The organism is Mesobacillus jeotgali (assembly GCF_014856545.2).
Lineage (GTDB): Bacteria > Bacillota > Bacilli > Bacillales > Cytobacillaceae > Mesobacillus.
On the sequence record NZ_CP109811.1, the window covers coordinates 1,398,432 to 1,456,102 of the forward strand.

Below are 57,671 nucleotides of genomic sequence, written 5' to 3' on the forward strand. Positions count from 1 at the left end.
TCCTGATCTACTAGAAAATTCAATAGTATATTTTAAAAATATTCAACAACAGTTAATTGAATATTTTGAAGGGGATAAAAGTGTAATTAACCCTTCACGCGCTTTACGAATGCCATTTGTTAATAATTATAAAGAGTTTCATCTCGGGAAAGTTTATGAAGAAGAGTTGATCAGTTTTAACCCACAGTATGTATATACTCAAGAAGAGATTATGAACGCCTTTCCTCAAGTGGGTAGAAAATATCATGTTAGGAAAAACTCCAGTAATTTTAAAGAGTTTTCACTGGAAGTGAATAAAAATCTAAGTCTTTTTACAACCTACCTAACCGATAGCAACTTAAAATGGACTGACTATGGGGATCGTCTTTCATTTTCCTGTCCGATTCACAAAGATAGCAATCCATCCGCATACATGTATAAATCGGATTTAATAGTTTATTGTTCACGGGGATTAGCTGATGGTGAATGTAAAGTGGGTTCAGGTAAAACGTTGGGATGGATTGCACAACATTTAGGTATAGATGAATTACTACTAGCATGGAAAACTTTAAGTAATCGAACGCAAGAAAAATACTTTAGACACATCAACCTGGAAAGTATGTCGACAACTGATGCGATAAGTATAGAACAAGCTTCTGGGGATTATAAAGCTCTAGTTAGCAATATTCTACATAATCTTATCTGTGTCATGAACGAAAGAGGAATTGAAGTTGATTATCAGACTAAGTATGTTTATGAGAGCATCCTAAACTGTGCTTTAGATTCCAATAAAAGTTTCTTGTGTGCTTCTCTTCCTCCAGGAGGAGGTAAAAGTACTTTACTTAGAGAAATGCTCAAATATTTATTGCAACAAAAGGTCGAACAGTCAGGAGCCATCATTGTGGTTGAAAGGCTAGAGACAGCGAAGCAAATAGCAAAAGAATTAGGAAATTATTCTTGTTACGAAGAGGAGGGGGGAGGTCGTGACATTCCAAATTACGTATCTAAACCGGCAGCCTATGTTATGGAAAGTGCATATACCTTTAAAGGTTGCAAAAAGGATTTAGTAGAATATTCATACGGTGTTTGTCGAGGCTGTGAATATATAAATAATTGTGATTTGCCTAAGAAATATAACACGCAAAAAAATTTTCCTGTGGTTATTATTTCGCATGCCAGACTTCAAATGGAGAAAGAAAAACTGAAGAATTATGAGTTTTGGAGTGATTTTAGAGGATGAACATTTAGAAGAAACCTTCTTATTGTTGATGAAAAGCCCTCTTTGATTAATATAAGGTCTCTCAAGAAAAGAGACTTAGATCAATTTATATTGGAGGTTAGAAGTACTATCTCTAATCATAATGATGTTGTTTCAACAGAATCATTAATTAAAGTATTGATTATGTTGAGCAATTACTAAAATTAGGAGGGAGGGTTCATAGAGATCAATTTAATCAAGTAAGTGCATATTTTCAATTTGTGAGTAAACTAGATAACAGTAGTTTTAATACTATCATTTTAGACGGAACCTCAGAAATTGATTTGGATTACAACGTCAATGAAAATATCGACATTTTATCAATGCCTAAAGGAATAAGGGACTATAATCAATTGGAAATTTATAATGCCCCTTTAACAATCAGTAAGCAATCCTTGAAGATAGAACCTTCTCTGAAGGAGAAAGTAGTTGAATCAATAAAAATATTAGCAGAAAAGGAAAAGGTTTTTGTCCTTTGTTTTAAAGAGCATAAACCAGAGTTAATTAATGATTTATCTAAAGAGATTTCCAACGACAGAGTAAAAATAAACCATTATGGTAATGTAAAAGGTTCTAATGAATATGTGGATTGCACAGTAATGGTAATTGTAGGGATTCAACACAAAAGTGACCCATATTACATTTCTAAACATATTGCACTGAATGGGGACGTCTTAAGTAATGAGACTATTACTATAAATGGAGTACGAAGATTCAAAGACTTGGAGATTGAGAGGGTAAAACTTAATGATCAATTAGTGGGAATTATCCAAGATATCTTAAGAACAAAAATCCGTAATAGAAGTAATAAAGAAGTAGTTAGAATTTTTATACCAACTAGAGATAAAATCTTTATTAGTCTCTTAAAAGAATATTTTAGTGGAAGTTCATTGTTAGAATGGAATTTAATAGAGTCTTCCAAACCAAGTTGGTATAAACAAATGAGTGATATTTTTAGCAGTTTACTTATAAATGAAACTATTACCAAACAGGCACTTAAAGAAAAACTAGGGTTAAATGGGCCGGCTGGAAATAAAAAACTCCAACGGGTGCAAACTACAGAATTATTTCAGGGCCTCTTAAGAGATAATAATATAAAACCACTAAGCACGAAAATGTATATTAAGACGCAATGATTTTAGTAATTGGACCTCCATGTATAGGGGTTTTTTTTATAATTAGCCTTAATAATTACTAGGCTTCGCTTTCTAATTTCACCTGAAACTTTGTTGCTTGGTGCATTTTAAAGCCTTAATCCATTAGGATACTGCACCAAAATACACTAAACTAAGTCCTTACCAGCTTTTATATTTTAAAGTATAGAATAGGAACCAGAGAACCATGATTAAGGCACATGTTAACGCTAGAATAAAGTTGACAGTTTTTGCTTGATTAGATTTTACACTTTTGCTCAATCAACCTACTACTTTAGTAAAATAGATAGTGATGTTATTTTACTGGAGGTTAGGGTTTTTGGAGGAGAAGTTAGTGTTATATGTAAAGATTCATGAACTACGTAAAAGAAAATTTAAAGTAGCACAAATTGCTAAGGAGCTTAAGATCTCAAGACCAACTGTCTATAAGTATTTAGAAATGTCATTTGATGAAGCAAAAGCGTATACGGAACAACCTTTGGGGAAGAAGAAAAAATTGGATCATTATAAAGACTGGATACTTGCCTGGCTAGAAGAGTATCCTCACCTGAGTAGTGCTCAAATTCATGATTGGCTTTTGGAGAGATATCCCGACCTATTGGTCGGTGGAAGTACTGTGAGAACTTATGTGAAAAATATTCGTGAAGTCTATCAGATTGAGAAAAAGGTCATCGTTCGTCAATACGAAGCAGTTCCTGAACAACCAATGGGCAAACAGCTTCAGGTAGACTGGGGTGAAACAAAACAGAAGACGATAAACAACAAAGAAATCAAACTGTACTTTATTGCCTTTGTACTCGCTCACTCCAGACATAAATATATGGAATGGCAGGTACGTCCATTTACTACAAGAGATGCGATCAGGTGTCATGAAAATGCATTCCAATTTTACGGAGGACGAACAGAAGAAATCGTTTATGATCAGGACCACTTAATCACAGTGAGTGAAAATGCAGGCCATCTGCTTTTAACATCAGAATTTCAAAGCTATGTGAATGAGCGTAAGTTTAAAGTTCACTTGTGTAGAAGAGCTGATCCTGAATCTAAGGGCATGATTGAAAATGTAGTTAAATACATAAAAGGCAATTTCGCAGACAGTCGAGTGTTTAGCGACATAGAAGATTGGAATAATCGAGCACTACAGTGGCTTCAACGTACGGGGAACCATCAGGTTCACCAGACAACAAAAAAAAAGACCAGCAGAAGTGTTTCTCCTCGAAAAGCAACACTTACAGCCAGTCTCTTCGTTACTTTCATATGAAAGTACCAATAACCAAAGTATAACAAGAAGTGTAAGCAAGGACAACACTATCCGTTATAAGTCAAACCGTTATTCCGTCCCACTCGGGACTTATCAAACAAGGACTGAAAATCTTGTATGGATTGAAGTGACAGGCGACGAACATCGTATGCTTGTAATCCGAAAAGAAGTAAATGGTGAAATCATTGCCGAACACATTATTAGCTCAGAAAAAGGAAAACTCATTCAAAACCGCCATCATACCCGTGATCGTTCAAAAGGGATTGAAGAGCTTAAGCAACGTCTAATCTCTAACTTTGAAGATCAGACACAGGCAGCTGTTTATTTTGATGAAATCAGCCAAAGATACCCAAGGTATCGTCGAGACCAGTTTGCGATCATCCACAAGGTGATTCAACAGTACCCAGCATTAATTGATATTGTGATGACTAAGTGCATGACAGAGAAATTATACAATGCGAATGATTTTCGCGATATCGCTCATCACCTTGATACATTGAGTGATGAACCGATTAAAGAGGTACAATCCTTTTATCCTAATTCAGCAAAACACTCTCATATCAAGGCCTCTATCCGTTCTTTAAATGCGTATACAAGCATTTTAGGAGGTCGAGCATAATGAACAAGACGGTGCATGAATTACAAGATCAATTTCGTCAGTTACGCTTATCTGAGACTGCGGAGGAGCTGCCACAGCTTCTTCGCGAAGCTGAGAAAGCATCTTGGACTTACTTAGAATTCTTAGAATCTCTTACGCGTTATGAATTAGCAAAACGTGAAGCAAAAAGCCTTGATAAAAGAATGAAATGGGCACGCTTCCCTTTCGTGAAGTCATTAGATGAGTTTGAACTGGAAGGTCAAAACGTTCTGACAGCACGACAGCTAAAACAACTCAGAGAGTTAAGCTGGCTGGAACAACAATACAACTTAATTCTACTAGGGCCACCTGGCATTGGAAAAACGTACATCGCAATCGGACTAGGACTCGAAGCCGTTTACAGAGGATTCAATGTTTACTTCGCTACAATGGGTGAGCTTGTACAGCTATTAAAGACAGAAGAATACTTGAATAAATCTAAAGTCCAACTCAAACGGATTAGAAATGCCGATCTTATGATTATCGATGATTTGATGTACATGGCGATGGATCAGAGAGAAGCAAACTTATTCTTTCATTTAATTAATCATTTATACGAACGAAGTTCGATCATCCTTACCTCAAATAAAAGTCCAGATGAATGGGGTAATTTAATTGGAGATCAAGGCATTACGACAGCTATTTTGGACCGTTTGCTTCATCGTGTTGAAGTCGTACATGGTGGCGAGGATGAGGAAAGTCATCGGATGAAAAACCGAAAAAGCATTTTTTCAGCAGAAGTGTAAAAAGGAAACGAGCATAAAGTGTAAAATTAAACTTGACGTCTACAGCACATCGTGCTCTTAAGGCAATCCGTTAGAACCTAGTAACATAAAATATACTCTTTCAAATCGTAAGCAAAAAATAACTATTTACTGGAACAAGTTGGAATATGGTAAACTTATCCTATAACCTGTAAATCTTGGGAGGTTTATCTATGGATCAACAACTATATACTGATATCGAAAAGTGGCTAGCTCAACGTCATCATTGGCTTCAAGATGCGGCGTCACGACTAATCAAAAATAACAACACATTAAGCAATACGGACATACAAGAGTTAATCGAATTATGTAAAACAGAAGCAAATCTAATAGATTCCGAAATGAAATTTAAGAGTATTGAACCAAAAAGTCTTTCGATAAAGGATTCATCAACTAACTTAAGAATGGATTCAATAAACTATGTGAAAGGTATTAGCGCCCTTGGTCCTAGGAATCCTCTCTCTTTCAAGGGATCCTTGTCTATTGTATATGGTCAAAATGGTTCGGGTAAATCAAGCTATGTTCGGTTACTTAAACACATGTCAGGAGCTAAAAAAACTGGGACGTTATTGGGTAATGTGTATCAACAAAGTAAGCAACTTCAAGAATGTTCAGTAAAAATTACATCAAATGAGAATACAAGTGATGTTAGGTGGACTCCCGAAATGGGAGCACTTAGTGAGTTAAGAGTTTTACAACTTTACGATACTGACTGTGCCAATGTTTATGTAAATGAGGAGAACGAGGTTGCCTATGAACCATGGATACTTCAGTTTTTTAGTCAATTAACCAATGTATGTATCAAAGTCGGACAAGCTATTAAGCGGGAAATGGAGAGCATTTCGCTTGCAAAATTAAGTCCACCCGTTGAATTTTCAAAAACCATTTCAATTCTCTGGTTTAGTAAAATTAGTGATTCTACTAGCAAAAAAGAAATCGAAGCCCACTGTTCTTGGGGTGAGGCTGACGAACACGAACTTAACAATAAAAGAAAACAGATCGCAGAGACAGATCCTATTGAAAAGATGAAACAATATAGAAAAACTGCAAAAAGCATTATAGATTTTCATAAACTACTTTCAGATATTAAAACCTCTTTATCAGATGTAGCATGTACGAGAATAATTAATGCTAAGGCAGACTTTGTCAATATTAAAAAGGCTGCAGATGAGGATGCCAAGAAAATCTTTGAAGGTCTTCCACTTGATGGTGTAGGTACTGAAAGTTGGAAAATACTCTGGGAGCAAGCAAGATCTTTTTCTGAACAACACGCTTATCCAAGTGAACCTTTTCCATACACTTCTACTGGTGCGAATTGTGTACTTTGCCACCAGCCCCTATTGAGTGAAGCGAAAAGTAGACTAAATTCTTTTGAATCTTACATAAAAGAATCCCTTAGCGAACAAGCTAAAGTAGCTGAAGAACATTTAAATAAGTTGTTAGGAGAAATAAAGGAGATTCCAAGTGATGCACACATTGAACTTTATTGTAATTCTCTAGGAATCACCTCAGAAGTCGAGAAGAAAAATGTAATAGATTTTTGTGCTAGGCTACAAAGCAGAAGGGATTGTTTAAAGAATACTACTTCACTTGACCAACTTCCCCCATTACCTACTGAAGATATATTATTTGCTTTAACTGAAGCCGCGGTAGGTAAAGAAGAAGAGGCCTCTGGTTTTGCTGAATTGGCGGTAAGCGAAAAAAGGGATGAAACCAAGAACAAAATTATAGAACTTGAAGCTCGTAAGTGGTTGCACCAAAACAAAACAGTTATTACCCAAAATGTTGACAACCTTAAGTGTATTGTTAAATATAAGGATGCCCTTTCACTCACAGCAACTCAAACGTTGTCAACAAAGAAATCTTCGTTATCAGATGTATTAATTACATCTGAATACATTAAAAGGTTCCAAAAGGAATTAAGAGAACTTGGGGGCTCTAGAATTAGTGTTAATCTTGTAAAGACTAAAGCACAAAAAGGTCATATCTATCATCAAATCCAACTTAAAAATTGTCACTCAACTGTCCGTACCTCTGAGGTATTAAGTGAAGGTGAGTTTCGTATAGTTTCGCTGGCGGGATTTCTTGCAGACGTGGAGGGTAGCTCGGATAATACCCCTTTTATATTTGATGACCCTATTTCTTCCCTGGATCAATTGTTTGAAGAGGCAACTATTAGAAGAATTGCCAGATTGAGCCTATCTAGACAAGTAATAGTCTTTACTCACCGACTATCATTTTTGACGTTACTTGAAGAAGCTGCAAATGATTTAGGAATAGACTGCGATGTTACTTGGCTTCGGTCGGAATCTTGGGGTACTGGTGAACCAGGAGAAACCCCGGTATTTGCTAAGAGACCGGATAAGGCATTAAATTTACTCTTGAATGATAGATTAAGTAGAGCTCGAAAAGTATTACAAGAAAAAGGAAGAATAGAATACGACCTTCTAGCAAAAGGGATATGTAGCGATTTCAGAATTTTAATTGAACGATTTATTGAGAATGATTTACTTGCCGATGTTGTTCACCGGTTTAGGCGTTCAGTAAATACTATGGGGAAAATTCATAAACTTGCTCACATAACTGTAGATGATTGTAAGATGTTTGAAGAATTAATGACAAAGTACTCCACATATGAACACTCTCAATCCTATGAAACACCAATAATGCTACCTGAACCCGATGAACTGAAAGAAGATATGGAAACAATAAAATGTTGGTTAGGGGAATTTAAGAAGCGGAGTATTACATAATCTATTTTTATTTGAAATTATTAAGATATTTAAATAGAGTCAAAGCAATAAAATAAAATATTATACCACTCATTTTAATTGTTATTTGTGGTGGGTTTAATTTGAGCTATGGTTAAGGATGCATTTAAATTGTACTGTTGCTAATATATCTTGTTGGGAATTAGCTTGAAAAAGTAACTTTACACGCTGGCTTTGTTGCCGCAGGGTAGGTTGCTTTTTTATTTTTTTAAATCCCACTTAACTGACCACTTGTACTATTCCGTGGTTTACTTTTCTCTATATTCATGCATCTTTTTTTAATGGTATAATATTCCTTGTATAACGCTAAAAGGAGAAGAATATGGGATAAGAAGATTTAGTTGAATTAGGTTTTACTAGACAGACGAGTTAAGACATTCTTCTGACCCTGCAGTGACTTCTATACAGATTAATATAATTTCTTAATTTTACAACGTATCATTAATAGAGAGATGTTAGGTGTTTTTATAGATCTTTTTATTCACTACTCTATTTACCAGATTGTCTTGTATTTTCAGAAACAGTCATCTTAGCTCCTAAAGAAATTTATTTGGAAAGATACCTGTCAGAAAGAGGATATTTCTTTGTGCAGGTTGTGTTAAATTCAGACGAAATATCTCTATATACAAAGGGGTAATAAAAGTGCATTCTGAGGATATGGGTATCGAAGGATCTAAATTAGTTACAATTGATTATGCGTTTTTATTAGCAATTCTTACAGCACTATTATACTTGCTTTCATTTTTGTTTTATTCAGGAAAGTTATTTTATTATCATTTACCATTATCTTTTGTGGAATTAAATATCCAGCAGATTATTTATTCATCCTTACATTTAGCTCCAATTATTATTTTATGTAGTTGGTATGGAGTTTCGCTGCTTCGAAAATATAAATCACAAAAGAACGATGGTTCACAACCAGGTATTGTTACCAGTTTAAGTCGAAAGAATAGAAAGACGTCATTTATAGGAATAATTAAATATATCTTTTTTGTTTACTGTTTGCCGACAATAGTGATAATCCTTCTATACGTCTTTGATAAAAAGGGTATATGGCCGTTCCTAATAGGCGTTCTAATACCATATTTTGTGGGAATTGTATTTAATTTATATAAAAAAAGGAATTATGTTTATTTAATGATTTTAGTATTCGTTTATTCAACGGTAATATCTTTTGGTATAGGTTATTTTAAAGCTTGGACGGAAGATGATTATATTGTAACTGAAAAAAACAAAGAAGCATTCATTGTTTTGACTACCTACAACGATAAATTCATTATTGCTCCTTTTAACGAAAAAACTAAAAGCTATAAAAATCAATATCAAATAGTGGAGGTAAAGGATATATCACACTTTAAAGTGACTAAAACTGGAAAAATAAAATTAAAGTAAAGGATTTTTACTAATATATTTAACCACTCATAATATGTGTTATAGGTGGTTGGTTATATTTGTAAGTTTACAACGAGAATTGTATAATTAATAATGTAGCTAATATCTCGTGCTGTAAATTGTGCTACATGGTAGCCCACACAAGCTTTGGTTGGCAGGGTGGGCTATTTTTTATTTTTCAATTCCTCCTTTACACAGTTAAAACAAGGATACCACATAGAATCGCTCCCTTTAGCCGTTCCCTAGGCACTGGCCAGAGACTCTTCAACCCTCCCGCAAGTCCATCAAAAGAAAACCCTTGTAAAATTTATAGGTCATATATAAGCGAAATTGTTGCCATACTGAGCGGATACATTAGTTGTAAAGAATAAAAAATTGTGGGTGATTGTGTTTCTGCTATTTTAGTGGTCAATATAAGAGTCAAGTTCATGACACTTTTGCAGCAGCGGCCAAGATAAATAGCTTGGTTAACAGCCTTAATTATAAATTAGAGAAGAAGGGCTATACAATAAATGCTGGAATTGGGCTCTCCTGGGGACGAGTATTGATGATAAAGGCAGGATACAATGGATCTGGGTTTAATGATGTAGTGTGGTTGGGAGATTCAGTAAATAAGAAATCTAAAATGTGTTCAAAAGTAATGAAAGAAGTACAATATCCTATGGTGGTAACTAAGGACTTTTATGATAATCTCGATGAAGATGCTCAAAAATGGTTTACCCCATCTCCTCATCTCTTCAGTCCTGAATTTTATTACGGTGATATAGTCAATATTGAAATGAGGGATTGGTTAAATGAGCAAAAAGAAAAGGATAGAAGGAGTATTCATTTGAACAAGTTAAATTTATATTATCGGGAATTGATTTAGGGGAGCCATAACAGGGTAAAACATTATATCAGTTCCTTTTTATTTTGCTTACTTTTAAAATTGAACACTCTACTTCTGGTTTGTACTAAAACCCCTTGTATGTCTGGTACAAACCTCCTACCTCCTAAAATTGCGCGGTGATCTTGGCTGCAAAAGAAATGAATCGGGACGGTGTGCTACCTACTGCAAAGAAGGTGGCTACTTCCTTAATGCAGGAAATAGAATCTTTTTGTCGAAATATTACTTGTTAAAAAAATAAAGGGGCTGTAAATATTGAGTAAATTACAAAAGGTTTTGGAAGAAAGAAACAAGATCATACAATTAGAAGAAGCGATAAAGAAGAATACTGAAGAAGCTTTTAGAACTTTGAAGGAGCAATTTAAAAAACTAGGACTATGGTTAAAGGAATTGTGTTACTTTTCTGTTGAGGTGAAAAATCTTGTTCGTTTCTCCAATGCTATTACACAAATCTGATGAACCATTTAATAATGAACAATATATTACTGAGTTAAAGGTATCTCCATGAAATGACTTGCACATAATTGGATTTTTTATCCCTTTCCAATAATATAAATGGTTTTTTACAAATAAATAAAGTGTACATAAATAAAATTGTGTACATAAATTTGCTAATTACGTTTTTAAAGTGTACAAAAATAATAAAATTTTACTCCTACTACTTCTTCTAAAGGTGTAGTGGATAGTGCACCAATTGAGTATCTTCTCGAAATAGACTGTGCGGGTTCTGACAATTAGGTAACAAAAATCAACTTAATGATCCTGACAATCCAGAGAGTTACATTGTATTTACAGTAACAGTCCATAATAAATAATGGTTGCATAACCAAAGAGGGTGATTACCTAATAGAAGGTAATCACCCTTTTTTAGTTTCAAAGCGCTAATTTCATGTCAATTTATCCTTTATTCAAATATCCATTTGACTATTTGTTTATGTAAACGTAAAATAGAAAATGAAATTTAACATTCAAATAAATATTTGAATGTTAACGAGTATTAAATTATTAATAAAAAATAAAGGGGTTGAATCAGGTGGATTTAATTTTAATAATCATCTCTGCTCTTGGTGCTTTTATTGTAACCAATATTGATGATATTTTTGTCTTGATGATGTTATTCTCTATGGCAAGGTCACAATCTAAAACAAGTAATGGTCTAACGGTTAACAAGGTTTCGAAACGTATTAACTCAAGAGATATAGTAATTGGTCAATATCTAGGTTTTGCACTTCTAGTTTTAATCAGTCTTTTAGCAACTTTTGGGATAACGCTCCTTGCTGATCAATGGGTTGGTTTACTTGGACTAATTCCCATGTATTTAGGAGTTAGATTGTTCATCAAAGGTGAAGATGATGATGATGATAATATTCTTTCTAGGTTAAACAAATTTAATAAGTTTTATTTAAGTGTAGCCTTTATCACTTTTGCTAATGGTGGAGACAATATTGGAATTTATGTTCCGATTTTTTCAACGTTAGAAACAAATCAATTAATTATTACTGTAGTTACATTCTTTATAATGGTTGCAATTTGGTGTTTACTGGGTTACCGTCTAGCGAGATTCAGATTTGTTTCTGAAACACTTGAGAAATACGGGCGATGGATTATTCCAATTGTATTTATAGGATTGGGAATATATATCATGCTAGAAAATGAACTATTTACTTCTTTGATAAATCTATTTAAATAATGTAACAGTTTTGATCGTTATGATCATTTGCTGATATGTTGACTTGATATGGAATTTATTGGGTTACTTTATTTTTTTGGTCCATTATTCAATAATTATTTGAATAATGTCAGGGTAATAATATATAATATATTCAAACGTACACTTGAATAAAAGGAGGGATAATGAGTTATGAGTAAGAAAGATACTTGTGATATTTATTGTTATGACGAAGCAAAAGTCAAACGAATACAAGGTGAGATGCAAAAAGAAGATATATCTAGTGTTTCTCAATTATTTAAAGCACTTGCAGATGAAAATAGGGCAAAAATTTCCTATGCATTATGTCAAGATGAAGAGCTTTGTGTGTGTGATGTAGCTAATATCATTGGGGCTACTGTTGCAACGACATCTCACCATTTAAGGACCCTTCATAAACAAGGGATTGTAAAATACCGAAAAGAAGGCAAACTAGCCTTTTATTCGCTTGATGATGAACATATTAGACAGTTAATGGTTATTGCATTAGCTCATAAAAAGGAGATGAAAGTCAATGTCTGAACAAGCTAAAATAAACAACCAAGAAGCTAAAACTTACAGAGTTCAAGGACTCACCTGAGCAGACTGTTCAAAAACGTTCGAAGAGAACGTGAAACGTCTGGATGGCGTTTTGAATGCACAAGTTAATTTTGGTGCTGCTAAAATAACAGTTGTAGGAAATACAACGGTTGAAGCGCTTGAAAAAGCAGGAGCTTTTGATAATTTAAAATTACGAGATGAAAAAGCACAAAAAGTAGAACGTGAACCTTTTTGGAAGCAAAAAGAAAACATTAAAGTGTATATTTCAGCCCTATTATTAATCGTTAGTTGGTTATTAGGAGAACAACTCGGAGAAGGTCATATTGTACCAACAATCGGATATGGGGCATCTATATTAATTGGTGGCTACTCCTTATTTATTAAAGGCTTTAAAAATCTAAGCAGATTTAAGTTCGATATGAATACTCTTATGACAATTGCTATTATTGGGGCTGCATTAATTGGTGAATGGGGAGAAGGAGCAACAGTTGTTATTCTCTTTGCCATTAGTGAAGCCTTAGAACGCTATTCTATGGACAAAGCTCGTCAATCCATTGAGTCCTTGATGGATATAGCTCCAAAGGAAGCTTTAATACGACGTGGAAGTCAAGAGTTAATGATTAGCGTTGATGACATTCAAGTAGGCGACATTATGATCGTGAAACCGGGTCAAAAGTTGGCTATGGATGGAATCGTTGTAAAAGGGACATCTACCTTAAACCAAGCTGCGATTACAGGTGAATCTGTCCCGGTGACAAAGACCATTGATGATGAAGTATTCGCTGGTACTTTGAACGAAGAAGGATTATTAGAAGTAAAAGTAACTAAATTAGTGGAAGATACTACTCTTTCGAAAATAATTCATTTAGTAGAAGAAGCTCAGGCAGAACGCGCTCCTTCTCAAGCATTTGTTGATAAATTTGCCAAATATTATACTCCGGCAATTGTTGTATTAGCCTTTTTAATCGCTATTGTCCCACCATTATTTGGCGGAGATTGGAGCGAATGGATATATCAAGGGTTATCCGTACTAGTCGTTGGTTGTCCTTGTGCATTAGTTGTTTCTACGCCTGTTTCTGTTGTGACCGCAATAGGAAACGCAGCAAGAAATGGTGTTTTAATCAAAGGTGGAATCCACTTAGAAGAAGCCGGTGCATTGAAGGTTATTGCTTTTGATAAAACAGGAACATTAACAAAAGGAGTTCCAGCAGTAACAGATATCGTAACATTTGGCAGAAATGAAAATGAATTATTGACCATCACAGCAGCGTTGGAAAAAGGATCTCAACATCCACTTGCTTCAGCAATTATGAAAAAAGCAGAAGCAAACGGATTAAATTATAATGAAGTATCTGTTGAAGATTTTCAATCTATAACCGGTAAGGGTATAAAAGCCAAAGTTAAGGACGAGATGTATTATGTAGGAAGTCCTAGTATGTTTGAGGAAATTCTTCCAAATGGTATAGATAAAACCATTTCTGAACAAATTTCAACCCTACAAACACAAGGAAAAACGGTCATGATTCTTGGAACCGTCAACGCAATTCTCTGTTTAATTGCTGTGGCTGATCAAGTAAGAAAAACATCTAAAGAAGTTATTCAAAAACTTCATCAACTAGGAATTGAAAAAACTGTTATGCTTACTGGTGATAACCAACGTACAGCAGAAGCAATTGGAAAAGAAGTTGGTGTATCGGACATTAAAGCCGATTTGCTTCCAGAGGATAAATTAAACTATATTAAACAACTTCGCGAAAAGTATCATAGTGTGGCGATGGTTGGAGATGGAGTAAATGATGCACCAGCTCTTGCGGCATCCACTGTTGGAGTTGCAATGGGTGGGGCCGGAACGGATACTGCTCTTGAAACAGCCGATATTGCTTTAATGTCCGATGATTTAAGTAAATTGCCATTTACGATGAAACTAAGTCGAAAAGCATTGAGAACCATTAAGCAAAATATTACTTTCTCTCTAGTAGTTAAAGCTATAGCTTTACTTTTAGTTGTACCGGGTTGGTTAACATTATGGATAGCTATTTTTGCCGATATGGGGGCAACATTGCTTGTAACTTTAAACAGCTTACGATTATTAAAAGTTAAAGAATAAAATAATGTTTCATATAAAGGGATAATGGTTTTATTATCCCTTTATATGATTTCTTACTGAATTAAAAGGTACGATGCTTCAATGTGATTTTTCGCCCTTCTTGTTCTAAAAAATGGGTACTTTTAAAAAATATTTATATTCAGTTTTTCGGAAGTGAAGATAATGAATAATTCTTGGAATCGAGTGATTTATAAAATTTGGTCTCCAATTTATGATAAGATTTTTAATTCGGGTGTTTTTTTAAATGCACGTAGACAAATATTTCTAGATATCCCCTTTCATAGTAATCAAAAGGTACTTTTTGTTGGTGTAGGAACAGGTGCTGATTTAGAGTTAATAACTCAATCAGATTTAGATATAACGGCAATTGATTTTTCACCTGATATGCTTAAAAAGGCAAGTGCGAAATTTAAAAATTCACCTATTAAATTCTTAGAAATGGATGCTCAAAATATGGAGTTTGATAATGAGACATTTGATTATGTAGTTGCTAGTTTAATTCTTTCTGTAGTGCCTGATGCAGATAAGTGTTTAACAGAAATGACGAGGGTTTTAAGAAAAGGAGGCAAAATAATTATTTTTGACAAATTCGTATCTGAAGAACATAAATTATCTTTTTCAAAAAAGCTTCTTAGACCACTAATAAAAGTATTAGGAACAGATATTGGATTGAATTTTGAAGATCTGTACCGTAGAAATAATATAAATCTAATGATAAACGAAGATAAAAATGTAATGATGAATGGAATGTACAGAAAAATAATAATTAGTAAAGTTAGTTGATTATGTTTTGAGCAAATTAAAAATTTCAAAATTACTTTTTACTCTTTACCCTGTACTATGGTACAGGGTTTATAATTTATCTGAGGTGAATGAAATGAAATATCGCATTAGTGAACTTGCAGAAAGGTGTGGGGTCAATAAAGAAACGATAAGATATTACGAAAGATTGGGTCTCCTTTCGGAACCTTCTCGGACAAAAGCTGGATATAGGATGTATCCAGAAGAGTCTGTGGAACGCCTACAATTTATTAAACGAATGCAAGATTTAGGTTTTTCTTTAGCCGAGATCGATAAACTACTTGGAGTTGTTGATAAAGACGACGAACGATGTAAGGATATGTATGATTTTGTTGTTCATAAAATTGATGAAGTTCAAAAGAAAATTAAGGATTTAAAAAGAATCGAACACATGCTAATTAATTTAAAAGATTGTTGTCCTGATGAAAAATCTCTAAATGAATGTCCTATTATTGAAACTTTGATGAATTAGAAAAGATAGCACAAAATATGTATCATAATAAGGTGGGAGAAGGATGTCAGATTGTTGTAATAACACTAAAGAAATTAAAAATGAAAATGTTGTAAAGTGTCCATCTTGTAAAAATAGATCTAAAAATGTAAAGTTGATAACATTAAAATCAATGCTTAAACCATCTGCATTAGAAACATTAAATGCTAAAGAAAATCACTATTTTTGTTCAACCAAAGATTGTGATGTAGTCTATTTTGATACGAATTATAAAGAGTACTTTGTATCTGACATAAAGGTGGCCGTTCATCAAAAAGATGCCTCAGTAACTACACCAATTTGTTATTGTTTTGATTGGACAAAAGAGAAAATAAAGGAATACGTAGAAAAAGGCCTTACTCCTAATCCAGTAGAACATATTCGAGAGAACATAAAGGAAAACCGATGTGGTTGTGATGTGAATAACCCTCAAGGTAGTTGTTGCTTGGCAAATGTTACAAGCTATATCAAAGAACTAACCTAACCTAATCTATATATACTTAACGAAAGGAAAGGGAGCGATTGTATAGTATACTTAGATTTAAACAACTTTATTTTAACCCCGTCGGAAAATTAGAACGGGGTTATGCGTGTTTGAGATTTTAAGATTAAATACCTTTCTTGTCACTATACAATAACCTATATTTATTTTTTAAAAATATTGCTAAATCTATTCTCCATAGTTGAAAGGTTATTATTTTTTTGACATTGTGTTTCTGGGGCTGTTTCAGTCACTTTGAAGAAAGTATCTAAGTTTTCGAGAGTAGAATGGTTCTTATTAGTATGGTCGAATTTAATTAGATTATCTTTTAGGTTTTTTTCGTCTCTCAAGTGTGAAAAGGCACTTGAGATCATCTGACTATTATATAGATGTTCATAATGCTTAACTTGTTCTTTCAACTGTTTTATTTCTTCGTCCTTAATTTTTATTTCCTCATTCATGTCTTTTGAATTATCAAGTGCTTCTTTGTATTTCCTTACCTCATTATAAAGCTCATAAAATGCAGTTTCAATGTAGTGAAGCTCATTAATAATTTTGTTTTTATCGTTTTTATATATATCAAAAATTTGTTCGATATTTGGAAAGTATACCTCATCCTTTTCGGTTAATCCTAAAGGTCGTTTAATCGGTTTGTTCAGTTCTTCGATGGTTTCTGGAATACGTCTACTCCAAGTATTCCTGCCGATACCTGTTTGTTTTTCCAGTAACAGATAGGTTAACTTTTGACCTTTAAATTTATTTTTAATTTCTAAAGCTATTTCTTTAAGTTCGACATCAGTATAACTGGAAGGTCGTCCTCTTTCCTTTTTAGATTCATTACTAGCTGATTTATTTTTACTCATATCTCTGTTCCTCCATTAATCTAGAATCAATTATTGCTTTATGATCCATGTATTGTACTAACTTCATAGAATTTGTTTTTAATATTTCTTTAGAGTTAGGATGTCTTGAAATATCTAAGGAACTACATTGTTCCTTCATTAATAGTAGGATCTCATTGATTCGTTGATTGAGTAAATCAGAATAATCTTCAAGCCATTTAATCCCTTCCTCATACTCTGATAAATTAGGTTTAAAAACATAGTTATCACACATTCTACAATCCTCAATACAGGTATTAGGGAATAAATGAGGTGCCTCCTTACAATATCCAAAGTCTACTATTAAAAAGTTTGTGGTATCATGTTCATTATAAATCTTACCTCTATCATATGCTTCACGTCTCCAGCCGATAAATCCGTACGACATTGGTTCGGATACTTTTCTCTCCAAAATTTTTTGCGCCAATAAATAAACATAAGATTGGGAGAAATGAACAGCATGGGAATAGTAATTTTCTTGTGTAGCAATAACGTCATGTCCGGCCATTCTTGCAATTGAAAGCATGTTGAATCCTTGAAGAAACATATTTATTATTGCGAAATGTCTTGTATCTCCCGGCTTAACTCTTTCGAGGTTTCTTTCTGCGTAAATTTTTTCTACCACTTCATTATAAAATTCTTGTAATAAATACTCGAAATTGTATAATGTCATCCTTTTAAAAGCCTGAGATTTTCGTTTTTTTCTATACAACAGATAAAAATCTCTTGGGAACAAATATTCATCCTCGATATCTAATTCAACTAACTTAATTTTATAAAAAGTAATGAGTTGATAGGTTTTATTATCAATTTGTATAGGTTCGTATATAATTGTTTTATCGGGTGAGTCTTGTTCATTTTTAATTCTTGGAACCTTTAGCCATGTGCTACCATCGTTTTTTTGATCAAGGCAATCTACTTTCATTAAGAGTAGTTCGTTTGGTCTCATTGGTAATACATTTGTAGTTAACCACCATATCATAATAGGCATATATTTAAGTGTTGCTTCAATAGGTTTTGTCTGAAAAAAGTCATTTACAATGTCATTAAAAATCAAAACATCATGAAAGTTAGGTAAATTCCTGTTTCCAAACTTTTCAAAAGGTATCGTTTCACAAATTGCTAAAATATCATTTTTTTCCTCACAGATATAAAACCCAATAAAATTTTTTAAAACATTTGAAACAGAGTAAGCACGTGGTCCTGAAAGTGGCAAAAACATTTCTTTTAGTTTATCAATGTGTTTAAACCCTTGTGATAATAGTATTGATTTTTTGAGTATTTGAAGTTCATCATAACACTTGTGAGCATTGACCCCAGATATTCGCCTTAAAGCAATAATGTTTTTGACATCCTTAAATTTCCGAAAGTTGACGGTATTGCCTGTCCAGAATTAGTCGATTATAATGTCCGTATATAATTCGAAACATTTCGACATTTATTCTGGAGAAAGGAAAAGACGTCCCCCATAATGTATAACTGCGCCAACAGTTATACAGGAGACGTCCCACAAAAAAGTATATGGTTATTGTATCAGATTATCAGCTGATTGAAAACACTCTTACTGGAGTTTTTAGTTAGGGGTGCGGGGAGGATCCCTTCCCCTTGCTGTGGTAAAGACATGTTGGTTAGAGGTACAAAGAATCGAAAAGCCAAGGATCATACAGGTCAGAGTAAAACATATAACATCCGAAGAATGCAGTGCACCAATTGTCAGACCATCCATCATGAACTTCCAGATTTATTGATTCCTTATAAACGCTATGAGGCTGAATGTATCGAAGACGTTCTTACGAACCCATCCACCCACATTGTTGCTGCCGAAGATTCCACTCTTTCAAGATGGCACGGTTGGTTTCATCAATTAATGGATTATTGGATCGGCTGTTTGAACTCCATCATGATCAGGACCAACCAGGGAAAGATCCCCCAGGATGTTACGTCCAAATGTTCAGGGACCGCACTTCAAAGGATAGGACGCTTGGTAGGAGATGCCAATGGATGGCTGACAAGAATTGTCCGGCCCATCGCAAATATAAATTTATGGTTACACACCCGTTCCGCATTCATTGTCCAATAGAACCTGATTTACACTCGTGATAGACACAGAGAGGAGAATGTATCATGAGTGATCATAAGAAATCAGAAGAATTGGCAGTGCAGCGTTTTCAGCTGATATCCCCTTTATTGGCAGAGGGGCTTGACGCTGGGAAAGTAAAGGAGTTAAGAGACCAGATAGCGAAGGCTAGCGGTCTTTCTGAAAGAACCATCAGGCGATATTTGGCTCAATTTCAGGTAGATGGGTTTGGAGGACTAAAGCCGCAAGGAAGAAAAGGTGCTCAAAAGTCTGAGGCTATCCCTCCTCATTTATTGGAACAGGCAATCCTTCTGCGTAAGGAAGTGCCGAGCCGGAGCGTGGCTCAAATCATACAGATACTCGAGTGGGAAGGGTTGGCTGAACCAGGGCAGATCAAAAGGTCAACGCTCCAGGAAAAGCTCACTGAAAAAGGTTACAGCACACGGCATATGCGACTCTACTCCCAGACAGGAGTAGCTGCCAGGAGATTTCAGAAGCGACATCGCAACCAACTCTGGCAATCAGATATCAAGTATGGCCCTTACCTGCCAATTGGTCCGAATGGAATGAAGAAACAAGTATATCTTGTCGCCTTTATCGACGACGCCACCAGATTTGTGCTTCACGCAGCTTTCTACCCTACTTTGGATTCAAGGATCATTGAAGATGCCTTTCGGCAGGCCATACAAAAGTATGGTGTTCCAGAAGCTGTTTATTTTGATAATGGAAAGCAATATCGAACCAAATGGATGTCGCGTACCTGCTCAAAAATAGGCACCCGCCTTACATACACAAGGCCATACTCAGCTGAATCAAAAGGGAAAATTGAACGCTTTAACAGAGTAATAGATTCATTCATAAGTGAGGCTGTCATCGAAAAACCCAATACACTTGATCGTCTGAATGAGCTTTTCCAAGTGTGGCTGACAGAGTGTTATCAGAATAAGCCTCATTCTGCACTTGGGGAGAAAATCAGCCCGGAAACGGCATTTCGTTCAGATAAGAAAGCGATTCGGTTCATCGATCCGGATACGTTGAGTAATGCATTTCTCCATTGTGAAACGAGGAAAGTTGATAAATCAGGATGCATCAGTTTCATGGATCAAAAATATGAGGTGGGCCTGACATTCATTGGACGACAGGTTGAAGTTGTTTATGACCCTGCGAATATCGAGGAGCTAACCATTGAGTTCGAGGGTCATATTCCATGGAAAGCCAAGAAGCTGGTCATTGGGGAAAGAGCTGGGAAGCGTCCTGCATTACCTGAGCACCTGCAGGTGCAGGATGTAGAATCTTCAAGACTATTAAAGGCAGCTGAACGAAAGAACCAGGAACGTCAAACTGAACAGAAACCTGCCGTGACCTTCCGTGCCGTTTGGAAGGAGGATGATTCTCGTGTTTGAAGCCTTCTATGAAATGGATTACACACCTTTCGCCAGAGATCTTCCGACTGATCAATTGTATGATTCCTCGATGATGCAAGAAATCCTTGGAAGGCTGAAGTACACAGCTGAAAGACAGCTTTTCGCCGTTCTGAGTGGGGATAGTGGTACTGGAAAGACTACGACCATCCGTAAGTTTGTGGACAAATTGGATAAAAGGAAATTCCATATCCTTTACCTGTCTGACTCTAAGTTAACACCTCGGCATTTTTACAAAGGTCTTCTGGAACAGTTAGGCTCCGAAGCGAAGTTTTACCGGGGAGATGCAAAACGGCAGCTTCATCGTGAGATTGAATTAATGAAAGGCATACGAGGGCTACAACCTGTGGTGGTAGTGGATGAAGCCCATCTTCTGGACCGTGAAATGCTTGAAGAGGTTCGTTTCCTACTGAACTTCAAAATGGATTCGCAAAGCCCGATGGCGCTTATCCTTGTCGGTCAAAGTGAATTATGGGATCGACTTCGGCTCCAATCATACGCAGCCATACGCCAAAGAATCGATATCCAATTTCAGCTAGGACATCTCGATCGTGCCCAAGTTGAAGAATATGTTTCTAGGCACCTTCGTTATGCCGGAGTTGACCAACCAATATTCTCTGACGGGGCTCTCGATGAAATCCATCGGTTTTCTGGTGGTGCCGCAAGGCTCATAGATAAACTCTGCACGCATAGTCTACTCTATGGCTCACAAAATGGCCGAAGGATCATTGACGACCATATGATCAAGCAAGTCATCCAGGGTGAACTTTCATGAAAAGCCGTTGGAAAGAAATGAATTACAATGAAGAGTTGGATTGTTGGGTTGTATTTTGGGGGGACAATGCTGGTTATAAGATGCGATGTGGAGAATGGTTTGATCTTCATCTAGGTAATGGCAAGACTCTTTCCTGCCGTCTGGAACTGGGTAGGGATTGGTATATTTTCACTGGTCGTAACGACGTAAAGTTCTATCTTAAGAAAAACGAGACGTACCAAGTTGACTTGTAAAATCGTTGGGAAGCAGGAAAACTGCCTCCCTTTTCATTTTGGACAGGAAATCCGTCAGTTTTCGGACAATTAGTACCATCAATTTCCGGACATTGTAGAACGTCATTAACAGCAATAAATGCTTTAACTGCTAAATTTAACTCGCTGAATACCTCAAAGTCGAATATTAATTCAAAGTTGTTTGCCTTTATTTCACATGGCATTATCCAAGTGCGGTCATTAAAAGTGTCAGCCGCGATATACCCTTTCTTCTTCAGAGTTAAAAAGGAATTTTCATATATCTCTAAATCGAATTGTTTATATTCCACCTGTTCAACTACACTTAATACTGAGTTACCATGTAACTTCTGAGAAAGTTTTATTTCCACGATACTCTCCTTAATCAATAAATATTTTTTCAGCTAAGTTACCTAGTTTTTTTCGAACATCATCAATTTGGATAAACGAGTTTATATAATCAACCCCCAAAAAACTTATACCTTCATCGAGTAGTAATAATAAATGCATTAAAAAGTAAGAATCTTTCTTCCTAATAGCTTCATGACTTGTTGTTTCTATTGAATTTATCAGTCTATAAAATTCACTACTTAATTCAATAAACAAATAATTTTTGGGGATGATGTTTGGACATGAATAACATGAATTCAATCTTGGATATTCACAGGTAGGAGATGAAAGACATTGTGCATTTTCTATTTTAGATGGCATTTCACCTTTAAAAACCTTAACTAATGTTTCAGTCAAAGATTCCTTACTTAGTTTAACTAACCTTGATATAACTGAGCTTCGTTTTTCTCTTATCTGTAATAGAAATCGAGACCATCTTTCAGTTTCTAGTGGTCCTATTTCACTTCTTAATGAAGTAATTAAACTAGTTCTTTCTGCCATTGTATGGGGTACGTTGTGTTTTTCTGTAGCTAACAAAATTAAATAATTATAGAGCCATCCGAAATGACCTCTTCGAAATAGGTTTAAAGAGACCTTGTTTAAGCTTCCATCATTATTTGTTGCTTGAACATATATTGCGGTAGTCTCTGGGTTGTTATGGGATCGAACTCTCTGAGTAAGTTCCAATGAAAGATCAGAATCCTTATCGTCTTCCTCAGTGATACTGTAAAACAAGTACGTCATGGTACTATTAATAAATTTTAAGCTCTTAAACGATTTAAGGGTTGGTTTAAAATTAAAAAACTCATGATGTAATTCACTTCCACTTGTAACTACAGATTTAATCTTTGTACCTACAATAAATGTTTGTAAAAGGTATTTATTCTTTTTCTTCTGCCTATGTAATTCCGAAATTACCAAAGCAGTTGCCAATGGCTCAACTAAATCCGGTTCAACTAAAAAAGTAACGAAGACATTAGTTTTACTTGTCTTTATTGACTTGAAAAATATATATAGTTGATTAATGATCTTTTGGCTTTGTGTAATTGTTAGTGTATTATTCTCAAACCATTCAAATGAATGAACCCGAATAGAATCTAAATCTATATGAGGGGTATTGTAAACAACGTCTGAGGGTCTCCACACATTTGTAAGGTGCATTATTGTAAACACCCACATATTTGCATAGTTCTGATTACTAATAGCATTAGGAATATGTAATTTGTTATCTTTTACATAATTATAGTAATCATTAAAAACTTCCGGAGGATAGATATCTTTTTGTTCTTCCGTTTTCTTCACTTTAGATACAACATATTTTTTTGGTACTGATAAATCCTTCGCAGAATAACTATAATTATAAAACTGTATGAAAATACGTTGTTTATGTTCATTAGTTAATAGTTTTGTAATAATCCAATCTATAGACTTGACCCCAACCTCATAGATATTTTTTTTAAGATGGGTTAGGATTCCAAAAACTGATTTATAGTAATTGAAAACTGTTCGGATATGTTTTGGATTTCCCCTTAATTTACTAAATTGGATTTTACAAAACTCAATGTATAAATTTGTTGTTTCCATAAGATTTGGCGGCAGTGGATTGGAATCTAAGTAATTTAAAAGCTCTTTTAATGCTTCCTTGTTTGTATAGATATAATCGTTCGCTTCCTTTTCCGTTTTGCTTCGGATTTCATAAAAATGATCAAAATCTTTAACGGGTACGTAAATTGTACTGCTTATTTTATATGCATTCGGAAACCATTTTTCTAAATCCATTTTCTGACGAACATAAGATGCTGTTAAGCCTAACTTTTCAGATACTTGTTTTACAGTAAAAGAATCAGTTATATCATAATTACCAGAACCATCTTTGTATAAAAAGGAAAGTCGATTTTTATTAAATTCTTCAACGGAATTCTTTGGAATCATCCAGATTTTTTGCTTTCCAACTGTAGATATTTTTAATGCTCCTTTAATTGTGTCATTTTTTAAAAGAGATGTTAGAGTTGCTTTGCTAATTTGTAATATTTCTGCTGCCTCAGTCGCTCCAATATATCCATCAAGTGTAACAGGAGGTACTGAATGATTTAATAAGCAGTCTGTGTTGTTAGGTAGTAATTTAATATCTTTTTTAGTGTTAGGTACATCTCTATGATTCTGGGTCAGTTTAAGGTCCTTTTTCATCTCAAGTTGGTCTATAAGATTCTTAATTATTTTAAAATCCTTTCTATGAATATAAGGTTTACCTAAATGTAAAATATGTGGAATTTTTGATTTCAATTTTCGAAAATCAAAATTGACACCCAAGATCTCTTTCACTTTATTTGGATGGAAATAATGATTTTTATCATAATCATCGTTATACCCAATATTGTTCTTAATTTCCATTAAAGAATTAGAATATATTAAGTATCTATCTTTATACATTTGACCATTAATTAACCCACTGTTAATATATCTCCAGATTTTTTCTATGGATATATTTAGAATACTTGCTAATTGTTTAATAGTAAGATAATTATCCTCATTAACAAAACCTGTTATCCTTTTTATCTCATTTAACGAATTAAGGGGGATGTATGCTTTTCTACCATACTCCACCTTGTCTTTAATCCATCCTTTTTTTACCCAGTTTTGGAACGTTTCGTCACTTATTTTAAATAACTTGATAAACTCACTCTTTTCCATATACAAATCTGTATCTATATATCCAATATTCTTCTTAATTAATGGGATTGATTCTATTGGAATAAGAGACTTATTATTTATTTGTATAATGGATGGTATTTTTCCTTCGTTTATCCATCTTATAACAGTGCTATGACTAACATTAAGCCATCTTGCAAGTTCTGTCTTTGTAACATAATCTGTTTTTTCGGCCATTCCTTATTTCTCCTCGTTTGCACTTCTGGTTTGAATCAATCTAGGAATATAAACTTCATGCATGTTATTAAACTTTTGCTCTAGTTTTTTACGTAAACGTTCAGTTCTGGACATATATGTTAACGATGAGAGTAAGCTCTTATCTCCACGTGGAAAGGCAATGTCGTAAGGATTTTCGGCTTCCTCTGCTAACATATTAGTAAATGTTCCTCTTCCTATATGTGTAGACCAACTCATTATACTCAAGTGATGTGCAACTAGTTTATCTTCACTATCTCCATACAACTTCAAATACTCTAAAAAACATCTTTTCAATTTATCAAAATACTGCCTATAACTTCTTCCTGACATTGCTTTTCCATCTCTATTAACAAAGAGTGCATTTGTTCCATCAGTAGGATTATAAAGCTGAATATGGTCGTTAAACAATATCTCGCCCCAATCCTTAATTTGAAAGATTCGTTGATGTCTCTTTCGCTTTACATAACTCCCACCTGAACCATCCTTGATATCTGAACGAAAGTGTTGGTCTTTTAATTCAAATAAGAAATCTCCATTAACGATACGTTTTTTTACTTGCGTTCTTTTTAAATTCACTACTTCACCAACTCTTAATCCTCCAAACAATTGAAAATATAATCCTAGTGCAATAGGTTTTGCTTCAATAATTGCGATTTCTAATAGTAGTGGTATGTATTTAATGGGAAAAGAATGCTCAACATTATTAGAACTGGATTCTGGATAAATAACTTGAAAAGGAGATACATAATAACTAAACCCTTGTAGTGTTTCCTTTTTTCTAAACTGTTTTTTACTAATGTTATTAATTACGTTCTTATCTATCAGCCAAAGATAGAAATAAGTAAGAGTTCTTTCACTATCCTTAACGGTGTCTCTTATTTGTCCGGTTGATGTAAGTGAATTTAAATATGTCGATCCATCTGATAACTTTAAATCAGCTAAACCTTTTATGTGAAGTTCTTGTCTATTTTTTAGTATGTAATTCATAAATTTAACAACATTTAAGGCATGTTTTTTTTGGGTATTATACTTTCTTGATTGCCAATTTTGAATAATGAAATCGGTCAGTGGATGGATAATATGTGTTCCAGTAGCTAGATTTTTTAAACCTATTGCTGCGAATTGCTTTTTAATTATCTGACCATCTGTTAACTTCCCCCAATTAACCCAGACCGGAACCATAATAAATTTAAAGTTTTTGCTGTTAGAAAGTAAGGTGATATTTGAATTACTATCAATCTTATCCATGAGTCCTCCATTAATTATGTGCAATTTTCGAATCTAATAAATAGGTGGATATGTATTAAAGTCCATACTAACATCCCTAATATATATGTACAATGATAATCTTCTTAATTTTTCGTTAAATCGCTATATTAATAGTATTGGGGAATCATTTATTGTACAAAATATTAATGTGCATTTTAATGGAGATATTTAAAACTCGATGGGATAAGATTAATCCTTTCTAAGTTTAATAATAAAATAAAACTTTTTACTCGTCATAATAATGATGTGACTGTCAAGTTCCCGGAGTTACAGAGCATTGATATCCCAAATGGTACAATCTTAGATGGGGAACTTATTGTTATTGATAAACAAGGAAAGCCTGACTTTGAGGCGATGATGGAAAGATTTCAATCAAAAAAGAGTTTGCACCCAATCCAATTTTTTACCTTTGATATCATTTACTTCAAAGGTAAAAAGGTAACGCTGCCGCTGATTGAAAGGAAACAACTCCTTGAGGGTGTCATAAATCCATCGAGGGAGATTGTTCTTGTTCAGTGGATGTTAGGTAACGGCAAGGCTTATTTTGATTTAGTAAAACAACAGGGCCTAGAGGGGATAGTGCTTAAAAGTGTTGACTCCAAATATCAGATAAAAAAGCGATCACAAGATTGGCTAAAGGTTATTAACTACCAATTTACTGATGTTGTCATTACTGGAGTAAGGAAAGATGAATTTGGATTGTTGCTTGCAGTTAATAAAGATGGAATACTAAAGCACGGTGGAATAATGGAGTTTATGGTACCAGAAGCAAGGAAGAAATTTTACAATGAATATAGGGATTTAATTGTTGAGGAAGATAAGAAGTTTATATTCCTGGATCCTAAAATAAAGTGCAAAGTTAAATTCAGAAACTATACAAAAGCTGGATTACTAAGAATAGCTTCTTTTGTTGAATACATTGATTAAAAGCATCCTTTCTAGGGTGCTTTTTTAATATAAATCAATCTGTACTGTACTGTACTCCATGTAGAGGATACCGAAATTAGCTGTACTCCACGTAGAGAAAATATTAGAGAAATATACTTGCAAATACATTTGCAAGGGTGGGTGAAAGTATCTGATAAAACCATTAGGTGCTTTTTTATTTTCATAAAAGGGTGAGGAAAATGAGAATAGCCGATTATCTGACCAAAGAACAAAAGCAGTAGCTTAATCGAATTGGATCCAGCAAAGAGAAACCTCCAAATGAACTGACCAGAAAAGACTGGGAAGAACTCCTAGGAAGAACATGGACACTTACAAGCGAGTGAGAGGAGCAGTGAGAAGGAAATAAAAAATAAATGTCGAAATAAGTAGTAAATGGTGATTATGGTAGATCCAGATGGGGGGTTCATGTAATTGATGCATTCATTTGTTAAAAATATTGCAAAGGGGAGCGAGAATGGCAGAAGTGTTAAAGTACACTGTACCCATTTTAACTTTTATTCTGGGTACGATATATAGTTATTATTATAATAAGAATGTTCATAAGAAAACGTATAGGGCATTTCCTCATATAGAAGATTCATATATGTACTTAGACATGAGTAACAATGTATTAAAAGATGCATCTAAAGTATATATGGCCGGTGACTATGCTATTTTATCCAAACAACCATCATTTTTAAAATTGGATGCTTCATTCATTAAAGTAACAAATCTTGGTCCAGGGCATATGGTGAACAGTAATTTTACAATCACTACTATTACAACAGATCAAAAGGAAGAATGGATTTTCAAAGTCCATGTTCCAATGATCCGAAAGGATGAGGTAATTTTTATTCCTACAGTTGCTAAGGACATGATTAATAAACGGGTTATAACCGGTAGAGTTCATGTAAGTTATCTCACTCATCAAGGGGAGAGCATGGAGTATGTCAAAAAACTTGATAAGATAAATGATAAGGATACAGACATTTTAGAATCCTTGCATGTGAAAAATTATTCTAAGGTAGAAACAATATATAAATATAAAGGCAAGGATAGTCTTTTTGTATATGCAAAACCTGAAAAATAGTACTCATTTGAGTGCTTTTTTGTTGCGGTAAAATTGTTACTAAATGAGTGTGTATAAGACAAAGGAACAGAAACTTAAGTTATATGACAGTGGTGAAAGGAAGAAGCTTCCGCGAGGAAATAAGTAATTTAGACAACTTTGAATGCCAAGAATGTAAACGGCAATGACGAGTATCCGTAGATACAAACGAATACAGTAAGAGTGCTAAGCGCAAAAAGATTGATCTGGTCGTTCACCATATCAAAGAACTCGAACATCGTCCAGAGTTAGCGCTTGATGAAGATAACCTGGAGACTGTTTGTGTTGATTGCCATAACAAAGAACATGGCAGGGATTTTGGAAAGAAAGAAATTAAGTGGAATGATGAGAAGTGGTAATATCCCCCGGTCAAAAACACTGTTTTTTTCCAAAATGCTGGGCACCGGGGAGGGGTCTCGGTATTATTCTTTACTTGGTGGTATTATTAACAATTCTTTTTTCTTCAATGGGTGTTAATGAATATATCAAAACAATACATTCTCCCAATGGCAAATATACAATTGATTTATATCTGTGGGATCAAGGAGCAACGAGTACTTTTGGTGTAATGGGCGAAAGGGTCCAATTTGGTTTGAAAATCCAAAAAAGAACAGAGGAAGTTAATGTAGAATGGGAAAGTAATGATATAGTTTCGATAAACAATCATATTCTTAATTTAGATAAATGCGATACTTTTAGTTATCAATGATTAAGTATCTGAAACAATCTACTTAAACTCCCTCAGTTTAATACGATTATCTGGCAAATGCTCGCTTATTCGCAGGATTTCATCCTCCTAGGATTACATTTTAATGACCGTAAGGAGTGGATACTGGACATTTGGCTACGTGAAGGCATAGTTAAATAGAAGAGTAGGAATATACTCCATATTTTACCATATAATGTACATCTCCACGCCGCCCCTGGAGGCTTTCCCTCCCATGTCTCAACGGGTCTTCGCCCTCTCATTCCTTCGTCATGCCTATCCAAGGGGTGGAGGCCAGTCTAGCTAACGGAATGGGTCAGTGCCCTTTTGTTTAAGTAACCTGGTACTCCGTACATATTTAGAAATCCTGCGAATAAGCCAACACTCGATCTTTTTTCTTTTCAATTAACCAAAAATATTAAACTAAGCTGCCAAATCTGTTAATGGTTGTACCTTCTTGGGACAATACGATTCGTTATGTCGTGCTATTCCTACAAAAACCCTAGCCAATTTACCGACCAGTTTCATAATGGATTTCATCTTTTTCATTTTCTTAACTTTTACGTTGTTAGAGTGGAGGGTCTTAAATTCTTCATTGTTCACCACCAGGCTCAAAGTGGCAAGGTAAAGGAAACGCCTAAGCCTTGACCTTCCTCGTTTTGAAAGGACTATTTTTCCTTTCCACTTCCCAGAACTAGCTTCAGAGAGATGGAGTCCAGCGTGACGAAGTAATGAATTGCCGTGTGAAAATCCACTTAAATCGCCTGCTTCCCCTAAAATACCCGCTAATGAAATTTCACTAATTCCTTTGATCTTAAGTAGCTTATCTGCAAATGGAATTTTAGGTAGTTCTTCCTTGATTGCCAACTCCACTTTATCAAGTTGGTGAACCGCAAGGTCGTACTCTTCGAGTAATTGTTCTAGGTGGAATTTGTGAGCCTCTACAGCTTGTCTGGTACCGATAGATTTCCTGGCTACATTGAGAAGTAAATAGGCTTTCTTTAACCCAGGCTGCCTTTTCATAAGCGACTTCCAACCGGTCACAATCTCATCTGGCTTCAGGGATTCTAGTTCCATTGGGGTTGGAAAAAGCCGTAATGTTGCGATTGCCCCTTTGCAAGTTATGTCTTTAAAGACTTGTCTTAGTTCGGGAAAAACAATATCCACCCAGCGATTTAATTGATTAACCGAGCTTACAAGCCTTTTAACAATTACATCTCTGTTTGACATTAGAACCCTAAGTTTTTCAAATGGCTCAGAGGAATGTCTGACAAAGGAGTAGTAACCATTCTTCACCATGTCGGCTATGACTAGGGCATCTTTCTTATCACTCTTTGATTGCGTATTATCACGATTTTCCTTATTCCTTTTGACTAAATGGGGATTAACTGTTACTACCTCAATATCACGCTTTATTAGCCATTTAGAAAGATTGATCCAGTAATGGCCTGTAGGTTCCATTCCGACAACGGTTTCCTCTAATCTATGTACTCTTTTAAGATTCTTAATCCAGTTTAATAGTGCTGAAAAACCGTCTTCATCGTTTTGGAAAGTGATTGGATCACCTACCACAATTCCTCGGAAATTGACCGCTCTGGCTACGTGGAATTGTTGGGCAATATCTACCCCAACGACAAGATGTTTGTCAGAAATTCTTTCGATTAGTTGATTTTGTTTGTCCTGCATTTTAAAATTCATAGTAGGGGTTCCTCCTAAGGTTAGAGTTAGAGTCGTGTCTTACTCATATCTTACTGAGGATCCCTTTTTTTATCAAAGCTCAAAAATAACGCTCTACAGGAATGCTAAAGGGTGCGTAAGTTCAATAAGTTGTTCCAAATACAGCACGTAACAAAAGTCCAAACCTTTAATTTTTACATTAAACCCATCATAATAACGATTATAGGTGTTTGGATATATTTGTAATCAATAAAACCGTAGCATATAATTACTTTTGTAGCTTACTGAGCTTATTCTACAAAGGTGTAACATGGTAACTCACAAATGGCTGGGAGACATATGATGGTAAGTTTTTATTTTAACTACACCTGCGATTTTCCTATTAACATTAACTTATAATATCTTTTTTAGCTATAAAAGGGACAAATAAAATTAAGAATCATTTAATGATGTTACCAAATACATATTAGCTATGAAAAGTGGAAAACGCTATGAGGAGGGGAATACCACTTATATTTAATTTCAAGTTTTAATATAGATGATGACTAAAGTAGAGTTATGGTTTTTTGTTTCAAATTAATTTAAAGGTTGTGAGAATATGAAATTATTTACAGAATCTATTTACGATTACCTGTACCAGGGATTTCAGGCTAACAGTTCAAAACCAGAAGTATCGGACTACCTAGAGTTAAATGATAATACTTTAGTCTTGTTACTTGAACAAACAGTATTTAAACGTATCAATCAGGGAACTGAATATGCTTATATCTTCTTGGATAGTCCAAATCGTAAATTTAGTTCTTCTTTAAAAAAAGAACTTCTATTTAAGTATTATTACATGTTGGTATTATTAAATTTTGAAAGATATGATAGGGAATTAATAGAAAAAAATTATTCGCGTGCACAACTGTACTTTGATGCAGACCTGCTTGGCCAAGAATGGGAGCAACGTTTTCTCTTGATAAGTGCTCTCTGCGGAACAGCCAGTAATCGGGTAATGGAAGGTATTAATCCGATTAAAGCACTAAAATCCTGGTTATCTCTATATAATAGCCCAAACAGTCTGGTATTTTCAGTGAATATTTATTTTGGTAGTTGGTGTGTAAAGAATGAAAACTTTAAGGAAGCAGAAGACTTATTAAGTAAAAGTCTATCCCAGGCAAGTTCTCCAGAACAATATGCTATTGCTTATAGTAACTTAGGTGCTTTGGCGTATTCTTTAGATGATTTACAGAAAGCCATTGAATTATATCAAAAAGCATTAATACACATTGATGACGACAAAAACGGTAAACTGGGAAATGAAAAACTTCATATTATGCTATACGAAAACCAAAAAAACATTGAAATTCAAGAGGCAGCCCGAAAAGATGAATGGTATTATCCTGATCAAATTCCTCTTAATGAAAATATTTTTGATTTTGCAAATCGGATGAGAAGGATAGGTTTGAATTATCTTACGGATGAGGTGTTTAATGAAAATATCAAAGGAAGAAATAGCTATAGGGCTTCAAATAACCTGTATGAATCTGTTCGATATCTAGAAAGGGCAGAACTGAGTTATCAACTATTAGGTGATGTTCAAGGTTTAAAAAAACTTTCCAAAGAACAAATGATGCATTTTTTAAATTCTGGAAGCGTTTTGAAGGAGGATGTCTTAAAAAGAATAGCACTTGAACATGCGATACTAATTAATAACGATAAAACCATAAAAGGTTTAATTGGAGATAGTATCCCATTCAATACCTTAAAAGAAATAGGTGAATTTTGTGAATGGCTATTTGATTCTGGTGTGAATCGACTTACTCGTCTCGGCAGAGCACATTGCATAGGACTATTAGCTGATTACTTACCAAATAAGTTTGTAGAGCCGGCCTATCATGAGTTGTTAAAAACATTAGATGAGAAATGGTCCTTTACAAAGGATTTTGATTATAAACGAACTGCAATCGAGGCATTGAGAAGATTAGTTCCTAGGCTGAAGTCAAATCAAAAAAGTCATATTATACATAGAATCTGGCAAGCCTTCCTACAGGGACCTCATTTAGTAAAAGAACATGCTGCAAAAAATTTAAGTGAAATAAAAGACTGGCAGGGGTATCCTTCAATTTCTGATCTGAGTGGAAACATTAGAAACGAAATAGATAAAATTTCTAGTGACTCTTTAGAATATAAATCGCTAATAATTCTGTTATTAAACATAACCAAGTTTGCAACGGAAGAGAAAAAAATAGAAATCACAAGATACCTTGAGGAAAAAAGTACAAATGGAAATTGGTATGCATCATCCATTGTTTTAAATTCACATTTAACTCCTTTTGCAAAAAAGAAAACAAAAGAGCAGGCAGTAATTGATGCAATAAAACAAGTTGAACAAGAAATTAAAGAGGAATCACTTAATAGCTATTCCATGAAATCTTATTTTTGGGGGGCAGTTTTAGCATTCTTACTGCCTTACATTGATGATTCACCCTTATTCAAAAGAGCAGAAGATATTTTATATAAATATATCGAATCCACTAATGTTATGTCTCTAAAACGTTCTGAAGCTGTTCAGGCTGTTTTTTACCTGTTAAAGAACCATCCAGATTTAAAACTTGATTTCGTTCGCTTACAGACAACCTGTCAAAATTGTTTAGATGATCCCAGAACGTGGTTAGACGAAAAGTCTACTTTTTTAAGTAATGACCATTCCTTAGTTCCTGAAATTTTTAAAGTACTAAGCCAACTGGAAATCAGCGATAGAGAAGCAGAATCATTAATGCACAGCTTCCTCGGAGCAACATTAATGTTTGAGAAAGATAGCTTAAGTGATAGTTTAATTGCTATGACCACTTGGGCTAAAAGGTGGTATAAAGTACCAGCCATTTACGCGCCAATTCTTGCAAGGATATATATGGAATGCAAAAATGATGATCCAGTGGTTCGTGCAGCAGCAATATATGGATTGTTGGAATTAGCAGAAATGGATTTTCCTGATGATGTTAATTGGTATTATGCTATGCACGCTATAAAAATTGGAAGCAGAGATAAATCCCGTAATGTTAGGTACAATCTTGCCAAAGGCTTAAGTAAATTAAAAGAAAAAGGTGTTAAAAGGACATCTGAAATAGATCCTTTTATAAATGAATTACATAGAGATTTGAGTTTTATTGTGCGGGAAGCTTCACAAGATGAAAAGAAGGTGCAGTCATGAAAAGTGCTAGCACTAATATTACGCGGCAAGGATCACAGACAAGTGGAAGCATTCTTGCAACTATCTCTTCTTTAAATTATACAGACCTTGGTTATCTAAATATTGAAATTGGTGAAAATCCTAAGGATACTGAAATGACTGGGTATATTAACCATCTTGGAAACTATGATAGATATTTAGAAGGTAACTTCAGTATTCGATTTCTAGAAAACGATACATTAGTAGAATATATTAATTGTTATGCAATTGAATTAGAGCAGGATCAAGGTTTGCGTTTCATTGTACCGAAGGGGGATATTAGGGTACTTAAAGTTTCAAAGAATAATGAAAATCAAACACAAAAGATGATTAAACAAATTCAAAATTTAATGTCATCTCGGCAATATGGGAATATCGTTTTTGTTATGGGAGCTGGTGCATCTATTGATGTGTTACCAGGAGGCGCTGATTTATTGCGTAAGATGTTGGAAGCCGATCCACACACAGAAATCTGTAGGTTTATTACAGATGTTTTCAAAGCTGATATTAAAAAAGAAGAGGTGCCTTTTCCTTCATTTAATCAGGTTTTAAACGTAATTGATATAGCATTGGAGCGAGAAGAGGGGTTTAGTGCCGAATATTCCTTGGAGAGTCTCCGAAAATTGAAAAAAAATATGATTGGCGAATTACGAAAATATTTAATAGATCGTGCTAACCCTAACGTTGACAACAGCTATACCGAATTGGCACAACAATTGAAGGCATTTAAAGAAAAATCCGGGAAAATAAGCTTTATTACATTAAATTATGATTTATATCTGGACGAAGCATTGAATAAGGTTTTCGGTACTGAGTTTTTGGAGTATGTTCTTCCCTTTCAATCATTAAATGATAATGGTAAAGGTAATGATATACAAAATACAGGAGAGAAGGAAAATTTAAATAAAATAAAAATAATAAAACTACATGGATCGCTAGACTGGCTAATATGCCCCACATGTTTTAATGCTTTTAGAGTTTCGGAAAACTTGCATAAGGCACTTTCTAGAAGAACATGTCCTGCTGACCATACTGAGTTAAAAGAATTTTTGTTCCCGCCTACAAAAGAGCGTATCGAGGTACATAGTCACTGGACAAGCCTACAAGGTGTAGCTGACCAATTACTCCGTCAAGCTGACAAAGTGGTTTTTATAGGATTCTCACTCTCGGAAGATGATGCACATTTTCGCTTTAAACTTAAAAAGCATCTACACCGACCTGAAAATCCTGTGTATATTCAAGTAGTTAGTAGAGAAAAGAAAGAGTTTGATATAGCTACCGATGCCGTTTCATGGAATTATTGGCAATTCTTTGGTCCAATTGATTATAGACCAATAGGCTTTAAGTTGTTCTCTAAGCACCCTTATTAATCTATATTGAAAATTAACTTATGATTTGCCATAAGGAAAATGTGAAGACAATAAAATACTAATAAGTATACTTGGATATATTTGTTATTTTTGCTAATCAAAATTATAATTGATATAGTAGCTTAGCCCATTGCTGGGAATTGTGCTATTGAGCAACCCACACATGGCTTGGTAGGGCGCATGGTGGGTTGTTTTATTTTGACTTTTATATATCCCCCCCCAGTGCCTAGAAAACGGCTAAATACAATAGTTTGATGTGGTGGCCTCATCTTTCCTACAAGAATTATTCAATAAAAGGTGTTGCGAATTTTATTTCTTATATTTTTAATATAAATTTAAGGACTTGAGAATTTACCTACAAATAACATGTTGTTCAGTATTGCTTATAATGTTATTTATCCTAATAAAAAATATTTATTTATGCTCTGAAAGGACATTTAAAATGAATAGATCGGGTACTAATTTAATTATTAATGACAAAAAATTATATATTTTTAATGAACATCATCATGTATTAGAGGCTTGGGCGAAATTTAGGTTGTTAAATGAGGTTGCTCCTATTTTAATCACACTTGATCACCATACTGATACAATGCCAGCATTTAGGATGCATACTAAATTCGATGAAAAAAAAAACAGATTACCTAATTAGTAAAATCAACGTAAATAGTATGGAAACTATCCATGAAGCTATTAATAAATTACAAAATGATGAACATATTGACGCAGCTCTTAAATCTGACATCATCGCAAAAGCTTTTGTAATTTCATTTGATGGAACGAATAACGATCCACCTTCAAAAGAAGAAGAACAATATCAGAATCAATTGATGTATAATATTATGTTTGGTAAGGACTGCCAATTAGTAAAACCAACTAGACCTTATACATATCCTGAATCCAAACTTTATATTATTGAGAAAGGTTGTTTCATTGGATGTGATAAGAGACAGCATGATGACGAATGTGAGAGGGAACTCTATAAACAAATAATAGAGTCTAATAATTTAAATAATAAATTAGATATAATTAATGAAATGAACCCAGGAATAGTAAAGGATAACGAAATAGTAAGCGAGTACATATTAGATATTGATTTAGACTTTTTTCATACCATGGATTCTATACAACCTAAAGATACTGAAACTTTTTATAGATTAATAAGAAAGGCAAAAATAATAACTATTGCAATGGAGCCTGATTATGTTTCCAGATGGAAGGTTGATGATCATTCAATATCGAGTGAAAAGTTATTGGAACATTTATTAATCCATATTAAACGGGCAACTACATGATCTTATGGTACCGAATCATAATTTACAAAGTTGAATATGGGAACCAGATATAGTTTAATATTAATCATTAACTTTTAGTTAGAAAAAATTAAATAACTAAGACTTAGTACCTAATTAGATACATAAGTAATTGTTTTGACAATTTTAGTTAACTTAGAAGTATCTAACGAAAATTGGGACAAGCGCTTTTCTAAAAAAGGGCAGTGTAACCATTGCTATTCAATATTTGAATAGCAATGGTATTTTCTTTTAAGGTCCAATTTCCTATTGGGTATGCGAGATGTTGTGATTTTATAAAAAAATTCCTGTGTTTTCTTGACTATTCTTCGTACTTCCATGTTCTTCTTCTGATAATATCTTTTATTGTTGAATAACTTACTCCGTTTTTTATGGCTAGTTGTTTTTGAGGAGTTTTGTAATGGAGAAATTCCTCTCTAATGGCCTTGACTTTTTCAGAAGTTAATTTTGAAACTGGCGAGTTATCGCCACTTCTTAACTTTCTTAATTTAGGGTTCTCTAACCTTATTTTATTTGAGGCTCTTATTTTTTGTTTGTGTTCTAGGCTTTTTTTCTTACCCCGATGTGCAATACTCAACTTCTCTTTAGTAGTTGTCGTAAGTTTTCTTCCCGTCATAGATTTGCTCAATTCACACCAAAGCCTCATTTTACGTTCCTCCGCCAGTATAAAAGCCTTCTGCAATTCTAAATACTTGCCATATTTCCTTTCTAAGTAAACACTTGCATCAGCATATATCCAGTCCATTATGGTTTTAACGTAATTTATACCGCTAATGGAACAATAATAGCAATTCCCTTTAGGAGTTACCTTTACTGTTGATCCCGTAAGATTCTTGAAAATACTTAATATATAATCACAAATATCTTTTGTTCCGACAATATCAATTCTCCAAGTATTTCTTGTGGTACTAAGGCAGCCATCACCATCAAAGTAGCCGCGAACGTAGTGGTGAATTAAATCATGATCTATGTCTCTAAGAAAAGTTGCTTTGTAGGTTTTTAAGGGGACACATCCCAATGAAATTAAGTCATGCTTCATTTTTTTGCTATATATCCTAAATTCAGAATCGAGTGTTCTTTAGCTTTTAAATAAACAATTTTGTCCTTGATGTCATATGTAGCTTTAATACTTTTTTTAAATTTATAAAGGTGTTCTTTATCCTTTCTTGATAGACTAAGTGTTATACAATTTCTACGATTTTCCTTGCTTACACTTCCGTCAGCTAAAATAAATCCAAGCCAATAAGCTTTTTCCTCTGTTGTAATTTTACCAAAGAAATTTTCATCTAATAAAAATTTTCTTATCATTATTTATTATTCCCCTAAGTACGATTTTTTTAGAAGCTTGTCATAAGTTCCTTAAGGGGTTTTATGTTGGTGCCAAATTGGTGCCATTCGATATATTAGGTCTAACCTATATTATTTTAAAATCAGGAAACCATTATAATATAAACGTTTTTCAAATAATAATGGTCTAACCTATCATATTTAATAATCTGGATCTCGCTTCATTCGCTTTGACAGGGTAGAGGTCGCTGGTTCGAACCCAGTAGGAATCATACTAAAAAGCTTCAATCCTTTTCTTAAGGGTTGAAGCTTTTTTGTCTTTGTATTTCTCACATCAAGTTTGGCGGTATCTGTTCAGTTCGCAAAACAGCAGGAGGTGTGTTAAAAATATAAGGCGGTGCTGGTTTAAGTTTAGGCTTTGGTCCAAATGGTGCAGGATTTTGGACGTACTGGAATGTGCCGAGGCCGTCCATGCTGGTTCCGCTTGCCCATCTGCCCGCAGCACTTTCGTCTCCCTCTGAAAGGTTAAACAGCACGTAGGAAACTTCCTGTTTTTCCAGGTGTTTCGGGAAGGTGCTTGGCACTACTACATTTTCCTTTGCTTCCAATTCCTTTATGGCTGCGATCCACTGATTTTGATGCATCGTGTCTCTTGCCAGCAGCCAGGAAAGCATATCTCTTACGCCGCGATCTGTCGTTTCATAATATAGTCTTGCTACCTGAAGCCTGCCCTGGGACTCAGCATTCAGGTTAGCCCTGAAGTCTGCGAGGAGATTGCCGCTGGCGATGATGTAATCAGCAGTCCAACGGTTTCCCACACTGTCAGCCGGCATGGCGCCCAAACCTGATACGATGACATGCTGTGGGTTCATGCCTCCTAAGATCGCTTTCATTACAGGATCCTTTGCGGCTTCCTCTTGTGCGCCAACAGGTGCACCATCTAAAAGCCTGGCGACCATGGTAGAAAGCATTTCAATATGGGTCAGCTCTTCTGTTCCGGTATCCATTAAGAGATCCCGATATTTCCCATCACCGCGGGTATTCCAACCCTGGAATAAATATTGCATGGCAACCGAGATTTCCCCGAATTGTCCACCAATAACTTCCTGCAGCTTTTTAGCATAGACAGGGTCTGGCCTTTCCGGTTTTGCTTGATACTGTAATTATTTTACGTGATAAAACATCTTATTCCTCCCCCAAACAAAATTCACACTCCACTGTTATGATATGGGCTATTTAAGTTTAAGGAACTTGGACCTGTAAACTGAGGGGAGATTTCCAACTGCATTTCTTTTGTGATTAGCTCATTTATTTAATTAGAAAGAAATAGAATGAAAAAGGAACTTATTTGTTGTGATGATTTAATCCGAATCCAGAATAAGGGGGAAGGGACAATATTCTTTTTTAATAGAAAAGTAAAGTCGCCTATTGAAGTGATTCATGAAAATTTGCAAAAAAGGCAAAAAAAGAGTTTGACTAAGAACCCCTTAGAAGAAGAGAGAAAAATCATACAAGAGATAAAGTTGAAGACCAAGGAACTAAATAAAAACAATATAACTAGAACCAAAGCCTATCTGGATTTTTATAAAAAGCACCCGGAAATCCAGTGGGCGTTCCTGGCCCATATGGTCTCCAGGAATGGCGGCTGGAGCATGACAGATTTAAAAGCAGAGCTGCTAACAAGGTTATTATCCAAAAAAGAAAAAAGCTCGTTTTTCTCATTTCTTGAACGAGGCAATTGGCTGATCTTCCAGGATGCTTTTCCTCAGCTGCTGCTTTATGAAGAAAGTCTTAATAGGAAAAAACCGTTATTCACGCTGCTCCCCCACTTTAATGTTTCGATCTTTATTGAGACGATATGGAATTATTATTGGGAATCGTCTGATTCATCCCTGCTGACAATAGGCCTGATTATTAATGAACAGAACTATATTGAAAATAGAGTTATCCAAAACCAAAACTATATCAAGGATGTATTCAATACCCTGGAGTTTGAGATACAGGATTTTTTGTCCTTCAATCAAATTCTATTTCCCTACAATGACTATGGTGTGACTAAACTGGCTGGACAGACAGTGAATCAGTTTCAATCATTGCATGAACGAATCCAATTAGGAAAAAGGTTGTATGCGATCCTTTTTGATAAGGAGGTATTGAAAAAAGTGGAAGAGTGGGCCATGGCAAACCCCCATACAGGCTCAAGAAAAGATTACTGGCCCCATATCTTCAACGATGTGCATGAAGGAATCCCTGGACTTAAATATCAAATTAAACTCAGTTCATGCAAAGTAAAACCAGGGGCAAGAAGAATCTACAGCCCAAAACTCCAGAATGTCTGGAAAAACAGTAATCAACCTGAAGCAGAACCTGGAGACTGGTTCGGTGATTTTAAAGTATTGGAGTTTCTGGAAGAAATAGAGGAACCTTCGATTGGAAATATAGAATATGAATACTGTCAGACACTCGAAAAGCTGGAACTTGTCGCTTTTGCGAAGAAGATTATTTCAATTCTTGATTAGAGGTTAAAAAAATGGTTTATTTTTCTAGACGAATCATAAAACATTCTATATAGTAGAGATGACAATTGGAGAATAGGAAATGTAGGGGAGCCGGTAGTGCCGGCTGAGAAAGTGTCCATAGATGCTGACCCTTTAACCTGATCTGGCTAGTACCAGCGTAGGGAACATCTTCTGATAGACGTTTTTCGTTTATTATGGATTTTTTCATGCGCTTGGGATTCCCTGAGCGCATTTTTTATTTTACTAACATCACCTTAGCCTCCTTTTCCGCCTCCATTGTCAAACAAATAGAGAAGAGGGGAAGTACATGAAGAAATTATTAATCTTGTTTTCTGCTTTTTTGTTAGTCTGGGGCCTGGCTGCCTGTTCTTCAAGTCAGTCATCAGGGGAGAAAGAAGACAAATTGAAGAAGGTGTCAATTGTCCTTGATTGGACGCCGAATACAAATCACACGGGAATTTATGTGGCAAAAGAAAAAGGCTATTTCAAGAATCATGGTTTGGACGTAAAGATAATCCTTCCGGGTGAAGCGGGAGCAGACCAGCTTGTCGCTTCTGGAAAATCGGAATTCGGAGTAAGTTACCAGGAAGGAATTACGCAGGCTAGAATCCAGGGGATTCCGCTTGTTTCACTGGCAGCTGTTCTTCAGCATAATACATCAGGATTTGCCTCACCGAAGGCTAAAAATATAGTTTCACCAAAGGACTTTGAAGGTAAAACCTATGGCGGCTGGGGATCGCCAATTGAAAAAGCTGTCATCAATTCATTGATGAAGCAAGAAAATGCAGATGTCGAGAAAGTGAAGGTTGTGAATATGGGAGACTCTGACTTTTTTACAGCGGTAAATCGTGACATTGATTTCGCCTGGATTTATTATGGTTGGACAGGAGTTGAGGCGGAAATTCGTAATGAATCAATCAATATGGTTTATTTAACAGATTTTTCAAAGAAGCTTGACTACTATACACCGGTTATTACCACAAATGAAAAAATGATCAAAGATGATCCCGAAACAGTCAAAGAATTCATGGCCGCACTTACAGAGGGATATGAATTTGCAATTGAGCACCCAGCTGACAGTGCAGAAATTCTGATTAAGGCGGTACCTGATTTGGATGAAGAACTGGTGAAGAGGAGTCAGGAATGGCTATCCCCTAGATACCAGGATGACGCTGAACGCTGGGGTGAGCAAAAGCTGGAGGTTTGGCAGAATTACAGTGAGTGGATGTTTGAGAATAACCTTCTAGAGAAGGAATTAGAAGCTGAAAAAGCCTTTACCAATGAATTTTTACCAGAAGGGAGGAACTAATGATGGCAACAGCGTTAGTAAGTGTACAAATCATACCTAAAGCTTCTTCTGCAGAGGAGGTCATTGAATTGGTGGATGAGGCAATCAAAATCATTGATCGGTCCGGTGTAAATTATGAAGTCCATCCGCTGGAAACAACGATGGAGGGTGAACTGGAGCATCTGTTAGCGGTGATAGCCGAGATGAACAAGAAAATGATTGAACTTGGAGCTCCGAATGTCATTTCCCAGGTGAAAGTCTTATATCAGCCAGATGGAATTACGATGGGCAGGCTGACGGAGAAATATCGGCAATGAATACATTATGGAATAAAGGATGGCGGCCATTTTTGGTTCTCCTCCTTTTCTTCTTGTTTTGGGAAATGATCACTCGTGTACAGGAAATACCGGCATGGCTGCTGCCTGCCCCTTCTGTCATCTTCAAGGAAGCGGCAGGGAGTTATCCTTTATTTTTGCCGGACATAGGAGCAACCCTGACATTGGCGATTACCGGGCTTTTACTGGGATCAATGATCGGATTTTTGATTGCCATGATACTCCACTTGATACCTTCTATGAGAAACGCATTGTATCCATTGTTGATTCTATCGCAAAATGTACCGATTATCGTTTTGGCTCCTCTGTTGGTCATTTGGTTTGGTTTCGGCTTTTTGCCTAAATTGCTCATCATCATTTTAGTTTGTTTTTTCCCGGTCACTATTGCCTCATTGGATGGTTTCAGCAATGTTCCGAGAGAACTTCTCCATTACATGAGGATGTCAGGCGCTACACGATTTCTGACATTTGCGAAGCTTGAGCTTCCTAATGCACTGCCCCCTCTTTTCTCAGGATTGAAAATAGCAGCGACTTATAGCGTCATGGGTGCGGTTATTTCAGAATGGCTGGGAGCGGAGAAGGGGATTGGCGTTTTCATGACACTATCTTCTTCATCCTTCAGGACAGACCGTGTATTTATTGCCATTTTTATTATTATCTTTTTCAGCATGCTGCTCTATAGTGTAATTGTGATGATAGAAAAGAATTTGATTAAATGGAAGGTCAAAGGTGAGGAATGATGGAAGTGAAAATCAGACTTGAAAACGTCAGCAAATCCTTCAAAGACACAGGAGTGGTGCTTGATGATCTCTCCCTTTATGTTAAAGAGGGAGAATTTGTTTCCATTATTGGACCTTCTGGAAGTGGTAAAAGCACTATTTTTCAATGTATAGGCGGCTTACTTGAACCTGAGGAAGGCATGCTGTTTCTTGATGACCGGAAAATTAATGGGGAAACAGGGAATATAGCATATATGCCCCAGCAGAATTCGCTTTTACCCTGGAGGACGGTAACTGATAACATTTTGCTTGGCCAGGAATTGTTCCAGAAGCCTGATAAACGTGAGGCTCAAAATTGGTTAAAGAAAATAAACCTAACATACTATCAAGATGCTTATCCCCATCAACTTTCAGGTGGGATGAAACAAAGGGTCGCATTTTTAAGAGCATTACTAAGTCCAAAATCTGTATTGCTGCTTGATGAGCCATTTTCGGCACTGGATGAATTCACCCGATTTGATATGCAAAAGTGGTTGTTATCAATCTGGGAAGCGAAGCGGAAATCAGTTTTGTTTATTACCCACAACATTGAAGAGGCTATTTTTTTATCTGATCGGATCTATCTCTTATCTCCTAGGCCAGCTAAAATCATTCGTGAGATTAAAGTATCTTTTAAGAGGCCGCGAACAGACACATTGCTTATGGAAAACGAGTTTCTCGAGCTGAAAAGGGAAATATACGACGATTTGAAGGCAGGCGGGTTGCATGAAAGTGTTTGATGCTCATATTCATTTTGATAAATATACCCAAAAAAATCAAAATCAAATTATCAAAACGTTAGCAGAAAATAAGGTAGAAGGTATGATAACAGTCTCAATGAACCTTTTATCCAGCAAAGAAAACCTAAAATTGGCTGACCAACACCCAAATATTTATCCCTCTTTTGGCTTCCATCCCGAACAGCCTCTGCCGACCGATAATGAAGTGGCGGAACTGTTAAATTGGATTGAAACAAATCAGGAAAAAATGGTCGCTGTCGGTGAAGTTGGACTGCCTTATTACCTCCGGAAGAAGGAAAAAGGCAGCAGGTTTCCTTATCGGGGTTATTTGGAGGTTTTAGAGCAATTTATTGTTTTGGCCAAGAAGCTGGATAAACCGATCATCCTTCATGCAATTTATGATGATGCATCTGCAGTATGTGACCTGTTGGAAAAACATAATGTAAGGAAGGCTCATTTTCATTGGTTTAAAGGGGATAAAAAAACAATGGAGAGAATGGTGGAGAACGAGTATTTTATATCATTCACTCCAGATATTTTATACGAGATCGAAACCAGAGAGGTTGCAGAGTTTTATCCATTACATATGACCATGGCAGAAACAGATGGACCTTGGCCATTTGAAGGGATCTTTCAAGACAAGCTGACTCAGCCTTCAATGGTTCACCAGGTGGTCCGGCAAATTGCAGCCATTAAGAAGGTCAAGGTTGAAGATGTTTACAACAGTTTGTACAACCAGGTGAAAAATTTCTATAAAATATAACTTCAATGAAAGGATAGGCGGCTCCTATCCTTTCGTGTTTTCAGAACAATTGCTATTGACAGAATCAAGAATGATGCAGGTGCTGTTCTTGGTCTTTGATTAAATGTAAGTCATTTATCCAGTCATCCCAAAGGAGACTTCCTAAATACAGGTAAAAGATAAACAATGTAAAAATAAGGACTGGTTTTATAATATATTTTTTTGAAATAATGGATGACTCAGTTTTCGGAAGTATCTTAAAAAGGAATAGGGCGGCAAGTGATACCGTCAGGAAGATATTGATCAAGATCAGCGATTTCTCAGGCAGCAGCATTTCTCCAAGCATCGCCCCCATCATCCCGCCCATAATACCAGACATAAGACCTTCAAATGCTGCAGCAGCACTGACTAAAGCCCCCATTATAGTGCCGGCTGCTGCCCCTATGAGCATTGATAGAATAGTAGAATGAAATAAATCACCACGAAAAATAGTTCCAAATAAAACCCCACTAGTCAATCCTATATTCATGCCGAGATACATTGAAATGATCATTCCATTCATGCCTGTCAATCGATTTTTGTTGCGAAGCACAAGCATAATGGAAAGCAGAAGTGTAACGGCGAGGCTAAAAAGAATATAAGCATTAAAAATAATCATGGCAAGCCTCCTTTTCACCATCATATGTAAGGCGAGGACAAACCATTCCTGTGTTTTTAAGGAGGATCCCTTGGAAATGTTACCATTTCTATCGGTTTTGTTTACTGCTGTATCCGCAGGGTAGAAAAATAATAGATGGAAATCATCTAATTCGAACTCAGGAGGGATCATTAAATGAATAAGAATAAAGCTCCCAACAAAGGGTTGAATACGGAACAGAACAATGGTTTGTCTGATGCGCAAGAAGTGCTTTACGCTAAGGAGTTTTCTCGTGCAGTAAAGGCCGAAAATAAGTATAGAGCAGAGAACGGAAACAAAGGAAAATAGGCTGGATGAAAAGATGGCATTTTGGCCATCTTTTCTATTTCCTTTACTCTATGTTTAGTCAAAAATGTGACGGGTATTGGATTATGTAGGCAAAATCACACAATTTGTTAAATGGTAAATAGCCTTTTCGGCATACAAGTCTTAGTTTTGAGAATCTCAGCTTTGAGACTTTGTATGCCGGATTAGAAAGCATTGCGCTCAATCATTCAATCCGGAATGAGCGTAAAACTAGAATGGAGGTAATAGTCTATGGAAAAGACAATCGTAGGTGGAGTTTTCAGAAATACAGATGAAGCAGTTGGTGCAATTAGAAGACTTAAGGAAATGGGATTTGACGCTCACGACTTATCGATTTTTGCAAAAGACGATGATAAACTGGAGAACATTGAAGACCAAACGGATGTAGATGTAATTGAAAATGATTCAGATCGAGGAAAAAATGCTGGCAAGGGTGCCGGTATTGGAGCTGGGACTGGTGGTGTTCTTGGAGGAATCGCTGGTCTGATTGCCGAAATTGGCCTGCTTTCAATCCCGGGAATTGGTGTCCTTGCTGCCGCTGGTCCGCTTGCAACAACATTGAGCGGTGCAGCAATTGGCGCCACAGGAGGCGGAATTGTTGGTGCATTGACAGGCGCCGGAGTAACGGAAGATGACGCCAAGGAATATGAGAGATACTTGAAGGAAGGCAATATCCTGGTGTTAGTGGAAGTGGATGAGGAAAGAAGAGAGGAAATCCATACCACTTTTAGAGACTCTAATTCATTAAACACTGATATGTATGTGACTTCCTAAACTGGAGGGCAAGAGGCATTCCTTTGGATAGGAATGCCTCTTTTTTTGAATATAGGGACTTCTTCTATATTAAAAAAAGTATCTGTTCCAGGAGTACAGGTACGATTCATGAAGAAATCATCCGGTAAGTTTCGGCCATTCATTATAACGAATAACGTGGTAAATAGCCAGCCCGTCACTATAATTGCCGTTACCGTAATCAACTGGAATCAATGAAAAGGTTGCCAGCCAGACAGAAAAATAGGAATAGCGGACAAATATAGTATGGGGTTCCAAAATGTCTTGTGAGATGAGGATGTTAAGCACCAGCACTGATCCAAGATTAAAAATGACTCCTCCTGCATGTACCAGGAAATGGGTTAAGCGATTATTCCATTTAAGGTGCTCATACTCACTAAAAGCGTCTAAAAAATACATGCTGTTCAAACTGAATGGTCCCTTTTTGAAAATCTGTTTTCCGCGCCCAAGGGAGAAACTAAATTCCCCTCCAAATATCCATGCGAAGAAGGAATGCCCTAACTCATGAATTAGTGAAACTACTGGATAAATAAATAACAGTGCCAGAAGAAAGCCGATAAAGTCTGAGAAGCCGAACATGATTAGAGACCTCCTATCTTAAAAATGTTTTTTATAATCAATGTACAGATTTTACCCATGGCCAAGTAACCTAAACGAACATATAAGTTGAAATATATTACACATTTCCATATTATTTTCAACTTCTTACACAAATAGACAAGCCAACCAATTTTTAATTTGGAAAGGACAGGTGAAAAATGGATAATCATAAAAAGAGTAATTTTAAGTCTTTGTTTTTGACAGGCATTGCTGGAATAGTCGTTGGAGCGATTCTTATCTTCTTGCTTGGTCCGTTTTCGTCTGAAAAAGATTTAGTGTCTACAGCCAAGAACGATTCTGAGGGAAAGTTTACTGCAAAAGTCAGTGCTGATGAGGGTGAAGAAGATCCCACAATAAAGGAAGCAGTAAACAAAAGTATGGATACAGTTGTCAGCGTGGTGAAATACGAAGGGGGAAGTATGTGGGAAGGAACTGAGCCGCAAAAAGCCGGATCTGGTTCAGGAGTCATTTATAAAAAAGAGGATAGCAAAGCATACGTAGTAACCAATCACCATGTTATTTCCGGAGCAAGCCAGATTGAAATTAGCCTTGGAAACGAAAAAAAGCTTCCCGCGAAGCTCTTAGGCTCTGATCCATTGCTTGACCTTGCAGTATTGGAGGTGAATGGCGAGGAGATTAAAGATGTTATTGAACTTGGCAAGTCGGAAAAACTTGAGCCGGGAGAAACTGCGATTGCGATTGGCAATCCGCTTGGCTTCTTGCATGGTACCATAACTGCCGGTGTAATTAGCGCACCTGATCGAGTGATGCCTGTCGATATAGATCAAGATGGAAGCATTGACTGGCAGTCAGAAGTAGTCCAGACGGATGCGTCAATTAACCCAGGTAACAGCGGCGGTGCATTGATTAATATTCAGGGCGAATTGATTGGCATAAACTCATCAAAAATTGCCCAGGAAGCTGTTGAAGGAATCGGTTTTGCAATCCCAATTGATGTTGCGATGCCAATTTTAAAGGATCTGGAAGAACACGGAGAAGTGCAGAGGCCTTATATAGGTATCGTCCCAATCTCCTTAGCGGACATTCCATCACAATATTATAGCGAGACACTGAACTTGCCAGAGGGTGTTGAAAATGGGATTGTCGTTAAGGAAGTAGTCTCTACTTCACCAGCAGGAAGGGCCGGGTTAAAGGAATACGATGTCATTACAAAACTGGATGATACAGAGGTAAAAACTGCAGGAGAACTTCGAAAATATTTATATACCGAGAAAGAAATTGGAGATGAAGTAACAGTGACTTTTTTCAGGGATGGAAAAGAGGAGACTGCAACATTGACTCTGGTCGAAGATTTGTCACAAAGCAATTAACAGAAAAACGCCATTATGGCGTTTTTTGTTGTTAATGCAGAAGATTAAAATTGAAAGCGCCTATACCGTTCCCGGAAGAACGAATAGGATAATACAGAATAAATAAAGGCAGGAGGGGAGAATATGTCACGTGATAAAGGAAAGGTAATTCATGTAGATAAGCTTACAATTCATGCTAAAGAGGTTGAGATTATACAGGAAAGCCGAAAGGACCACCAGAGGGGCAGAAGACATCCTTTTGATTTCTTTGGTCATGGAAGAAGACAAGGACGTGAATTGGGAGAAGACCAACATATTGAACACGAGAGTAGTTCAGTTGAGGGAAGGAAGGAAGGCCACAGAGGGCCTAGGTGGTTTTAACAAGCGATTGACTAGAAAAATTTAAGGTTCATTATAAAAACAGGAAATGCAATTTAAATTTGACTTTCCTGTTTTTTGTTAAAAAGAAAGCCTAATAGCAGCAAGAAACTTCATTATATATAAATAAAAACAGCTTGCAGACCCAAAAGTCTGCAAGCTGTTTTCAAGAATTTATGCTGGTGCATCAAGTTCATCGTCTTCAATGCGTTTTTCGTGGTGTTCGACGTCTTTTCGGGCGTTGAAGCGGTCAGCTTTTTCCAGTGTGACAGTGATGTTGAAATCTGGGATACCGGCGTATTTTTCATAGCGTCCTCTTGGGAGAAGGAAGTTTCCTTCAGGGAAGTGGACCTGGACGTTGCTCCGTGAAATGTCTACGAATTTAGCTCTGCCCTGGAAGACACCGAAGCCATTGTATAGGACAATTCCTTCACCTTCGGCAATGCTAAGGTCCTGTGCGTCTTCTGCATTCATCAGCACATCATAGCGCCCGGCACCGTTAAGAGGATCTACTTCATTGTAGACCATGGAATTGAATTGCTTTCCACGGCGGGAAGTAACGATGAATTGTCCTTCCTTTTTACCGAGTTCAGGAATATCAACTGAAATCAGGTTTCCTTTTCCGTCAGAAGTAGGGCAGATTCCATCCTCACATAACCAGGCGCCGCCCCATTGGAACACATCTCCTGCTTTTTTAAGATGTTGTATTCCATCATAATTAGGATTCGCCAGTGCGATTTCATTCCGTATCTCCTGTGCATCTTTAAAATCAACCAAATGGGAAGTCTCAGGCTTTACCCGCTTAGCTAAATCAATGTAGATTTTCCACTCAGCGCGAGCTTCTTCAACCTGATTCTTGTTGCCTTCAATTTCCGGGCTAAAATAAACCATTCGCTCAGTTGAAGTGGATGTTCCGCCGCCTTCCTGCTCATAACGAGTCTTCGCAGGGAGGACAATGACGGCTTCCTTTGCATCAACAAGGGTAGAAGTATTCAGGATGATATCCTGATGAACACGAATCTCGAGTTCGGACAATGCTTTTTCCACAAAGTGTGGGTCTGGCATCGTTTCAAGGAAATTGCCTCCAGATAAGTAATACATTTTGATTTTGCGTTCATGCTCTTCAGGAAGCAAAATATTCTCAAGAGTTACTCCGACAATATCGCCTTGCCAATCCGGAAGTTCGAATCCCCATAGATCCTCAATTCGTTTAATATTTTCTCCATAAAAATCTCCGCCTGGAAGAACGAAAGGATCCGCACCCATTTCACCGCTGCCCTGAACAGAAGAGTGTCCGCGGAAAGGCATCAGGCCTGCGTACTTTCGGCCAAGGTGTCCTCTGAGCAGCGCAAGGTTTGCCACTTGTGAAATATTGTCTGTAGCGAATGAATGCATCGTCAAACCAAGTGCCCAGGCATAAACGGCATTCTTGCTGTTAGCGAGCAGTTCCGCCAACTCGATAATGCGTTCTTTAGAAATACCGGAAGATGTGACAATATCTTCCCATTCTTGCTCCTGGACCTTCGCTTTCAATTGCTCAAAACCATTCACATGCTCTTGTACAAATTGATGATTGATGGCTGAACCGTGCTTGATTTCCTCCATATCAAACCAGTGCTTCATGATCCCATGCATGAAGGCAATGTCACCACCGATATTGACCTGGTAAAAATCATCTGCGATTTTCGTGCCAAAAAGAGCAGATTCTGGATTTGAAGGAATCCAGTACTCATCCATTGCAGGCTCTTTATATGGGTTTACAACAATGATTTTTGTTCCTTTCTTCTTTGCTTCCAGCATATATTTCGACGATACAGGAGAGCTGTTCGATGCCACACTGCCCCAGAACAACAAGACATCAGTGCCAATCCAGTCCTGGTAATTAGAAGTGGAAGCACCAACGCCAATCGAGCGTTTTAATGCTGTTTTTGAAGGCGAATGGCAAATCCGGCTTGCATTGTCAATATTGTTCGTGCCAAGAAAGCGGGAGACTTTTCCGGCTACATAGTAAGATTCATTTGTAATCCCTCGGCTTGTCAGGTAAAAAGCGTACTGTTTCGGATCCAGCTTTTTCGCTTTCTCTGCAACCATATCCATTGCATCATCCCAGGAAATTCGGGAAAACTTGCGCTCACCCTTCCTGCGGATCATTGGATAGGGGATGCGTCCCAGTTTACGCAGCTGGGTGCTGTCATATTTTCTTAGTTCATCTATATCAGCATGAAGAATTTCCGGCTTTATTGCCCCGGCAGTATTCAGTCTAAGGACATTCAATCTTGTCGTACAAATATGCGGGCCTGTCAAGGTCTGGTCTTGCAAGCCTGATACACCTAATGCACATCCATCACATACTCCTTTGGTCAGGATGTTGGTCGCGTAGCCGAAGTTATCCCGATTGTCCCAAAGGGTTTTCATGGTATCTCTTATATGTTTCGGCTTCACCTTGCCAAGCCCGAAAGGAATTGGACTTACCCAGTGCTTTGGTGCAGGCATAGCCGCTTTTTTCTGTGGTCCTGGATGTTTTGTTTTACCCAATTTGAAACACTCCCATTTATAACAATCTTTTAAGTCTATAAAAAAAACCACCGTAAACCCGAAGCCGATGCTCCAGGTTCTAACGGTGGTTAGTCTTTAGCAGGGTCGCTGCCAAGTGCCATACCTTATAAGTTACAGAATTTTTCTTGAATGTCCTCATCAAAAACAAAGATGGACATTCCAAAATCACGATCGATATCTATATCTACAAAAAGTTCTACCAACTTGCAGCCGAGAAACTCTTCCATTTCTTCTGGAGGATTCTTTCGGTACATTTCTTTGACCATTTCTGTTCTGGCCGCCCTAAGTGCCTGTTTTCCTTCATTGGCTGATGCAATGAATTTTTCTACAGGTGAAAGGTTTCCTTCCATTTCGCAGATGGCCCATTTCTTACAGAAGGTAGTGGTTATTTTGCTTGGCCCTTTGCCCATATGCTTTTTGCGAAAGGATCGGACCAGATTGCTGAATTCTGCCTCGTATTTATTCATATTATCCTCCTGTTATCTATACAGGTTATAAGACGATAGGTATTTTACCATATTGAGAGGCAATTAGAAAAGCGCAACCGCCTTGGTCAGCCCCGACAAGCGCTGGAGGGCCGACCGGTGAAGTCGTTCTTTGACTTCATTGGGCGGACCGAATTCGAAATGTATAGGCGACTGCCCAACTCCGACAAGCGTTGGAGGGCATGACAGTGAAGTCGTTCTTTGACTTCATTGGCAGGACCGAAACGTCTCGAGGAGTCAGGAGCCGTAGCTAGACAAGCGACTCGAGGGGCTAGGCGCTTGAGCTAGACAATTCTTAAAATTATATATAATTCTTCAGATAATTTTTAAGGCATTAACCAGCTAGTCTTTCATTAGCTTCATTTTGTTTTCGTAGCTTATTGATGTCGCGGCGGATTAGAATGGACACCGCCAGCGCAACAACGAACAGTCCGCTGAAGAACGTTAAGCTTGTTGCATAGCTTCCTGTAGTGTCTTTCATCCAGGCTGCGAACATTGGTCCAGCCAATCCTGCAGCTGCCCATGCAGTCAGGATATAGCCGTGTATCGCACCGAGCTGTTTTGTTCCAAATATGTCACCGATGAATGCTGGAATGGCTGCAAAACCCCCGCCATACATTGTGTAAACTACCGCAAGCATTACCTGGAATAGAAAGGCTTCCTTTGTATGCGGCAGCAGCATGAACAAGACAATCTGTGTTGCAAAGAAAATTGTGTATGTGTTGGGGCGGCCGATATAGTCAGAAATCGAAGCCCATGCAATTCGTCCAAAGCCGTTGAATAGACCTAAAACACCTACAAGTGCAGCTGCCTCTGCTGTCGATAGACCAACACTTTCTTCTGCTAACGGTTTTGCAGCTGAAAGGATGGCGATTCCGCAAGTAACATTGATGAACAGCATCACCCAAAGATAGTAAAAACGTGAAGTTTTTATTGCTTCATTGGCTGTCAGCTGGGAAAGGTCTTTCTTGACTTTCACTTTTCCTGATTCAGCTTTTTCCTTAAAGCCTTTTGGTGCCCAATCAACAGGAGGCCTTTCGAGGTAAAGGGACGACAGTGTCATGATAATAAAATAAGCTGCACCGAGAATGTAAAATGTATTGGCAGTTCCTACAGATTTAATCAGAGAATCCATGATTGGGCTGCTGATCGCTGCTGCAAATCCAAATCCCATGATGGCAAGTCCTGTGGCAAGCCCACGTCTGTCTGGGAACCATTTTACCAAAGTGGAAACCGGGGCTATATATCCGACTCCCAGACCGATTCCGCCTAAAACACCATAAGTAACATACAATAATGGCAATGAACCGAGATTGACCGCCAGTCCTGAGCCTAAAATACCTGCTCCGAAAAAGGCTGCTGCCAGGAGTCCGGCTTTTCTTGGACCGTGTTTTTCAACAAAATGCCCGAGGAACGCTGCGGATAATCCTAAAAATAAAATGGCAAGGCTGAATGTAAATTGTACTTGCTTGGAAGTCCAGCCGAACTCCTCGATTAATGGGTTCGTAAAGTTGCTCCAGGCATATACAGACCCAATGGAAATATGAATTCCCACTGCTGAGGCTGCAATAAGCCATCGATTCTTCGTTTTTTTCATGCTTTTTCCCCTTTACTTTGTTTGTTTTTGCACATGACCAATGACTGCAACAATGAAGTGGCTGGAATCTCTTAAACTGCAAAACTCTTGATTCCAAGTACGATATGTATTCTATTGCCGTTTTCTTACAGAGCGAGCACCTTGAAAAAACAGAAAACCGTCAATCTTTCCAAGCCCGCCATAAAAAACGGACATTGACAGAAAAATTGACGGTTAGTACTAAGCAGGTATCGCTACTTACGGACCAACAGTTAATCGCTTACATTTCCATTACACCTTAACCGACGACAGGATCGCTATCTCGAATCAAAATGTGACAGAATAGTGAACTTCGGGAAAATTTTATCATCTTAGAACTTCAGATGCAATAGATTTTAGGTTGCTAACTCAATTTTACACTATGAGTGTGTTGTAAATTTTTCTTGTGAAAAAGAAAAGATTGTGTTTAGATTTTAAGTATTCTCAAATTCTTAAAATTCCAGGTGACGACTATGTTAGAAAATATGAGTGATAAATATACCATAACAAAATATCAGGATGGACAATTCCAGGATGTAGAGGATGTCATCGTAAATGAGTTCCCATTAACCATCTATGTAAATGACATGGAGTTTGCAACCATGGTTTGCACTCCTACACACTTTGAGGAAATGGTTGTCGGATTCCTTGCATCTGAAGGGGTTATCCGTTCCTACAATGACATTCATTCACTTAGCATTGATGAAAGCAGAGGGTATGCCTACGTTATGCTAAAAGTGACTATGACGACAAACCAGGAGTATTATTCAAAACGCTTTATTGGATCCTGCTGCGGGAAGAGCCGTCAATTTTATTTTCACAATGATGCCAGGACAGCAAAAACCTCTATGTCCAATACAACCATATCAGCGACTCAAAGCATTGCACTGATGAATCAGATGCAGAACAGCTCCCAGGTTTTTATGGAAACTGGAGGGGTACATAACGCAGCTCTTTGTTCACCTGATGAAATGATCGCAGTGCGCACGGATATTGGACGACATAATGCACTGGATAAATTATATGGATATAGCATTCTCAATAGAGTGCCAGTACGAAATAAAATCATAGTATTTAGTGGCAGGATTTCTTCAGAAGTACTATTAAAGGCTGCGAAGATCGGGGTAGGAATCGTCCTGTCTAAATCTGCGCCAACAGACCTTGCAATCAAATTGGCAAAGGATTTAAATATCACTGCTGTAGGGTTTATCCGGGGAAAATCCTTTAATGTGTATTCCTGTCCAGAAAGAATTATTGATTAACTTCTTCTTTAGTCAAATATTTATATCTTAAAAGCAAAGTATATATTTTTGATTAGTTTTCATTAGAACAAAAGGACTAAAAGCCAGGGACCGTATTCGGTTTCTGGCTTTTCTTAGTATAATGTATTTTTTTCAGGAATCATGTCGGACAAGCAAGAATACGGAGTATACCAGAGGATATGCCGGGAAAAGAGAGGCTCGATTAGCTGAGTAGACGAGAGCCTTGCATATAGGAGTATTTCGTGAATTATCAGATAATTTACGTTTTGATTGAATATTACAATATTGTTACAATTATCTTCATAAACAAATATTCACATCCAGGAGCAATATTTAGAGAAATAGGAAATATGAATGAATTCCGAAATTAATAGTTTAAATGTTTGAGAAGTGGGTATTAAAGCTTTAGGGCGAATGTTGCGGTTTTTTATACATAGGTTATAAGGGCCGTTTAACAGAATAAATATTAAAGAAGTATAGATTATGAGGGGGAGTTTTAAACAGTGAAGAAAATTTTAACTTTATTCATTTTAATGGTGACCATTGCAGGTCTCCTGGCTGCGTGTGGCAGTGATGAAAAGGCATCCGGTGACGGCGGCATGAAGTTGGCTGAGGATGGCAAGTTCACTTTCGCTTCTTCTGGTGAATTCAAGCCATTCAGCGTAACAGACGGATCAGGCAAGATGAGTGGTTTTGACATCGATGTTGCCGAAGCAGTGGCAAAGGAAATCGGTTTGGAACCAAACCAGAAAAAGTTCAAGTTTGCTAGTATCGTAGAAGGTGTCAAGTCAGGGCGTTTCGATGCAGCTGTTGCCAGCCATACCATTAACGAAGATCGCTTGAAGCACGTGGATTTCTCCACACCATACTACTATTCAGGACCTCAAATTTTCGTAAGACCAGACAGCGATGCTGAAAAACTCGCCGACCTTGAGGGACTGGAAATTGCTGTTTCAAAAGGTTCTACCTATGCAAAGACTGCTGAAGAAGTGACAAATAATATTGTGCTTTATGACAGTGACGTAACTGCTTTAGAAGCGCTAGCCAACGGAAGGCACGACGCTGTTATAACGGACTTTATTACAGGGAAAGAAGCAATTGGTGCTGGTCTTGAAATTGAAGGCAAAGAGCTTCTTGGCCGAAGCGAGCAGGCAATTGCCGTAGCCCAAGACAACGATGAATTACTGGAGAAAGTCAACGAGGCATTGGAAACTTTAAGAGAAAATGGAACGTTGAAAGAAATCAGTGAAAAATATTTCGGTGAAGACATTACAGCTAAACCGGAGTAATAAGTTGTCATCTGGAGCGAATGTGCGGTATTACTGCACATTCGTTTCTGCTTAAAAATGATGTTTACCTAGAACGATAATAGAGCCCACAGGGAGTTGAATGAATTTTGCCAAGTCTATCGCATGTTATAGAAGTCTTTTTTGACACGTATGATATATTCCTCAAAGGCATGCTACTCACATTGCAAGTTACAGCAGTATCAATCTTAATTGCTATTTTTATAGGATTGTTTTTTGCCTTTCTTAAAATCTCTGGCATTAAAGTGTTGGAATGGATTGCAAATGCCTATATCTATTTGGTCAGAGGAACCCCATTGATCGTCCAGATCTTTATTTTCTACTTTGGAATGACCAATTTAAACATCTCTGCTTTCTGGTCCGTTGCCCTTGGATTAGCGTTCCATAATGGAGCCTATATCGCGGAAATTTTCAGGGGAACAATCCAGTCTATTGACAAGGGACAAATGGAAGCTGGCCGTTCACTGGGAATGAGCAGAGTTCTGACAATGCGGAGAATCATCCTTCCACAAGCATTCCGCCGCGCCCTGCCGCCACTTGGGAATCAGTTCATCATTGGCCTCAAGGATTCATCATTAGCAGCTTTTATCGGAATGTATGAATTATTCAATGTTGCAACAACAAAAGGTGCAAACGACTTTGACAATATGACGTACCTGCTTATTGTTGCTGTGTACTATCTATTCCTTGTTTACTTGATATCTGCTTTGGTTGGACTGCTTGAGAAGAAACTTTCGGTAAGTGATTAAGGGGGAATTTGTTTTGGACGGAAGAGATATGATCAATGTGAAGAAACTGAATAAATCATTTGGCGACCTTCATGTATTGAAGGATGTTGATATAACGGTAAAAGAAAGCGACGTTGTGTGCTTGATAGGTGCCAGTGGATCTGGAAAAAGTACCTTGCTGCGCTGCCTGAACTTCCTGGAAATCAAGGACAATGGGCAAATCATTGTTGAAGGAGAAGAAATTAACGCAGAATCACATGACCTGAACGAAGTGCGCCAGAAAATTGGCATGGTTTTTCAGCACTTTAACCTGTTTCCACATAAAAATGTGATTGAGAATATTATCGAGGCACCAGTCCATGTAAAAGGTGTGAGCAGGTCGCAGGCGATCAAGGAAGCAAGAGAGCTGCTGGGGAAAGTTGGCCTCGCAGATAAAGAAAAGGTCTATCCTTCCAAGCTTTCCGGCGGCCAGAAGCAGCGGGTGGCAATTGCAAGAGCACTGGCGATGAAGCCTGATATCATGCTCTTCGATGAACCTACATCCGCACTTGACCCGGAACTGGTCGGGGAAGTATTGGCGACCATGAAGGAACTTGCAGAAGAAGGCATGACAATGGTAGTCGTTACCCACGAAATGGGCTTTGCCCGCGAAGTAGCAGATTGGGTTGTCTATATGCACGGAGGCCGGATTGTAGAAGTAGGTCATCCAGAGGAAATATTTGAAAACCCAGTCGAGGAACGTACACGTGAGTTTTTAAGCAAAACATTTTAATGAGTGGACGCTTAGGTTCTCTAAGCGTTCATTTTTAACTTATTAGGAGCTAAGTTTTACGTGGATGAAGGTAAACCTTGTTTCACGATGGATAATTGAAGGAAAAAGATTGCAGAATAATTACATGGCAATATGTCATGAGATCTTCCTCCTCTTCCAATTTAATTCCTTACATTGAAGGTGCATAAAATTTGTTTACATTTATTGAAAAATGCATATTTATTGGAGGCTGACATGATCAAGAATATTTTATCGAACTTTGTTTTTTCAGTGTCAGCTGCGGTGATTTTGTTGTTCGTCGTAGTTGGGGCTATTGTGCCAAAGAAGTTTGGTGCAGTGGCTGGAGAGTTATTTGGTTTTACAACTGTTAATTTTGGCTGGTTTTACTTGCTGGCAGTATTTATTATTGTGTTATTTTTAATAGGATTGGCTGTCAGTAAATATGGTGCCATCAGGCTTGGTGGTGAAGGGGAACGGCCTGAGTTTTCTTTCTTTACCTGGATCGGCATGCTTTTCTCAGCCGGCTTTGGTGCCGGGCTCGTTTTCTGGGGAATTGCTGAACCAATGAGCCACTTTTTCAACACTCCTTTTGCGGATATCGAAGGAGAATCAAGGAATGCAGCCAGGGTAGCAATGGGCTATTCATTCTTCCATTGGGGGGTCAGCCAATGGTCGGTTTTTGCCATTGTGGGATTAGTAA

50 protein-coding genes, 5 pseudogenes and 1 riboswitch (2 of these 56 cut by a window edge) are annotated in these 57,671 nt (G+C 36.8%); of the genes and pseudogenes, 41 read left to right on the forward strand and 14 right to left on the reverse strand.

The features are described 5' to 3' along the window. The 15 genes and pseudogenes from FOF60_RS06935 to FOF60_RS07000 all read left to right on the forward strand — a co-directional run. Window positions 1-1,219 carry the 3' portion of a hypothetical protein gene (locus FOF60_RS06935; protein ID WP_192472315.1) on the forward strand. 401 nt of this gene lie to the left of the window's left edge, so the window shows 1,219 of its 1,620 coding nt (coding positions 402-1,620); its start codon lies beyond the left edge, outside the window; its stop codon occupies window positions 1,217-1,219. A 239-nt stretch (window positions 1,220-1,458) separates the two neighbouring features. Then, window positions 1,459-2,373 (forward strand): hypothetical protein, encoded by a 915-nt coding sequence (locus FOF60_RS06940; RefSeq protein ID WP_192472316.1) that lies wholly within the window; start codon window positions 1,459-1,461, stop codon window positions 2,371-2,373. Window positions 2,374-2,725: 352 nt separating this feature from the next. Then, window positions 2,726-4,271 (forward strand): annotated as a pseudogene (gene istA, locus FOF60_RS06945) (IS21 family transposase). Beyond that, window positions 4,271-5,035, forward strand: coding sequence for an IS21-like element IS643 family helper ATPase IstB (gene istB, locus FOF60_RS06950; protein WP_192473832.1), 765 nt, complete (start codon window positions 4,271-4,273; stop codon window positions 5,033-5,035). The pseudogene istA and the gene istB overlap by 1 nt, the downstream one beginning before the upstream one ends. 191 nt (window positions 5,036-5,226) lie before the next feature. Next, a complete protein-coding gene (locus FOF60_RS06955) occupies window positions 5,227-7,806 on the forward strand; it encodes an AAA family ATPase (protein ID WP_192473724.1) in 2,580 nt (859 codons plus the stop codon). 660 nt (window positions 7,807-8,466) lie between these two features. Next, entirely contained in the window at window positions 8,467-9,216 is a 750-nt protein-coding gene (locus FOF60_RS06960) for a hypothetical protein (protein ID WP_192473725.1), read from the forward strand. A 547-nt stretch (window positions 9,217-9,763) separates the two neighbouring features. Continuing rightward, complete coding sequence (locus tag FOF60_RS06965) at window positions 9,764-10,084, forward strand: hypothetical protein (RefSeq protein WP_192473726.1); 321 nt, start codon at window positions 9,764-9,766, stop codon at window positions 10,082-10,084. Window positions 10,085-10,357: 273 nt separating this feature from the next. Then, window positions 10,358-10,558, forward strand: a complete 201-nt coding sequence (locus FOF60_RS06970; protein ID WP_192473727.1) for a hypothetical protein — start codon at window positions 10,358-10,360, stop codon at window positions 10,556-10,558. Then, a pseudogene (locus FOF60_RS24560) lies at window positions 10,524-10,598 on the forward strand (hypothetical protein); the annotation flags it as partial. The gene FOF60_RS06970 and the pseudogene FOF60_RS24560, both read left to right, overlap by 35 nt. Before the next feature lie 537 nt (window positions 10,599-11,135). Beyond that, the gene (locus tag FOF60_RS06975; RefSeq protein ID WP_192473728.1) at window positions 11,136-11,792 is read left to right on the forward strand and encodes a CadD family cadmium resistance transporter; all 657 of its coding nucleotides are present in this window, start codon (window positions 11,136-11,138) and stop codon (window positions 11,790-11,792) included. A gap of 171 nt (window positions 11,793-11,963) precedes the next feature. Further along, complete coding sequence (locus FOF60_RS06980) at window positions 11,964-12,332, forward strand: ArsR/SmtB family transcription factor (RefSeq protein WP_192473729.1); 369 nt, start codon at window positions 11,964-11,966, stop codon at window positions 12,330-12,332. Then, window positions 12,325-14,457 (forward strand): heavy metal translocating P-type ATPase, encoded by a 2,133-nt coding sequence (locus FOF60_RS06985; protein ID WP_192473730.1) that lies wholly within the window; start codon window positions 12,325-12,327, stop codon window positions 14,455-14,457. The genes FOF60_RS06980 and FOF60_RS06985 overlap by 8 nt, the downstream gene beginning before the upstream one ends. Window positions 14,458-14,619: 162 nt before the next feature. After that, window positions 14,620-15,240: a class I SAM-dependent methyltransferase gene (locus tag FOF60_RS06990; protein WP_192473731.1), complete on the forward strand. Its 621-nt coding sequence runs from the start codon at window positions 14,620-14,622 to the stop codon at window positions 15,238-15,240. A 94-nt stretch (window positions 15,241-15,334) separates the two neighbouring features. Then, window positions 15,335-15,730, forward strand: a complete 396-nt coding sequence (gene merR / locus FOF60_RS06995) for a mercury resistance transcriptional regulator MerR (RefSeq protein WP_192473732.1) — start codon at window positions 15,335-15,337, stop codon at window positions 15,728-15,730. Between the two features lie 43 nt (window positions 15,731-15,773). Beyond that, complete coding sequence (locus FOF60_RS07000; protein WP_192473733.1) at window positions 15,774-16,232, forward strand: putative iron-sulfur cluster-binding metallochaperone; 459 nt, start codon at window positions 15,774-15,776, stop codon at window positions 16,230-16,232. 161 nt (window positions 16,233-16,393) lie between these two features. Here FOF60_RS07000 and FOF60_RS07005 read toward each other — a convergent pair whose 3' ends face one another. Continuing rightward, complete coding sequence (locus FOF60_RS07005; RefSeq protein ID WP_192473734.1) at window positions 16,394-17,092, reverse strand: hypothetical protein; 699 nt, start codon at window positions 17,090-17,092, stop codon at window positions 16,394-16,396. Next, window positions 17,085-18,326, reverse strand: a complete 1,242-nt coding sequence (locus FOF60_RS07010) for a site-specific integrase (RefSeq protein WP_225650515.1) — start codon at window positions 18,324-18,326, stop codon at window positions 17,085-17,087. The genes FOF60_RS07005 and FOF60_RS07010 overlap by 8 nt, the downstream gene beginning before the upstream one ends. Before the next feature lie 333 nt (window positions 18,327-18,659). Between FOF60_RS07010 and FOF60_RS07015 the strand changes: the two genes are divergently transcribed. Genes FOF60_RS07015 through FOF60_RS07030 form a run of 4 tightly spaced genes read left to right on the forward strand, consistent with a single transcriptional unit; the run spans window position 18,660 to window position 21,616 of the window. Beyond that, window positions 18,660-19,190: a DUF6431 domain-containing protein gene (locus FOF60_RS07015; RefSeq protein ID WP_225650527.1), complete on the forward strand. Its 531-nt coding sequence runs from the start codon at window positions 18,660-18,662 to the stop codon at window positions 19,188-19,190. Window positions 19,191-19,234: 44 nt separating this feature from the next. Continuing rightward, window positions 19,235-20,590, forward strand: a complete 1,356-nt coding sequence (locus FOF60_RS07020) for a DDE-type integrase/transposase/recombinase (protein ID WP_192473827.1) — start codon at window positions 19,235-19,237, stop codon at window positions 20,588-20,590. Further along, window positions 20,583-21,383 carry an ExeA family protein gene (locus FOF60_RS07025; RefSeq protein WP_192473828.1) on the forward strand — a complete coding sequence of 267 codons (801 nt, stop codon included), beginning with the start codon at window positions 20,583-20,585 and terminating at the stop codon, window positions 21,381-21,383. Before FOF60_RS07020 ends, FOF60_RS07025 begins: the two co-directional genes overlap by 8 nt. Window positions 21,384-21,400: 17 nt before the next feature. Then, window positions 21,401-21,616 carry a DUF5348 domain-containing protein gene (locus tag FOF60_RS07030; protein WP_225650529.1) on the forward strand — a complete coding sequence of 72 codons (216 nt, stop codon included), beginning with the start codon at window positions 21,401-21,403 and terminating at the stop codon, window positions 21,614-21,616. On the opposite strand, the gene FOF60_RS07035 is transcribed toward FOF60_RS07030, so the two are convergent. From FOF60_RS07035 to FOF60_RS07045, 3 genes are read right to left on the reverse strand one after another with little or no spacing between them, the layout of a single operon-like run. Further along, window positions 21,577-21,984, reverse strand: coding sequence for a hypothetical protein (locus FOF60_RS07035; protein ID WP_264647654.1), 408 nt, complete (start codon window positions 21,982-21,984; stop codon window positions 21,577-21,579). The two genes, FOF60_RS07030 and FOF60_RS07035, sit on opposite strands and share 40 nt — an antisense overlap. A gap of 10 nt (window positions 21,985-21,994) precedes the next feature. Further along, entirely contained in the window at window positions 21,995-24,889 is a 2,895-nt protein-coding gene (locus tag FOF60_RS07040; protein WP_192473784.1) for a helix-turn-helix domain-containing protein, read from the reverse strand. 3 nt (window positions 24,890-24,892) lie between these two features. Then, complete coding sequence (locus FOF60_RS07045; protein WP_192473783.1) at window positions 24,893-26,158, reverse strand: hypothetical protein; 1,266 nt, start codon at window positions 26,156-26,158, stop codon at window positions 24,893-24,895. Between the two features lie 201 nt (window positions 26,159-26,359). Between FOF60_RS07045 and FOF60_RS07050 the strand changes: the two are divergent. The 4 genes and pseudogenes from FOF60_RS07050 to FOF60_RS07065 all read left to right on the forward strand — a co-directional run. Continuing rightward, a pseudogene (locus FOF60_RS07050) lies at window positions 26,360-27,106 on the forward strand (hypothetical protein); the annotation flags it as partial. A 475-nt stretch (window positions 27,107-27,581) separates the two neighbouring features. Beyond that, the gene (locus FOF60_RS07055) at window positions 27,582-28,196 is read left to right on the forward strand and encodes a hypothetical protein (RefSeq protein ID WP_192473782.1); all 615 of its coding nucleotides are present in this window, start codon (window positions 27,582-27,584) and stop codon (window positions 28,194-28,196) included. A 43-nt stretch (window positions 28,197-28,239) separates the two neighbouring features. Beyond that, window positions 28,240-28,573: pseudogene (locus tag FOF60_RS07060) on the forward strand (HNH endonuclease). After that, a complete protein-coding gene (locus FOF60_RS07065) occupies window positions 28,567-28,923 on the forward strand; it encodes a DUF5412 family protein (protein ID WP_192473781.1) in 357 nt (118 codons plus the stop codon). Before FOF60_RS07060 ends, FOF60_RS07065 begins: the two are co-directional and overlap by 7 nt. Before the next feature lie 420 nt (window positions 28,924-29,343). Here the strand turns inward: FOF60_RS07065 and FOF60_RS07070 are convergent, their stop codons facing one another. Continuing rightward, complete coding sequence (locus FOF60_RS07070) at window positions 29,344-30,618, reverse strand: IS110 family RNA-guided transposase (protein WP_192473834.1); 1,275 nt, start codon at window positions 30,616-30,618, stop codon at window positions 29,344-29,346. Window positions 30,619-31,195: 577 nt separating this feature from the next. Between FOF60_RS07070 and FOF60_RS07075 the strand changes: the two genes are divergently transcribed. From FOF60_RS07075 to FOF60_RS07085, 3 genes are all read left to right on the forward strand, one after another. Further along, window positions 31,196-33,793, forward strand: coding sequence for a tetratricopeptide repeat protein (locus tag FOF60_RS07075; protein WP_192472924.1), 2,598 nt, complete (start codon window positions 31,196-31,198; stop codon window positions 33,791-33,793). After that, window positions 33,790-35,181 (forward strand): SIR2 family protein, encoded by a 1,392-nt coding sequence (locus FOF60_RS07080; protein WP_192472925.1) that lies wholly within the window; start codon window positions 33,790-33,792, stop codon window positions 35,179-35,181. Before FOF60_RS07075 ends, FOF60_RS07080 begins: the two co-directional genes overlap by 4 nt. Before the next feature lie 623 nt (window positions 35,182-35,804). Continuing rightward, the gene (locus FOF60_RS07085) at window positions 35,805-36,476 is read left to right on the forward strand and encodes a UPF0489 family protein (protein WP_264647655.1); all 672 of its coding nucleotides are present in this window, start codon (window positions 35,805-35,807) and stop codon (window positions 36,474-36,476) included. A 319-nt stretch (window positions 36,477-36,795) separates the two neighbouring features. Here FOF60_RS07085 and FOF60_RS07090 read toward each other — a convergent pair whose 3' ends face one another. The 3 genes and pseudogenes from FOF60_RS07090 to FOF60_RS07100 all read right to left on the reverse strand — a co-directional run bounded on the left by FOF60_RS07090 (window position 36,796) and on the right by FOF60_RS07100 (window position 38,965). Next, complete coding sequence (locus FOF60_RS07090) at window positions 36,796-37,533, reverse strand: hypothetical protein (RefSeq protein ID WP_192472927.1); 738 nt, start codon at window positions 37,531-37,533, stop codon at window positions 36,796-36,798. Then, a complete protein-coding gene (locus FOF60_RS07095) occupies window positions 37,530-37,802 on the reverse strand; it encodes an LAGLIDADG family homing endonuclease (protein ID WP_192472928.1) in 273 nt (90 codons plus the stop codon). Before FOF60_RS07095 ends, FOF60_RS07090 begins: the two co-directional genes overlap by 4 nt. A 308-nt stretch (window positions 37,803-38,110) precedes the next feature. Next, a pseudogene (locus FOF60_RS07100) lies at window positions 38,111-38,965 on the reverse strand (manganese catalase family protein). 147 nt (window positions 38,966-39,112) lie between these two features. On the opposite strand from FOF60_RS07100, the gene FOF60_RS07105 reads away from it, so the two are divergent. The 6 genes from FOF60_RS07105 (at window position 39,113) to FOF60_RS07130 (ending at window position 44,184) form a co-directional block, all read left to right on the forward strand. Beyond that, window positions 39,113-40,300 carry a DUF2515 domain-containing protein gene (locus FOF60_RS07105; RefSeq protein WP_192472929.1) on the forward strand — a complete coding sequence of 396 codons (1,188 nt, stop codon included), beginning with the start codon at window positions 39,113-39,115 and terminating at the stop codon, window positions 40,298-40,300. Window positions 40,301-40,373: 73 nt separating this feature from the next. After that, a riboswitch (TPP riboswitch) is annotated at window positions 40,374-40,481 on the forward strand. Between the two features lie 126 nt (window positions 40,482-40,607). Then, window positions 40,608-41,609: an ABC transporter substrate-binding protein gene (locus FOF60_RS07110; protein WP_192472930.1), complete on the forward strand. Its 1,002-nt coding sequence runs from the start codon at window positions 40,608-40,610 to the stop codon at window positions 41,607-41,609. Window positions 41,610-41,611: 2 nt separating this feature from the next. Beyond that, a complete protein-coding gene (locus FOF60_RS07115) occupies window positions 41,612-41,905 on the forward strand; it encodes a thiamine-binding protein (RefSeq protein WP_192472969.1) in 294 nt (97 codons plus the stop codon). Beyond that, a complete protein-coding gene (locus tag FOF60_RS07120; RefSeq protein WP_192472931.1) occupies window positions 41,902-42,663 on the forward strand; it encodes an ABC transporter permease in 762 nt (253 codons plus the stop codon). The genes FOF60_RS07115 and FOF60_RS07120 overlap by 4 nt, the downstream gene beginning before the upstream one ends. Beyond that, window positions 42,660-43,421 carry an ABC transporter ATP-binding protein gene (locus FOF60_RS07125; protein WP_319801571.1) on the forward strand — a complete coding sequence of 254 codons (762 nt, stop codon included), beginning with the start codon at window positions 42,660-42,662 and terminating at the stop codon, window positions 43,419-43,421. Before FOF60_RS07120 ends, FOF60_RS07125 begins: the two co-directional genes overlap by 4 nt. Beyond that, window positions 43,408-44,184 (forward strand): TatD family hydrolase, encoded by a 777-nt coding sequence (locus FOF60_RS07130; RefSeq protein ID WP_192472932.1) that lies wholly within the window; start codon window positions 43,408-43,410, stop codon window positions 44,182-44,184. Before FOF60_RS07125 ends, FOF60_RS07130 begins: the two co-directional genes overlap by 14 nt. A gap of 64 nt (window positions 44,185-44,248) precedes the next feature. Here FOF60_RS07130 and FOF60_RS07135 read toward each other — a convergent pair whose 3' ends face one another. Beyond that, window positions 44,249-44,821, reverse strand: coding sequence for a hypothetical protein (locus FOF60_RS07135; RefSeq protein ID WP_192472933.1), 573 nt, complete (start codon window positions 44,819-44,821; stop codon window positions 44,249-44,251). A 174-nt stretch (window positions 44,822-44,995) separates the two neighbouring features. Here FOF60_RS07135 and FOF60_RS07140 point away from each other — a divergent pair, with 174 nt between their 5' ends. Both FOF60_RS07140 and FOF60_RS07145 read left to right on the forward strand, forming a co-directional pair. Then, the gene (locus FOF60_RS07140) at window positions 44,996-45,148 is read left to right on the forward strand and encodes a YfhE family protein (protein WP_192472934.1); all 153 of its coding nucleotides are present in this window, start codon (window positions 44,996-44,998) and stop codon (window positions 45,146-45,148) included. Window positions 45,149-45,397: 249 nt separating this feature from the next. Further along, window positions 45,398-45,940, forward strand: a complete 543-nt coding sequence (locus FOF60_RS07145; protein ID WP_192472935.1) for a general stress protein — start codon at window positions 45,398-45,400, stop codon at window positions 45,938-45,940. 117 nt (window positions 45,941-46,057) lie between these two features. Here the strand turns inward: FOF60_RS07145 and FOF60_RS07150 are convergent, their stop codons facing one another. Further along, a complete protein-coding gene (locus FOF60_RS07150) occupies window positions 46,058-46,537 on the reverse strand; it encodes a hypothetical protein (protein ID WP_192472936.1) in 480 nt (159 codons plus the stop codon). A 179-nt stretch (window positions 46,538-46,716) separates the two neighbouring features. Between FOF60_RS07150 and FOF60_RS07155 the strand changes: the two genes are divergently transcribed. Together FOF60_RS07155 and FOF60_RS07160 are read left to right on the forward strand one after the other, a co-directional pair. Further along, on the forward strand, window positions 46,717-47,889 hold the full coding sequence (locus tag FOF60_RS07155) for a S1C family serine protease (protein WP_192472937.1): 1,173 nt from the start codon (window positions 46,717-46,719) through the stop codon (window positions 47,887-47,889). 123 nt (window positions 47,890-48,012) lie between these two features. Then, window positions 48,013-48,249, forward strand: coding sequence for a hypothetical protein (locus FOF60_RS07160; RefSeq protein WP_192472938.1), 237 nt, complete (start codon window positions 48,013-48,015; stop codon window positions 48,247-48,249). A 171-nt stretch (window positions 48,250-48,420) separates the two neighbouring features. On the opposite strand, the gene FOF60_RS07165 is transcribed toward FOF60_RS07160, so the two are convergent. The 3 genes from FOF60_RS07165 to FOF60_RS07175 form a co-directional block, all read right to left on the reverse strand. Further along, complete coding sequence (locus tag FOF60_RS07165) at window positions 48,421-50,781, reverse strand: FdhF/YdeP family oxidoreductase (protein ID WP_192472939.1); 2,361 nt, start codon at window positions 50,779-50,781, stop codon at window positions 48,421-48,423. Between the two features lie 125 nt (window positions 50,782-50,906). Further along, on the reverse strand, window positions 50,907-51,269 hold the full coding sequence (locus FOF60_RS07170; RefSeq protein WP_192472940.1) for a Na-translocating system protein MpsC family protein: 363 nt from the start codon (window positions 51,267-51,269) through the stop codon (window positions 50,907-50,909). A gap of 352 nt (window positions 51,270-51,621) precedes the next feature. Then, window positions 51,622-52,884: an L-lactate MFS transporter gene (locus FOF60_RS07175; RefSeq protein ID WP_192472941.1), complete on the reverse strand. Its 1,263-nt coding sequence runs from the start codon at window positions 52,882-52,884 to the stop codon at window positions 51,622-51,624. 491 nt (window positions 52,885-53,375) lie between these two features. Between FOF60_RS07175 and fdhD the strand changes: the two genes are divergently transcribed. From fdhD to FOF60_RS07200, 5 genes are all read left to right on the forward strand, one after another. Continuing rightward, window positions 53,376-54,164: a formate dehydrogenase accessory sulfurtransferase FdhD gene (fdhD, locus tag FOF60_RS07180; RefSeq protein ID WP_192472942.1), complete on the forward strand. Its 789-nt coding sequence runs from the start codon at window positions 53,376-53,378 to the stop codon at window positions 54,162-54,164. Between the two features lie 533 nt (window positions 54,165-54,697). After that, window positions 54,698-55,453, forward strand: a complete 756-nt coding sequence (locus tag FOF60_RS07185; RefSeq protein WP_192472971.1) for a transporter substrate-binding domain-containing protein — start codon at window positions 54,698-54,700, stop codon at window positions 55,451-55,453. A 107-nt stretch (window positions 55,454-55,560) separates the two neighbouring features. Beyond that, complete coding sequence (locus FOF60_RS07190) at window positions 55,561-56,220, forward strand: amino acid ABC transporter permease (protein ID WP_041968211.1); 660 nt, start codon at window positions 55,561-55,563, stop codon at window positions 56,218-56,220. 28 nt (window positions 56,221-56,248) lie between these two features. Continuing rightward, the gene (locus FOF60_RS07195; RefSeq protein WP_192472972.1) at window positions 56,249-56,971 is read left to right on the forward strand and encodes an amino acid ABC transporter ATP-binding protein; all 723 of its coding nucleotides are present in this window, start codon (window positions 56,249-56,251) and stop codon (window positions 56,969-56,971) included. Window positions 56,972-57,205: 234 nt separating this feature from the next. Further along, window positions 57,206-57,671, forward strand: partial view of a BCCT family transporter gene (locus tag FOF60_RS07200; RefSeq protein ID WP_192472943.1) — the 5' end (the start) only. It continues 1,097 nt past the right edge of the window; the window shows 466 of its 1,563 coding nt (coding positions 1-466); it begins with the start codon at window positions 57,206-57,208; its stop codon lies beyond the right edge, outside the window.

Coding starts and splice junctions, on each gene's coding strand:
- istB (WP_192473832.1), top strand. CDS start 4,271: ATGAACAAGACGGTGCATGAATTACAAGATCAATTTCGTCAGTTACGC.
- FOF60_RS06955 (WP_192473724.1), top strand. CDS start 5,227: ATGGATCAACAACTATATACTGATATCGAAAAGTGGCTAGCTCAACGT.
- FOF60_RS06965 (WP_192473726.1), top strand. CDS start 9,764: ATGATAAAGGCAGGATACAATGGATCTGGGTTTAATGATGTAGTGTGG.
- FOF60_RS06980 (WP_192473729.1), top strand. CDS start 11,964: ATGAGTAAGAAAGATACTTGTGATATTTATTGTTATGACGAAGCAAAA.
- FOF60_RS06990 (WP_192473731.1), top strand. CDS start 14,620: ATGAATAATTCTTGGAATCGAGTGATTTATAAAATTTGGTCTCCAATT.
- merR (WP_192473732.1), top strand. CDS start 15,335: ATGAAATATCGCATTAGTGAACTTGCAGAAAGGTGTGGGGTCAATAAA.
- FOF60_RS07000 (WP_192473733.1), top strand. CDS start 15,774: ATGTCAGATTGTTGTAATAACACTAAAGAAATTAAAAATGAAAATGTT.
- FOF60_RS07005 (WP_192473734.1), bottom strand. CDS start 17,092: ATGAGTAAAAATAAATCAGCTAGTAATGAATCTAAAAAGGAAAGAGGA.
- FOF60_RS07020 (WP_192473827.1), top strand. CDS start 19,235: ATGAGTGATCATAAGAAATCAGAAGAATTGGCAGTGCAGCGTTTTCAG.
- FOF60_RS07030 (WP_225650529.1), top strand. CDS start 21,401: ATGAATTACAATGAAGAGTTGGATTGTTGGGTTGTATTTTGGGGGGAC.
- FOF60_RS07040 (WP_192473784.1), bottom strand. CDS start 24,889: ATGGCCGAAAAAACAGATTATGTTACAAAGACAGAACTTGCAAGATGG.
- FOF60_RS07045 (WP_192473783.1), bottom strand. CDS start 26,158: ATGGATAAGATTGATAGTAATTCAAATATCACCTTACTTTCTAACAGC.
- FOF60_RS07055 (WP_192473782.1), top strand. CDS start 27,582: ATGGCAGAAGTGTTAAAGTACACTGTACCCATTTTAACTTTTATTCTG.
- FOF60_RS07070 (WP_192473834.1), bottom strand. CDS start 30,618: ATGAATTTTAAAATGCAGGACAAACAAAATCAACTAATCGAAAGAATT.
- FOF60_RS07075 (WP_192472924.1), top strand. CDS start 31,196: ATGAAATTATTTACAGAATCTATTTACGATTACCTGTACCAGGGATTT.
- FOF60_RS07080 (WP_192472925.1), top strand. CDS start 33,790: ATGAAAAGTGCTAGCACTAATATTACGCGGCAAGGATCACAGACAAGT.
- FOF60_RS07085 (WP_264647655.1), top strand. CDS start 35,805: ATGAAAAAAAAAACAGATTACCTAATTAGTAAAATCAACGTAAATAGT.
- FOF60_RS07090 (WP_192472927.1), bottom strand. CDS start 37,533: ATGAAGCATGACTTAATTTCATTGGGATGTGTCCCCTTAAAAACCTAC.
- FOF60_RS07095 (WP_192472928.1), bottom strand. CDS start 37,802: ATGATAAGAAAATTTTTATTAGATGAAAATTTCTTTGGTAAAATTACA.
- FOF60_RS07105 (WP_192472929.1), top strand. CDS start 39,113: ATGAAAAAGGAACTTATTTGTTGTGATGATTTAATCCGAATCCAGAAT.
- FOF60_RS07110 (WP_192472930.1), top strand. CDS start 40,608: ATGAAGAAATTATTAATCTTGTTTTCTGCTTTTTTGTTAGTCTGGGGC.
- FOF60_RS07115 (WP_192472969.1), top strand. CDS start 41,612: ATGGCAACAGCGTTAGTAAGTGTACAAATCATACCTAAAGCTTCTTCT.
- FOF60_RS07120 (WP_192472931.1), top strand. CDS start 41,902: ATGAATACATTATGGAATAAAGGATGGCGGCCATTTTTGGTTCTCCTC.
- FOF60_RS07125 (WP_319801571.1), top strand. CDS start 42,660: ATGATGGAAGTGAAAATCAGACTTGAAAACGTCAGCAAATCCTTCAAA.
- FOF60_RS07130 (WP_192472932.1), top strand. CDS start 43,408: ATGAAAGTGTTTGATGCTCATATTCATTTTGATAAATATACCCAAAAA.
- FOF60_RS07135 (WP_192472933.1), bottom strand. CDS start 44,821: ATGATTATTTTTAATGCTTATATTCTTTTTAGCCTCGCCGTTACACTT.
- FOF60_RS07140 (WP_192472934.1), top strand. CDS start 44,996: ATGAATAAGAATAAAGCTCCCAACAAAGGGTTGAATACGGAACAGAAC.
- FOF60_RS07145 (WP_192472935.1), top strand. CDS start 45,398: ATGGAAAAGACAATCGTAGGTGGAGTTTTCAGAAATACAGATGAAGCA.
- FOF60_RS07150 (WP_192472936.1), bottom strand. CDS start 46,537: ATGTTCGGCTTCTCAGACTTTATCGGCTTTCTTCTGGCACTGTTATTT.
- FOF60_RS07155 (WP_192472937.1), top strand. CDS start 46,717: ATGGATAATCATAAAAAGAGTAATTTTAAGTCTTTGTTTTTGACAGGC.
- FOF60_RS07160 (WP_192472938.1), top strand. CDS start 48,013: ATGTCACGTGATAAAGGAAAGGTAATTCATGTAGATAAGCTTACAATT.
- FOF60_RS07170 (WP_192472940.1), bottom strand. CDS start 51,269: ATGAATAAATACGAGGCAGAATTCAGCAATCTGGTCCGATCCTTTCGC.
- FOF60_RS07175 (WP_192472941.1), bottom strand. CDS start 52,884: ATGAAAAAAACGAAGAATCGATGGCTTATTGCAGCCTCAGCAGTGGGA.
- fdhD (WP_192472942.1), top strand. CDS start 53,376: ATGTTAGAAAATATGAGTGATAAATATACCATAACAAAATATCAGGAT.
- FOF60_RS07185 (WP_192472971.1), top strand. CDS start 54,698: ATGGTGACCATTGCAGGTCTCCTGGCTGCGTGTGGCAGTGATGAAAAG.
- FOF60_RS07195 (WP_192472972.1), top strand. CDS start 56,249: ATGATCAATGTGAAGAAACTGAATAAATCATTTGGCGACCTTCATGTA.